Source organism: Pseudarthrobacter oxydans (assembly GCF_034258515.1).
Taxonomy (GTDB): Bacteria; Actinomycetota; Actinomycetes; order Actinomycetales; family Micrococcaceae; genus Arthrobacter.
Window position 1 is genome coordinate 1,425,033 of record NZ_CP139438.1, and the last position, 57,671, is coordinate 1,482,703.

The 57,671-nt window shown below is 67.0% G+C and carries 45 protein-coding genes (2 of these 45 cut by a window edge); 21 read left to right on the plus strand and 24 right to left on the minus strand.

What is annotated here, in order from left to right:
* From SMD14_RS06520 to sufU, 3 genes are all read left to right on the plus strand, one after another.
* Positions 1–102, plus strand: the 3' end of a protein-coding gene (locus tag SMD14_RS06520) for a LuxR C-terminal-related transcriptional regulator (protein ID WP_157238704.1). The gene continues 2,436 nt to the left of window position 1, outside the view; only the last 102 of its 2,538 coding nucleotides appear in the window; the start codon falls outside the window, past its left edge; it ends in the stop codon at positions 100–102.
* A gap of 483 nt (positions 103–585) precedes the next feature.
* A complete protein-coding gene (locus SMD14_RS06525) occupies positions 586–1,911 on the plus strand; it encodes a SufS family cysteine desulfurase (protein WP_321215757.1) in 1,326 nt (441 codons plus the stop codon).
* A 21-nt stretch (positions 1,912–1,932) separates the two neighbouring features.
* A complete protein-coding gene (gene sufU / locus SMD14_RS06530) occupies positions 1,933–2,382 on the plus strand; it encodes a Fe-S cluster assembly sulfur transfer protein SufU (protein ID WP_157238702.1) in 450 nt (149 codons plus the stop codon).
* A gap of 83 nt (positions 2,383–2,465) precedes the next feature.
* Here the strand turns inward: sufU and SMD14_RS06535 are convergent, their stop codons facing one another.
* From SMD14_RS06535 to SMD14_RS06545, 3 genes are read right to left on the minus strand one after another with little or no spacing between them, the layout of a single operon-like run.
* Entirely contained in the window at positions 2,466–2,687 is a 222-nt protein-coding gene (locus tag SMD14_RS06535; RefSeq protein WP_157238701.1) for an SCO4848 family membrane protein, read from the minus strand.
* 3 nt (positions 2,688–2,690) lie between these two features.
* The gene (locus tag SMD14_RS06540; RefSeq protein ID WP_104997260.1) at positions 2,691–3,188 is read right to left on the minus strand and encodes a DUF2505 domain-containing protein; all 498 of its coding nucleotides are present in this window, start codon (positions 3,186–3,188) and stop codon (positions 2,691–2,693) included.
* 43 nt (positions 3,189–3,231) lie between these two features.
* Positions 3,232–4,740 (minus strand): SDR family oxidoreductase, encoded by a 1,509-nt coding sequence (locus tag SMD14_RS06545; RefSeq protein ID WP_321215758.1) that lies wholly within the window; start codon positions 4,738–4,740, stop codon positions 3,232–3,234.
* Positions 4,741–4,957: 217 nt separating this feature from the next.
* Here SMD14_RS06545 and mfd point away from each other — a divergent pair, with 217 nt between their 5' ends.
* Both mfd and SMD14_RS06555 read left to right on the plus strand, forming a co-directional pair.
* Complete coding sequence (mfd, locus tag SMD14_RS06550) at positions 4,958–8,659, plus strand: transcription-repair coupling factor (RefSeq protein ID WP_321215759.1); 3,702 nt, start codon at positions 4,958–4,960, stop codon at positions 8,657–8,659.
* 6 nt (positions 8,660–8,665) lie between these two features.
* Positions 8,666–9,478, plus strand: coding sequence for a metal-dependent hydrolase (locus SMD14_RS06555; protein ID WP_157238698.1), 813 nt, complete (start codon positions 8,666–8,668; stop codon positions 9,476–9,478).
* 80 nt (positions 9,479–9,558) lie between these two features.
* Here the strand turns inward: SMD14_RS06555 and SMD14_RS06560 are convergent, their stop codons facing one another.
* From SMD14_RS06560 to nirB, 6 genes are all read right to left on the minus strand, one after another.
* Complete coding sequence (locus SMD14_RS06560; protein ID WP_321215760.1) at positions 9,559–9,834, minus strand: hypothetical protein; 276 nt, start codon at positions 9,832–9,834, stop codon at positions 9,559–9,561.
* 52 nt (positions 9,835–9,886) lie between these two features.
* A complete protein-coding gene (gene deoC, locus SMD14_RS06565; RefSeq protein WP_157238697.1) occupies positions 9,887–10,612 on the minus strand; it encodes a deoxyribose-phosphate aldolase in 726 nt (241 codons plus the stop codon).
* Positions 10,613–10,787: 175 nt separating this feature from the next.
* A complete protein-coding gene (locus SMD14_RS06570) occupies positions 10,788–11,618 on the minus strand; it encodes an FAD-dependent oxidoreductase (RefSeq protein WP_321215761.1) in 831 nt (276 codons plus the stop codon).
* Between the two features lie 204 nt (positions 11,619–11,822).
* Positions 11,823–12,983 (minus strand): uroporphyrinogen-III synthase, encoded by a 1,161-nt coding sequence (locus SMD14_RS06575; protein ID WP_157238695.1) that lies wholly within the window; start codon positions 12,981–12,983, stop codon positions 11,823–11,825.
* Positions 12,984–12,997: 14 nt separating this feature from the next.
* Positions 12,998–14,032, minus strand: a complete 1,035-nt coding sequence (gene cobA, locus SMD14_RS06580; protein WP_157238694.1) for a uroporphyrinogen-III C-methyltransferase — start codon at positions 14,030–14,032, stop codon at positions 12,998–13,000.
* Positions 14,033–14,034: 2 nt separating this feature from the next.
* The gene (gene nirB, locus SMD14_RS06585; RefSeq protein WP_321215762.1) at positions 14,035–16,680 is read right to left on the minus strand and encodes a nitrite reductase large subunit NirB; all 2,646 of its coding nucleotides are present in this window, start codon (positions 16,678–16,680) and stop codon (positions 14,035–14,037) included.
* A 274-nt stretch (positions 16,681–16,954) separates the two neighbouring features.
* On the opposite strand from nirB, the gene nirD reads away from it, so the two are divergent.
* Positions 16,955–17,338 carry a nitrite reductase small subunit NirD gene (gene nirD / locus SMD14_RS06590; RefSeq protein WP_321215763.1) on the plus strand — a complete coding sequence of 128 codons (384 nt, stop codon included), beginning with the start codon at positions 16,955–16,957 and terminating at the stop codon, positions 17,336–17,338.
* A 5-nt stretch (positions 17,339–17,343) separates the two neighbouring features.
* On the opposite strand, the gene SMD14_RS06595 is transcribed toward nirD, so the two are convergent.
* Positions 17,344–19,104: a phospho-sugar mutase gene (locus SMD14_RS06595; protein ID WP_321215764.1), complete on the minus strand. Its 1,761-nt coding sequence runs from the start codon at positions 19,102–19,104 to the stop codon at positions 17,344–17,346.
* Positions 19,105–19,188: 84 nt separating this feature from the next.
* Positions 19,189–20,007, minus strand: coding sequence for a purine-nucleoside phosphorylase (locus SMD14_RS06600; protein WP_321215765.1), 819 nt, complete (start codon positions 20,005–20,007; stop codon positions 19,189–19,191).
* Between the two features lie 130 nt (positions 20,008–20,137).
* Between SMD14_RS06600 and SMD14_RS06605 the strand changes: the two genes are divergently transcribed.
* From SMD14_RS06605 to SMD14_RS06635, 7 genes are all read left to right on the plus strand, one after another.
* Positions 20,138–21,553: an NAD(P)H-quinone dehydrogenase gene (locus tag SMD14_RS06605; protein ID WP_321215766.1), complete on the plus strand. Its 1,416-nt coding sequence runs from the start codon at positions 20,138–20,140 to the stop codon at positions 21,551–21,553.
* 59 nt (positions 21,554–21,612) lie between these two features.
* Positions 21,613–22,371 (plus strand): prolipoprotein diacylglyceryl transferase, encoded by a 759-nt coding sequence (locus SMD14_RS06610; protein ID WP_157238691.1) that lies wholly within the window; start codon positions 21,613–21,615, stop codon positions 22,369–22,371.
* Positions 22,368–22,724, plus strand: a complete 357-nt coding sequence (locus SMD14_RS06615) for a hypothetical protein (protein ID WP_157238690.1) — start codon at positions 22,368–22,370, stop codon at positions 22,722–22,724. The genes SMD14_RS06610 and SMD14_RS06615 overlap by 4 nt, the downstream gene beginning before the upstream one ends.
* Position 22,725: 1 nt before the next feature.
* Positions 22,726–24,330, plus strand: coding sequence for a radical SAM protein (locus SMD14_RS06620; RefSeq protein ID WP_321215767.1), 1,605 nt, complete (start codon positions 22,726–22,728; stop codon positions 24,328–24,330).
* A 6-nt stretch (positions 24,331–24,336) separates the two neighbouring features.
* A complete protein-coding gene (locus SMD14_RS06625) occupies positions 24,337–24,711 on the plus strand; it encodes a hypothetical protein (RefSeq protein WP_321215768.1) in 375 nt (124 codons plus the stop codon).
* A 58-nt stretch (positions 24,712–24,769) separates the two neighbouring features.
* On the plus strand, positions 24,770–24,955 hold the full coding sequence (locus tag SMD14_RS06630; protein ID WP_321215769.1) for a PspC domain-containing protein: 186 nt from the start codon (positions 24,770–24,772) through the stop codon (positions 24,953–24,955).
* A gap of 112 nt (positions 24,956–25,067) precedes the next feature.
* Positions 25,068–25,613 (plus strand): flavodoxin domain-containing protein, encoded by a 546-nt coding sequence (locus tag SMD14_RS06635; protein WP_157238686.1) that lies wholly within the window; start codon positions 25,068–25,070, stop codon positions 25,611–25,613.
* 34 nt (positions 25,614–25,647) lie between these two features.
* Here the strand turns inward: SMD14_RS06635 and SMD14_RS06640 are convergent, their stop codons facing one another.
* From SMD14_RS06640 to SMD14_RS06650, 3 genes are read right to left on the minus strand one after another with little or no spacing between them, the layout of a single operon-like run.
* Positions 25,648–27,210 (minus strand): FAD-dependent oxidoreductase, encoded by a 1,563-nt coding sequence (locus SMD14_RS06640; protein WP_321215770.1) that lies wholly within the window; start codon positions 27,208–27,210, stop codon positions 25,648–25,650.
* Entirely contained in the window at positions 27,207–29,441 is a 2,235-nt protein-coding gene (locus SMD14_RS06645) for a molybdopterin oxidoreductase family protein (protein ID WP_321215771.1), read from the minus strand. Before SMD14_RS06645 ends, SMD14_RS06640 begins: the two co-directional genes overlap by 4 nt.
* A 1-nt stretch (position 29,442) precedes the next feature.
* Positions 29,443–30,903 (minus strand): MFS transporter, encoded by a 1,461-nt coding sequence (locus SMD14_RS06650; protein WP_321215772.1) that lies wholly within the window; start codon positions 30,901–30,903, stop codon positions 29,443–29,445.
* Between the two features lie 276 nt (positions 30,904–31,179).
* Here SMD14_RS06650 and SMD14_RS06655 point away from each other — a divergent pair, with 276 nt between their 5' ends.
* Positions 31,180–32,592, plus strand: a complete 1,413-nt coding sequence (locus SMD14_RS06655; protein ID WP_157238683.1) for an MFS transporter — start codon at positions 31,180–31,182, stop codon at positions 32,590–32,592.
* Between the two features lie 57 nt (positions 32,593–32,649).
* On the opposite strand, the gene SMD14_RS06660 is transcribed toward SMD14_RS06655, so the two are convergent.
* The 6 genes from SMD14_RS06660 to SMD14_RS06685 all read right to left on the minus strand — a co-directional run bounded on the left by SMD14_RS06660 (position 32,650) and on the right by SMD14_RS06685 (position 39,744).
* Complete coding sequence (locus SMD14_RS06660) at positions 32,650–33,381, minus strand: glutamine amidotransferase (RefSeq protein ID WP_157238682.1); 732 nt, start codon at positions 33,379–33,381, stop codon at positions 32,650–32,652.
* 41 nt (positions 33,382–33,422) lie between these two features.
* Complete coding sequence (locus tag SMD14_RS06665; protein ID WP_104997279.1) at positions 33,423–33,860, minus strand: nuclear transport factor 2 family protein; 438 nt, start codon at positions 33,858–33,860, stop codon at positions 33,423–33,425.
* Between the two features lie 15 nt (positions 33,861–33,875).
* Positions 33,876–35,687, minus strand: coding sequence for a biotin carboxylase N-terminal domain-containing protein (locus SMD14_RS06670; protein ID WP_157238681.1), 1,812 nt, complete (start codon positions 35,685–35,687; stop codon positions 33,876–33,878).
* A gap of 154 nt (positions 35,688–35,841) precedes the next feature.
* The gene (locus SMD14_RS06675; protein WP_321215773.1) at positions 35,842–36,489 is read right to left on the minus strand and encodes a nucleoside triphosphate pyrophosphatase; all 648 of its coding nucleotides are present in this window, start codon (positions 36,487–36,489) and stop codon (positions 35,842–35,844) included.
* A gap of 9 nt (positions 36,490–36,498) precedes the next feature.
* Positions 36,499–39,021, minus strand: a complete 2,523-nt coding sequence (locus SMD14_RS06680) for an MMPL family transporter (protein ID WP_321215774.1) — start codon at positions 39,019–39,021, stop codon at positions 36,499–36,501.
* 18 nt (positions 39,022–39,039) lie between these two features.
* Complete coding sequence (locus tag SMD14_RS06685; RefSeq protein ID WP_321215775.1) at positions 39,040–39,744, minus strand: TetR/AcrR family transcriptional regulator; 705 nt, start codon at positions 39,742–39,744, stop codon at positions 39,040–39,042.
* A gap of 164 nt (positions 39,745–39,908) precedes the next feature.
* Here SMD14_RS06685 and SMD14_RS06690 point away from each other — a divergent pair, with 164 nt between their 5' ends.
* Positions 39,909–40,472, plus strand: coding sequence for a hypothetical protein (locus SMD14_RS06690; protein WP_321215776.1), 564 nt, complete (start codon positions 39,909–39,911; stop codon positions 40,470–40,472).
* Positions 40,473–40,577: 105 nt separating this feature from the next.
* Here SMD14_RS06690 and SMD14_RS06695 read toward each other — a convergent pair whose 3' ends face one another.
* From SMD14_RS06695 to SMD14_RS06710, 4 genes are all read right to left on the minus strand, one after another.
* A complete protein-coding gene (locus tag SMD14_RS06695) occupies positions 40,578–42,023 on the minus strand; it encodes a dicarboxylate/amino acid:cation symporter (protein ID WP_321215777.1) in 1,446 nt (481 codons plus the stop codon).
* A gap of 273 nt (positions 42,024–42,296) precedes the next feature.
* Positions 42,297–43,982, minus strand: coding sequence for a DUF885 domain-containing protein (locus SMD14_RS06700; RefSeq protein WP_321215778.1), 1,686 nt, complete (start codon positions 43,980–43,982; stop codon positions 42,297–42,299).
* Positions 43,983–44,022: 40 nt separating this feature from the next.
* Complete coding sequence (locus SMD14_RS06705) at positions 44,023–44,268, minus strand: acyl-CoA carboxylase subunit epsilon (RefSeq protein ID WP_321215779.1); 246 nt, start codon at positions 44,266–44,268, stop codon at positions 44,023–44,025.
* Positions 44,265–45,848 carry an acyl-CoA carboxylase subunit beta gene (locus SMD14_RS06710; protein WP_157238678.1) on the minus strand — a complete coding sequence of 528 codons (1,584 nt, stop codon included), beginning with the start codon at positions 45,846–45,848 and terminating at the stop codon, positions 44,265–44,267. Before SMD14_RS06710 ends, SMD14_RS06705 begins: the two co-directional genes overlap by 4 nt.
* 223 nt (positions 45,849–46,071) lie before the next feature.
* On the opposite strand from SMD14_RS06710, the gene SMD14_RS06715 reads away from it, so the two are divergent.
* The 6 genes from SMD14_RS06715 to SMD14_RS06740 all read left to right on the plus strand — a co-directional run.
* Positions 46,072–46,959: an NAD(P)-dependent oxidoreductase gene (locus tag SMD14_RS06715; RefSeq protein ID WP_321215780.1), complete on the plus strand. Its 888-nt coding sequence runs from the start codon at positions 46,072–46,074 to the stop codon at positions 46,957–46,959.
* A gap of 95 nt (positions 46,960–47,054) precedes the next feature.
* A complete protein-coding gene (locus SMD14_RS06720) occupies positions 47,055–47,963 on the plus strand; it encodes a biotin--[acetyl-CoA-carboxylase] ligase (protein WP_321215781.1) in 909 nt (302 codons plus the stop codon).
* Positions 47,956–48,555, plus strand: coding sequence for a PH domain-containing protein (locus SMD14_RS06725; RefSeq protein WP_321215782.1), 600 nt, complete (start codon positions 47,956–47,958; stop codon positions 48,553–48,555). The genes SMD14_RS06720 and SMD14_RS06725 overlap by 8 nt, the downstream gene beginning before the upstream one ends.
* On the plus strand, positions 48,545–49,669 hold the full coding sequence (locus tag SMD14_RS06730) for an adenylate/guanylate cyclase domain-containing protein (protein ID WP_321215783.1): 1,125 nt from the start codon (positions 48,545–48,547) through the stop codon (positions 49,667–49,669). The genes SMD14_RS06725 and SMD14_RS06730 overlap by 11 nt, the downstream gene beginning before the upstream one ends.
* A gap of 117 nt (positions 49,670–49,786) precedes the next feature.
* The gene (locus SMD14_RS06735) at positions 49,787–55,951 is read left to right on the plus strand and encodes an Ig-like domain-containing protein (protein WP_321215784.1); all 6,165 of its coding nucleotides are present in this window, start codon (positions 49,787–49,789) and stop codon (positions 55,949–55,951) included.
* 160 nt (positions 55,952–56,111) lie between these two features.
* On the plus strand, positions 56,112–57,671 hold the 5' end (the start) of the coding sequence (locus SMD14_RS06740; protein WP_321215785.1) for an Ig-like domain-containing protein. It continues 4,563 nt past the right edge of the window; the window shows 1,560 of its 6,123 coding nt (coding positions 1–1,560); its start codon is at positions 56,112–56,114; the stop codon falls past the right edge of the window.

The following is a 57,671-nucleotide window of genomic DNA, read 5'->3' on the forward strand; positions in this document are numbered from 1 at the left end:
CTCATGGTCTCTGTCCGTACGGTAGAGGGACACCTGTACCGCACCTACGTGAAACTCGGTGTGCGCAGCCGGGACGAGCTCGACGCAGCGCTCCCCAAGTAGCCCCGGCAGCCGGTACCGGAAAAGACACCCGCCCCCGCTGTGCCCAGGCGGCGCAGCCGCTTTTGCCTGCCCGCCTCTGCTTGATGGACGTGGTGGCCACCCGCCGCCGCAAATCACCCTCCCGGGTATATGCCGGGCGGTCCCGGTAGTACTGGCTCGCAGAATTCGAGTACTGCCTACTCGTGTACCTCCCGCCGCCGCAGTATTTACTTAAGGAAGCAAAGGACGCGGCGGAAACAAAGCCGCAGAGCATGCTGAGAGCAGTACAAGGCTCCTTGAGTTTCCGGTCCCCGTGACCGGGCCAGACGGGGCCGGCGACGTCAGAGTCTTCTGAGACCGAGACTCTCCCCCCAGCCGTCGCCGGCCCTCCATTCCGCGGGCTGAAGCCCGGAGCGGCTGTGGCGGCTACCCTTCCCGGGCGGCCGCCACAGCCGTGCTGTGGGACAATTGAGTGTCATCCGTTGGCATCTCAAGGAGTTAGTCTTGGCCGTAGTATCAACGCCAGCCACACTGGAACGCGCCTTGCCGGCCATGGATGACGCCGAGGTACTCCGCATCCGGAACGACTTTCCCGTCCTGAACCAGCTGGTCAACGGCAGGCCGCTCGTCTACCTCGACTCCGGCGCCACCTCACAGAACCCGCTGAGCGTCATTGAAGCCGAACAGGAATTCTACGAACAGCGCAACGCGGCCGTGCACCGGGGGGCGCACCACCTCGCCGTCGAGGCCACCGAGGCCTTCGAGGATGCCCGGCAGACCATCGCGGACTTTATCGGCGCGGATTACGCGGAGACCGTTTGGACGTCAAACGCAACTGAAGGCCTCAACCTGCTGAGCTACGCGTTGTCCAATGCAGGGCTATGGGCCGCCCAGGGCCGGGGCGACGCCAGGCTCAAGGAGCTCGCACTGAGCCCGGGTGACGAAATCGTGGTCACGGAAATGGAGCACCACGCCAACCTGATCCCGTGGCAGGAACTGGCTTTCCGTACCGGTGCCACCCTGCGCTACATCCCCGTCGACGACGCCGGCCACCTCCGCATGGATGCAGCCGCAGAGATCATCGGCGCCCGGACCCGGGTGCTGGCGTTCACCCACGCGTCAAACGTCCTGGGCACCATCAACCCCGTCGCCGACCTTGTGGCCCTCGCCCGCCCGGCCGGCGCCCTGGTGGTCCTCGACGCCTGCCAGTCCGCGCCGCACCTGGCCCTGGACGTCAAGGACCTTGATGTGGACTTCGCCGTGTTCTCCGGCCACAAGATGCTGGCCCCCACCGGGATCGGGGTGCTGTACGGGAAGCAGGAGCTGCTGGATGTCCTGCCGCCCTTCCTGACCGGCGGCTCCATGATCACCACTGTCACAATGGAACGTGCGGAGTATCTGCCGGCACCACAGCGCTTCGAGGCCGGAACGCAGCGCATCTCCCAGGCCGTGGCGCTGGCGGCTGCGGCCAACTACCTGACGGAAACCGGGCTGGACCGGATCCATCAGTGGGAAGCCGGGCTCGGCCAGCGTATGGTCACCGGGCTTGAGTCCCTTCCCGGAATCCGGGTCCTGGGCCCCGCCGCGGGCCAGGAACGCATCGGACTGGCTGCCTTCGACGTCGAGGGTGTCCATGCCCATGACGTGGGGCAGTTCCTGGACTCACGGGGTATCGCCGTGCGCGTTGGCCACCACTGCGCGCAGCCCCTGCACCGCAGGCTGGGCCTTACTGCCACCACCAGGGCCAGCGCGTACCTGTACAACACGACGGACGACGTCGACCAATTCCTGGATGCCGTAGCCGGCGTGCGGGCCTATTTCCGCGCTTAGCGGGGAAGACCGAAGGACACCATGAGCCTTGACCAGCTGTACCAGCAGATCATCCTGGACCATTCAAAGGCCCGGCACGGCAGTGGACTGGCCGGGACAGAGGCCCCCGAGGGCGCTTCCACGGGCCAGTCCCACCAGCTCAACCCGGTGTGCGGGGACGAGGTCACCCTGAGGCTCGCTGTCGCTGACGGGAAAGTGGCCCAGGTTTCGTGGGACGGGGCGGGTTGTTCGATCTCCATGGCCTCCGCGTCCGTGCTCAGCGAACTGGCGGAGGGCATGACCGTGGCGGAGCTCCATGAAGTGATTGACAGCTTCCGGGAGGTTTTGCGCTCCCGGGGGAAGGTCCCTGCGGATCCGGCGCTGCTGGGCGATGCCGCGGCGTTTGAGGGCGTGGCCCGCTACGCGGCGCGGGTCAAGTGCGCCATGATTTCCTGGGTTGCGGCGGAGGATGCGCTGAATCAGGCCGCCTGACCCAAGCCTGCGGGCGCAGGTTCCCGCCTCATACGGAGAAGGCCCTCGTCCCAGCGGGACGAGGGCCTTCCTCATGCAGTTTGTTAGCCGGCCAGCGCCAAGATGCCGATCACGGCAGTGGCCGCGCCAAGCACCATGGAGACGCCCACCAGCACCACGTGGACGGTGAGGAACTTCGTGGCCTTCCCGGCGGAGTCCCTGGCGCGCGGATCCTTCATGACCCGGCGCAGGAACTGCGGCCAGACCACCAGGGACCATACTCCCGCAATGATCAGGACCAGTGAAGCGAAAACGGGCAGCTCCATGAACTAGTGGCTTTCCAGCCAGGCCTGCGCCTGCTTGGCCTGGAGGTTCAGGGCCTTGGACACCATCGGCTCCGCTGCATCCGCGATCTTGCCGCCGAGGAATGGAACGGACGATTTCACGGCGCCCTCAAGCTCCACGCGGGTTCCGCCGGCGTCTGCCACCAGGCGCTGAACGGCGGTGACGTCCACGGGGGCGCCGGCGATCTTCAGCGAGATGTTGCTCTGGCGGGAGCCGTCCGCTGCGGGGGCGTCCCAGTTCTCCACCTGGGTGACCTTGAGGTGCTCACCCACGAACTTCCGCGCGATCTCGGGGAGGCGGGTGGTGGGAAGGGTGCGCACGGACGTGGCGCTGAACGCTCCGGCGACGTCTCCGTCCACGGTGAATGACTCCAGCGAGCCGCCCACCAGCTGGCTGACGTGGCGCTGGAAATCTTCGTTCACCAGCACAGCTGCGACGCTGTCGACGGAGTGGGGAAGGGTGGTGGTTGCGCTCAAGGCCATGGGTCCTCCTGGGACGTGGGGGTCGGATTAGGCTCCAAACATCCTACGGTGTCCTGGCCGCGTGCTCCGCATCCGCGATCTCCCGGGCGGCCCGGGTGATGTTCCTGGCCATGGCGGGAAAGATCAGGCTGTGGAACGGAAGGACGGCCAGCCAGTACAGCCGGCCGCTGAGTCCTTTAGGAAAGAAGATGGCCCGCTGCCGGTAGCGGCTGCCGTTCCCGTCCGGCTCCACGGAGAGTTCCAGCCAGGCGCGCCCCGGGGCGCGCATTTCCGCGCGGAGCCTCAGCAGCCTTCCGCGGTCAATCCGTTCAACACGCCACCAGTCCACCACCTCGCCGGCCGCAAGGGTGTGGGGATGCCGCCTGCCGCGCAGGAGCCCGGCGCCCCCGGTCAGCTTGTCCAGCCAGCCGCGCACCTGCCATGCCAGCGGCAGGGAGTACCAGCCGTTCCGGCCGCCGATCCCCTCGATGACCGTCCACACCTTCGCGGGATCCACGTCCCCGTGGAATGTCCGCTCATCGATGTACACCTTGTGGCCGGCCCACTCGGGGTCGCTGGGCAGGGGATCGGAAGCAGCTCCGGCGTTTGCCCAGGTGGTTTCCACCTGCCCGTCACGTTCCTTGCCGAGCGCCAGGGCGACGGCGGTGCGATAGTCGGTCAGGCCGCCGTCGGGCTGCGGGATGTATTGGTCGATGTCGTGCTCGTCGGACACGGCATCGTGCTGCAGGGACTGGACCAGCGGCATTGCCATGGACAAGGGGATCGGCGTGGTGAGGGCAACCCACATGCCGGCCAGCTTCGGCGCCGGGATGGGCAGTGCCAGCACCGGGCGGTAGGGCAGGCCGGCCTCGGCGGCGTACTCCTGCATCATCCCGGCGTAGGTGAGGACCTGCCGGCAGCCGACGTCGAACGTGCGGTTGAGCGGGCCATCCAGCGATGCGGCGGAGACCAGGTAGTACAGGACATCGCGCACGGCGATGGCCTCGATCCGGTTCCGGACCCAGCTGGGCGCGGGCATCAGGGGGAGTGTCTCGGCGAGGTGGCGGATCATCTCGAAGGACGCCGAGCCGGAGCCGATGACCACGCCCGCCTGGAACACGATGGCGTCCACGGGGCTATCCAGGAAGACTTTCCCCACCGCTTCCCTGGACCGCATGTGGGTTGACAGTTCGACGCCCGTGGGGTGCAGCCCGCCCAGGTAGACGATCCTGCCAACGCCCGCGGCGGCTGCGGCGTCCGCGGCCGTGCGCGCCATCGCCTGCTCTTTCGCTTCAAAGCCCGCACCTGCTGCCATCGAGTGGACCAGGTAATACAGGACGTCGACGCCGGCCAGCGCCTGGCGGAGGGCGTCGCCGTCGTCGAGGCTGCTCTCCACCACGTCCACCCGGTCCCGCCATGGCACCCCGGCGATCTTGTCCGGTGAGCGCACCAGGACCTTGACCCTGTGGCCGGCCTCAAGGAGCTTGGGCACCAGCCGGCCGCCGATGTAGCCGGTAGCCCCGGTGACCAGGACCGTTCTGGAGGTGCGGGCGGTGTTCCCGGGTTCGGTCATGCTGACTCCTTAGTGTCCACAGGCCATTCGGAGCGGCCTGCTGTTTGGACTGCCTGTCTTGCGGCCCGTTGCCGGCGGGCCCCGCCCTGCCAGCCTATCCCCGGGCCGGCTCGCATTGTCGCTGCTGCGCGGTAGGCTGGGTTTACCCGGGATTCGAAGAGAATTTCGGGTTTTCGCGTTGCCTGCCTTTCGTTGCACACCACAGGAGCTTTCTGCCATGAGCCTTCCAGGCCCGTCCAACGCCGGCCACACCAGCACGGGCCCATCGCTGGACGGACTGCGCCGCGCCCTCGCCGCGGACCAGACCTTCGCCCGCGTCCGCGCCGAGGCCGCCCGTGGGTTCGAGGTCCGGGGCCGGGACTACCAGATCAGCGCACCCGCCGGGCTTCGCCCGCTGCTGCTTGCCGAGATGGCGGACGGCGTGGCGGCCGCCGCGGGCGAAGGGCACGACGACGGCAGGCCTGGCGTCGTGCTTGCCGTCACCGCAACCGGCCGCGAGGCCGAGGACCTGACTGCGGCGCTTCGGGCGTACCTTCCTGCGGACTGCGTGGCCGAATTCCCCAGCTGGGAAACCCTCCCGCACGAACGCCTCTCGCCGCGCTCGGACACCGTGGGCCGCCGCCTCTCCGTCCTGCGCCGCCTGGCGCACCCGGAAACGTCCGCGTCGGGCCCGCTTCGGGTGGTGGTGGCGCCCGTCCGCGCCGTGGTCCAGCCGGTGGTGGCCGGCCTGGGCGAGCTGGTCCCGGTCACCCTGAAAGTGGGCCAGGAGAAACCTTTCACGGAGGTGGTGCGGAGCCTGGCGGACGCCGCCTACGCCCGGGTGGACATGGTGACGCACCGCGGGGAGTTCGCCGTCCGCGGCGGCATCATCGACGTCTTCCCGCCCACCGAGGACCACCCTATCCGCGTCGAGTTCTTCGGTGACGAGGTGGACCAGATGCGCTGGTTCGCGGTGGCGGACCAGCGCTCGCTGTCCTCGCCCGGCCTGCACCACCCCACCGAACTGCATGCCCCGCCGTGCCGGGAAATCCTCATCACCCCGGCCGTCATGTCCCGGGCAGCCACCCTCAAGGCGCAGCTCCCGGCAGCTGCCGACATGCTCGAAAAGATCGCCGGCGGCATCACCGTGGAGGGCATGGAATCCCTGGCACCCGTGCTGGTGGACTCCATGGTCCCGTTCGTGGAGCAGCTGCCCGCAGGCTCCATCTCGGTGGTCATCGAGCCGGAGAAGGTCCGGACCCGGGCCCACGACCTCGCCGCCACCAATGAGGAGTTCCTCGAGGCCGCCTGGTCCACCGCCTCGGACGGCGGGACGGCGCCGCTGGATCTCAGCTCGCAGGCAAGCGCCGCGCTCCATTCCGCCAGCTTCCGCTCCCTCACGGAAACGCGGACCTCATCCCTGGAGCACGGGGTCTCATGGTGGTCCATCACGTCGCTCGCGCAGGACGAGGAACTTCTCCCGGACATCGACGTCCTGAACCTGCATGCGCGGGAACCGCGCGGCTACCAGGGCGATGTGGCCGAGATGATGGACTTCATCGGCTCACATGTCCGGGACCAGTGGCGGATCGTTGTGGCCACGGAAGGCCCCGGTCCTGCCCAGCGCCTGGCAGAGCTGTTCCATGAGAACGACATCCCGTGCGCCCGCGTGGACACCCTGGACCACGAGCCCCAGGCGGGCATCATCGAGGTGACCACCGCCGCCGTCGGACGCGGTTTTGTCCTGGACGGGCTCAAACTGGGCCTGCTCACCGAAGCCGATCTGCTGGGCCGCACCTCCGCCGGGTCCACCAAGGACATGCGCCGTATGCCCTCCAAACGCCGCAACGCCGTGGACCCGCTGCAGCTCGTGGCGGGGGACCATGTGGTCCACGAACAGCACGGCATCGGCAAGTTCGTGGAGCTGATCCAACGCAAGATCACCGTCGGCGGCTCGAAAGATACAGCCGGGGTGCGCGAGTACCTGGTCCTCGAGTACGCGCCATCCAAGCGCGGCGCGCCGGGGGACAGGCTCTTCGTTCCCACGGACCAGCTGGACCAGGTGACCCGCTACGTGGGCGGTGACACCCCCGTCCTGAGCAAGATGGGGGGCGCGGACTGGGCCAGCACCAAGTCCAAGGCCCGGAAAGCCGTCAAGGAGATCGCCGGCGAGCTGATCCGGCTGTACTCGGCCCGGATGGCGTCCCGCGGGCATGCCTTCGGCCCGGACACTCCTTGGCAGCGCGAGCTTGAGGAAGCCTTCCCCTACGTGGAGACGCCGGACCAGCTCACCACCATCAACGAGGTGAAGGCGGACATGGAGCGCGAGATCCCCATGGACCGGCTGGTTTCCGGCGACGTAGGCTACGGAAAGACCGAGATCGCCGTGCGCGCCGCGTTCAAGGCAGTGCAGGACGGCAAGCAGGTGGCCGTGCTGGTGCCCACCACGCTGCTGGCACAGCAGCACTACGAGACGTTTACCGAACGGTTCTCCGGATTCCCCTTGCGGGTCAAGGCACTGTCGCGGTTCCAGGGGACAAAGGAAACCAAGGAGACCGTGGAGGGCGTCAAGAGCGGCTCGGTGGACGTCGTCATCGGCACGCACCGGTTGCTGTCCAAGGACTTTGCCTTCAAGGACCTGGGCCTGGTGATCGTGGACGAGGAACAGCGCTTCGGCGTGGAGCACAAGGAAGCTCTCAAGAAGATGCGCACCAATGTGGACGTGCTGGCCATGAGCGCAACCCCCATTCCGCGCACCCTGGAGATGTCGCTGACGGGAATCCGCGAGACGTCCACCCTGGCCACCCCGCCGGAGGAACGGCACCCGGTCCTGACCTACGTGGGTCCCTACACGGACAAGCAGACCTCCGCGGCCATCCGGCGTGAGCTGATGCGCGAAGGCCAGGTCTTCTTCGTCCACAACCGGGTCTCCACCATCGAGCGGACCGCGGCGAAAATCCGTGAGCTGGTCCCGGAGGCGCGCGTCGAGGTGGCGCACGGCAAGATGTCCGAAAGCCGCCTGGAGCAGATCATCGTGGACTTCTGGGAAAAGCGATTCGATGTGCTGGTGTGCACCACCATCATCGAAACCGGGTTGGATATTTCCAACGCCAACACCCTGATCGTGGACGGCGCGGACAAGTACGGCCTGTCCCAGCTGCACCAGCTCCGCGGCCGCGTGGGCCGGGGCCGTGAACGCGCCTACGCCTACTTCCTCTACCCGTCCGAGAAGCCCTTGGGCGAGGTGGCGCTGGAACGGCTCAAGGCCGTGGCCACCCACAACGAGCTCGGTGCCGGCATGCAGCTGGCCATGAAGGACCTGGAGATCCGCGGCGCCGGAAACCTGCTGGGCGGTGAGCAGTCCGGCCACATCCAGGGCGTGGGCTTCGACCTCTACATCCGCCTGGTGGGCGAGGCCGTGGCTGACTTCCGCGGCGAGGCCGAGGAGAAGGCCGCCGAGATGAAGATTGAACTGCCGGTCAACGCGCACCTTCCGCACGACTACGTGCCCGGGGAGCGGCTCCGCCTTGAGGCGTACCGCAAGCTCGCGGCTGCGCTCACGAATGAGGCAATCGACGAAGTCCTGGCGGAACTGGTTGACAGGTATGGCGAGCCGCCGCTCCCGGCCCGGAACCTGGTGGCCGTGGCCCGCTTCCGGGTGGGAGCCCGTGAAGCCGGGCTGTCCGATGTTGCCCTGCAGGGCAACTTCATCAAGTTCTCGCCGGCCACCCTTCCTGAATCCAAGGTCATGCGCCTGAACCGGATGTACCCGGGGTCCCAGTCCAAGCCCGCCCTCGATGCCGTGCTCATCCCCAAGCCGAAGACCGCGAGGATCGGGGGCCGGGACCTGCAGGATGCGGAAATCCTGGAATGGGCCAACGGCGTGATCCGGAACATCTTCTCGGACCAACCGGTCACTGTCGCGCCGACCGGGAGCTAGCACTTGATGGGAGGACACCACGCCGCGTCGGGAGCCGCGGCGTGGGTAGCTATTGCCTCAACGGGGCCGTACACCCTTGGCTGGTACCCGCTGGACGCCACTGGCATCCTGATCGGCGGGATGGCGACGGCGGGAACCGCCCTCGTGTGCGACTGGGACCACCGGCACAGCACGGTGGCAAATTCCCTGCCGCCGTTGTCCAATGTGATCGCCGTCGGGATTGAAAACGCCAGCGGCGGGCACCGCCAGGGCACGCACTCCGTCCTCGGGGCAGCCTTTTTTGTCCTTCTCGCCACCCTGGCAGGCCAATTCCAGCTGGAGACGGACTGGGGACTGCTGTCCGTGGGTGCGGGGCTGCTGTGCATGTTCATGATCAACATCGCGGCCAAGGCACTGAAGCTCTTTCCGAAGGCGGGGTTCATCAGCAACTGGATCTTCGCGCTGACCATGGCCGGCCTGGTCACCTGGTTTGCCCCGGACCAGTGGACCTGGCTCCCCATTTCGATGCTGACCGGCGTTGTGGTCCATATCGTGGGCGACCTGGTCACCACGGGAGGAGTGCCGCTGCTGTGGCCACTGGTGGTCAGGCCGCCCAAACCCCTGCGGAGGGTACCGCTGCTGCGCCAGGTCTGGCGGCCCAACGGTGCATTGTCCCTCCCGCTGCTGGGCCGGGCGGGGTCAAAACGCGAGTGGCTTGTCCTGATCCCGGTGAGCGCCTACGCCATGGTGGGGATGTGCATGGCCGGCTGGTCCATAGCGCACAGCCACTGGGGCCGCGCGGCAGAGGCAGCGGTGGCCTGGGCCCGGCTCTGGCTGTAATGCCCGGGCGGCGTCCGCCGGGCATACGACAAAACCCCCGGACAGCGTCCAGGGGTTTTGTGCTGGCTGGTTGGTGTGGGCTAGTGCTCGCCGGCTGAGTCGGAGCGTCCCAGGACGGTCTGCGGAATCCAGAAGGCCAGGGCGAACAGCGCGATGCAGACAGCCATCGGCCAGGGGTTGTCCAGCGTGAGGAAGGAAAGCGAGTAGACGGCACCAAGGAACAGCGCGATCATGACCACAAAGAGGAAGACACTGGTTCCCAGCTTGTTCTCGTTCTGCGGGGTCTGCAGCGTGCCCTGATGTGCTCCGCGGCTGGAATCCGTGCCGTCGTTGGACGTCGTAATCTTGCTGGACATTCGTTCCTCCTCGGCCCCTCGGGGCTCAATCTGTGGCCGCGTCCGGTTGCCGTCAGTAGCCGGATGAACCCTGTTCACCCTTGACAATGGCAATTCCGGAGCTCGCACCAATACGTGTTGCACCTGCTGCAATCATAGCCTGCGCGTCTGCAAGGGACCGCACCCCGCCGGAGGCCTTGACGCCCAGGCCAGGCCCCACAGTCCTGCGCATCAGGGCGATGTCCTCCACCGTAGCGCCGCCGCCGTTGAAGCCCGTTGAGGTCTTCACGAAGTCTGCGCCTGCCTCCACTGCGGCTTCGCAGGCAAGGACTTTCTGGCTGTCGGTGAGCAGCGCGGTTTCGATGATGACTTTCAGGATGGCCCCGCTGGCGTGCACGGCCTCCGCCACCGAGGCGATGTCCTCGACAAGCGCCCCTTTGTCCCCGGCCCGGGCGGCGGCGATGCTGATGACCATGTCCACTTCGTCCGCACCGTCCAGCACTGCGCCCCGGGCTTCGAAGGTCTTGACGTCGGTGGGGGTGGCACCCAGCGGGAACCCCACCACCGAGCAGGTCAGGACGCCGGATCCCTTGAGGGCCTTCTTCACCGTTTTGACCCAGATGGGGTTGACGCATACGGACTTGAAGCCGTATTCAGCTGCTTCCGCACAGACCTTGAGGACCTCAGCCTCACTGGCCTCCGGCTTCAGCAGCGTGTGGTCGATGAAGGACGCTATGCTGCCGGAGCCCGCGGCGCCGGTGGCTGCAGCCTGAACGGAAGGGGTGGCTTCGTTGCTCATGATGGTCCTCTCCAAGGGCCTGTGGGCCGGACGTTGTAACGCCCGCGACTCGTTTCGCAACCATCTTGCCATACGCTGAAGCGGCCAGAACCACCCCCGACTAACGGCAACGCGCGGTCAGTTTCCGCCCAATCCGAGCCGGTTATCGGGCGGGGAGTGACCCCGCGTTGCTTGATCAGGCCGCCGTCAGCAGCTGGGTGGCACAGGCTCCCGCAGCGGACGCGGCGGCCACCAGGAGGCCCAGCCGGACGCCGTCGAACGCCGCGGCGTCTCCGAGGGCCCAGATGCCCGGTACGGACGTCCGGAAGTCATGACTGATCACGATCCCGCCGGTGGCCGCCGTCTCCAGGCCGGCACTGGCGGCGAGGTCGTCCCGGGATTCGCGTTCCTCGGCGAGGACCACCAGGTCGCCGTACATGCTGCTGCCGTCCTCGAAAACCACGCCGGAGGCTGCAAAGCCCGAGGTTGACGGGGCAGGGATCACGGAGGCCGGGCGGGCCGTGGTGCGGATGGGCCGCACGCCGCGGGCCCGGAGGACCGCCTCTGCCTGGCCGGCTGCGGCGCCGGTGCCCACCAGGATTCCCAGCGGACGCCGGCCCAGCTCCCTGGCCACCTGGCTCACGGCCTCGCCGACGCGGGCGGCGTCGTCGATGGTGGAGTAGCTCAGGCACTGGCCCGCTCCCTCGACGGGGGTGGCCACGGGTGCCGAGCCGGTGGCGATGACCAGCTGGTCATAGGCAAATTCCATGCCGTCCGCCGTGGCCACCGTGCGGTTCACGGCGTCGATGTGGCTGGCCGGCTGCCCGAACCGCACCGAAACCTGGGGCAGCATCGCCAGCTCCAGCAGTTCCGCCGGGGTGTCGTCCCGGTTGCTCAGGACTGTGATGGTGCCGGTGAAACGCGCCCGGTCAAGCTGGCTGACCAGTGCCTGGGCAGCCGGGCCCGCACCTGCGATGACGATGCGGGTGGCGGGAGCGGCGGAGGTGGAGGGTGCCGGAGCGGACATGTGCTGGCCCTTTCGCTGGCGGCCGGAAACGGCCGTAACTTCGTGATGGACCCAGCGTAGGCCCGCGCCTTTTCCGGGGTGTTTCCCCGCAGTTGCTGTTTATCAGGGCTGTGTTCGCCAGTATTTACCGGCCGGTAACAGAACCCGTGACGTGCCTCTCATCCGCGTGCGCGGCTGACACATGAGCGCCCGGCTCCGGCCAGGCTAGACGCGGATCCGGTAGCCGCGCTTGACCACGGTCTCCACCAGCCGCCCGTCGGGCAGGGACGAACGGAGCCGGCTGACCGTCATGTCCAGCGCGTGGACGGAACCGCGCAGTTCCAGCAGGTCGGACAGCGACTCGCGGGACAGGACGGCGCCGCCCGCTCCGAGCAGGGCACGCAGGAGCAGCAGGGGAGCGGGCGCCAGTTCGATGAGCTGGCCGTTGATGCGGAGGCTGCGGCCGCGCAGTTCGATGTTCCCGGACCGGGTGTCGAGGCGGCGCACGTGGTTCAGGGCAAGGTGCTCGCATACCAGGCGGATAAGGGCGCCCATCCGGAAGCGCTCCGGGATCAGCGGGGTGACGCCGGCATCCAGCAGCGGCTGCGCGGTGACCGGACCCACCACGGCGGTGGTGACGTTTGTCTTCAGGCTCTCGATCAGCTGCTTGTACACGCCCATCTCGTGGGCGGTGCTCCACAGGGCATCGACGGCGGGCGCGCTGGTGAAGGTGAGGACATCCAGGTTGCCGCTGCACGCAGCCTCAATGAGCCGCGGAAGCCGGTCCTCGCCGTCGGGCTTTACCCAGCGGTAGGGCGTGACCGTCAGGACCGTGGCACCGGACATCCGCAGGCGCTCCAGCTGCCGCACGTCCGTGTAGCCGTGCAGCTGCACCGCGACGGTCTTGCCCCGGACGCCCTCCTTGAGCAGCATGTCCACCAGTGTTGCGGTGGTTTCGTCGCTGCTGATTCCGACGTCGGCAAGGCCGGCCGCGCGCACGGCGCCGCGGGCTTTGGGTCCACGGACGAACATCCGGCAGGCACCCAGGGCGTCCAGCAGCTGCTCGCCGATCCCGAAGGAATCCGCTGCCTCGCACCAGCGGCGCATCCCGTAGGCGGTGGTGGCAATGCAGAGGTCCGGCCTGGCGGCGATGATGGCCTTGGTGTCCTCGATGAGGCGCATGTCCTCCTGCACGGGGGCGATCTTCAACGCGGGGGCGTGCAGCACTTCGGCGCCGCGGCGTTCCAGGGCCTCGATGAGGTCGCTGGAGCGGCGGTCCGAGGTCACGCCGATGCGGAAGCCCTCCAGGGGCGACTCGGCGGAGTCCGGGGCTTCGTCAGCCCTTTGTTCGACCTGCGGTGTTTCGGCCGGTGCAAGTGCAGTCATGGGGGTCAATCCTTTCATGAACCCAGCAGCGAGGCCGCCAGCCTGTCCAGGTCGGCGGCGGCCTCGGCATGCCCGCGGTTGGCCTCAGCCACCCGAACCACCTCGCCGATGACCAGCACGGCAGGGTTGCTGCATCCGGCAGCGGCCGAGGTGATCGTGCCAAGATCCGCGATGGTGGTGCGCTGGCCGGGGCGGTAGCCGCGTTCGACGACGGCCATGGGCATGTCTGCGCGCATCCCCGCCCTGCGCAGGCCGGCAGCCAGCTGGTGGAGGGTTCCGATGCCCATCAGCACGACGATGGTCCCGCCCAGCCCGGCCAGGTGCTTGTGCTCCTTTTCGGTCAGCGGCGCGTGGCCGGAGACCACGGTGAACATGTGGCTGACTTCGCGGTGGGTCACCGGGATCCCGGCGGCGGCCGGGACGGAGATCGCGCTGGTGACGCCGGAGATGACGCGGACCTTGACGCCGGCGGCGACGCAGGCGGCAACTTCCTCGCCGCCGCGGCCGAACACGTAGGGGTCCCCGCCCTTGAGGCGGACCACGTTGTTGCCGGCCAGGGCACTTTCCACCATGAGCTTCTCGATGTCCCCCTGGCTCACCTTGTGGTGGCCGGGCTTCTTCCCGACGTCCACCAGTTCGGCCGAGGTCATGGACGGCAGCTCCTGGTACGGGGCCAGCCGGTCATAGAAGACGACGTCCGCGTCACGCAGGGCCTTGATCGCAGCGACCGTGAGGAGTTCGGTGGTTCCGGGTCCGCCGCCCACCAGGGTGACGTGGCCCGCTGGGCCGGCTGCCGGTTCGGCTGCCACCGGGATGCCGGTGGTGCGGCACCGCTCCAGCAGGACCTCCCAGCCGGGCTGTCCGTCGTCGACTGCCGCCACCAGGAAGGGGCGTTCGGGCAGCGGGCCGTCATGGCTTGCCCCCTGGGGGGTGCTGAGGCGGTAGACGACGGCGCCGGCCGCTTCGTAGCGGCGGACGGCCTGGCGGGCAGCGTGGTCGGAGCCGGTGACCAGCACTTCCCGGCCGGTCAGATCAATGCTGAGCTGCATGCCTATGCCTCGTTCCCGTTGCTGGGCCGGACGGGGATGGAGGCTCCGATCAGGACTGGCTGCTGGGCGGCCGCCGCCTTTTCCTCCGGGGTGGCGGGGCGCATCTGGCCGCGCTCGTCCGGGACGAAGGTGATGGAGTCGTCTTTCTGGTCGGGGGCGTTGACGAAGGAGCGGAACCGGCGCAGGCGCTCGGGGTCCTTGAGGGTGTCTGCCCATTCGTCAATGTAGGTGTCCACGTGCTTGGCCATGGCGGCTTCCAGGTCCGCGGCGATGCCCAGGGTGTCCTTGACCACCACGTCCTCAACGTGCTTGATGCCGCCGTCGAGCTCTTCCTGCCAGCGTGCGGTGCGCTGCAGCCTGTCCGCGGTGCGGATGTAGTACATGAAGTATCGGTCGATGTACTTGATCAGCGTCTCGTCATCCAGGTCCTTGGCCAGCAGCTGGGCGTGGGCAGGAGTGGCGCCGCCGTTGCCGCCGACGTACAGGTTCCAGCCGTCCGCGGTGGCGATCACGCCGACGTCCTTGCCGCGGGCCTCGGCACATTCACGGGCGCAGCCGGAGACGCCCATCTTGAGCTTGTGCGGGCTGCGGAGGCCGCGGTAGCGCAACTCCAGCTGGATGGCCATGGCCACCGAGTCCTGGACGCCGAACCTGCACCAGGTGGATCCGACGCAGGACTTCACGGTGCGCAGGCTCTTGCCGTACGCCTGGCCGGATTCGAAGCCGGCGTCCACCAGTTCCTTCCAGATCTCCGGCAGCTGCTCGAGCCGGGCGCCGAACATGTCGATGCGCTGGCCGCCGGTGATCTTGGTGTACAGGTTGTACTTCTCCGCGACGGCCGCGATGACACCGAGCTTCTTGGGGGTGATCTCGCCGCCGGCGATGCGGGGGACCACCGAGTAGGTGCCGTCCTTCTGCATGTTGGCCAGGGCGCGGTCGTTGGTGTCCTGCAGGGTGCCGCGGCCGGCGTCCAGGACGTAGGCGCTGTTCTGGCTGGCCAGGATGTTGGCGATGGTCGGCTTGCAGATGTCGCAGCCGGCGCCGGTGCCGTACTTGGCCATGATCTCTTCGAAGGAGGTCAGCTCCAGGACGCGGATGGCGTCGAACAGTTCCTGGCGGGACAGTTCGATGTGCTCGCAGAGTGCCTTGGAAACCTCGACGCCGGACTTGGTCAGCTCGGTTTCCAGCAGCTTCTTGAGCATCGGCACGCAGGAACCGCACTGGGTGCCGGCGCGGGTGCAGCCCTTCAGTTCGCCCAGTTCCTGGACGGGGGCGTTGCCCTCGCAGGCGCCGCAGCCGTTGATGGCGTCACGGATGCTTCCGGCAGTGACGTTGTTGCAGGAGCACAGGGTTGCGTCGTCCGGCAGTTCGGTTTCGGGAGCGTCGCCGCCGCCTGCCGCGCTGAGGAAGGCGCCGGGCTCGGCGGGAAGTTCGCGGCCCAGCAGCGGACGCAGGCTCATGTACGGTGTGGCGTCGCCGACGAAGATGCCGCCCAGCAGGGTCTTGGCGTCATCGGTGGTGACGATCTTCTGGTACACGCCGCGGGCCGGGTCGGCATAAACGATTTCGAGGGCGTGCTCGGTCTTGGCGAACGCGTCACCGAAGCTGGCCACGTCCACGCCGGACAGCTTGAGCTTGGTGGCGGTGTCGAAGCCCGGGAAGGTGGCGTCCCCGCCGTGCAGGCGGTCTGCCACGATCTCCGCCATGGTGTTGGCCGGAGCGACCAGGCCCAGGCACATGCCGCCGTAGTTGGCCACTTCGCCGATGGCCCAGATGCCCGGCACTTCGGTTTCGCAGTAGTCGTTGATGACCACGCCGCCGCGGGGACCCAGGCTGAACACCTGTTCCTCGCCCTCGGCGGCGCGGAAGAGTTCGTCGCGGGGCCGGACGCCGATGGCCACAATGACCATGTCCGCGTCGATGATGCGGCCGTCCGCCATGAGGACGCCGGTGACCTGGCCGTCGTCGTCCGAGAGAACCTCGGACGGGAACACGCCGCCGTGGACCTCAAAGCCCTTGGCCTTGATGAGCCGGCCCATGGCCTGGCCCGCGCCTTCGTCCAGCTGTGTGGCCATCAGCCACTGCGAACCGTCGATGACGATGGGGTTGGCGCCCAGCTGCTCAGTGCCGGCGGCGGACTCGAGGCCCAGGAGCCCGCCGCCGATGGTGACGGCGTTGACCTTGCGGCCCAGCTTCTCCTTCAGCCCGGCGATGGCCTCGTTGATGGCCCACACGTCTTCGAGGGTGCGGTAGACGTGCGTGTGTTCGGCGCCCGGGATGGGAAGGCGGGCAGCATTCGAACCGGTGGCAACCACCAGTTCGTCATACTCGAAAGTGTTGCCGGCAGCGGTTTCCACGCTCTTGGCTTCGGCGTTGATCTTGACGACACGCTCGCCGGTCCTGAGTTCCAGGGAAGGGTGCTCCCACATGGCCGCCGTCCCCAACGTCAGGTCGACGTCTTTGTCTGTGAGGGCCTTGGACAGGGCCACCCGGTCGTAGGGGAGGTGGGCTTCCTCAGTGAGGACCGTGACATGCCAGCCATCGAGGCCACGGGCATGCATTGCGTCCGCAAAACGGTGGGCCGCGGGGCCGCCGCCGGCGACGACGATGCGGCGCGGAGTCTCTGTGCTTGAAGTCTGTTCGGTCACTGATGGGCCTTTCGCATGGGCCGCAGGCAGTTTTCCTGCAGCCTTCTCTGACGAGCTGTCCATTCAGACTAGGGAGGCGCAGTTTCGCTTCAGTTTCCCAATTGTTTCGTCAACTTAACTTCTGCATCACGAACGCATTTCCGGCCGCGTGAGGTGTCTTTTACGTTGTGGACACATTCACTGCATGCCTCTGAAACACCGCGGGCCTAGCGTGGATAACGGCCGCAGAGGTGGCCAATGAGCAGGACTACACGCACAGGGAGAGGAGCCGGACATGACGGCAACACTGGAACTTGGGGCACTCGAAGCCGGCATGGATGAGGCTGTCTCCGGCATTGCCGGCTGGCACACCGTCTGCCGGGTGGACGACTTGGAGGTTGCCTGGGGTGAAGCCGCCCTGATCGCGGGACGCCAGGTTGCACTCTTCCGCACCGGCGCCGACGAGGTTTTCGCGGTGGCCCATGAGGACCCTGCAACGGGCGCCCATGTCATGGCACGCGGAATCCTGGGCTCACGCGGCGAGCGTCCCACCATCGCTTCGCCGCTGCACAAAGAGGTCTACGACCTTGAAACGGGTGAATGCTTCAGCAGCCCGGACCTGAGCCTTGCCACATTCCGGACCCGCGTTGCAGGCGGAGTCGTGGAGATCGAGCTGTAGCAGGGCTAGAGCCCCAGGGCTTCGCTGACGTCACGGAGCACCTCGTCCAGCGCGGCCCGCGCCGCCTGCCGGGCGGCGGGCAGTTCGGCCGCGGACCCCACATGGTGGATCACCTCGAGGTAGCACTTGAGCTTGGGCTCGGTGCCGCTGGGCCGGATGATCACCCTGGTGAGGTTCCTGGTGACGTACAGGAGGCCGTCAGTGGGCGGAAGCCCGTCGCTGCCCTCGGCAAGATCGGCATAAACCTCGACTGCGGATGACCCGAACGTTTCCGGCGGGGAAACCCTCAGCCGGTTCATCATGGCGTCCAGCAGCCCCAGGTCCGCAACCCTGATGCTGAGCTGGTCGCTGGCGTGCAGGCCGTGCTGCAGGTAGAGCTCGTCCAGGGTGTCAAAGACGGATTTGCCGTCAGCCTTGGCGGCCGCGGCAAGTTCGGCAATGAGGAGGGCAGCCGAAATGCCGTCCTTGTCCCGCACCAGGTCCGGGGCCACGCAGTATCCCAGCGCTTCCTCGTAGCCGTACACCAGCCCGGGAACCCGGGAAATCCACTTGAAACCGGTGAGGGTTTCCTGGTGGGCGTATCCGGCTGCCGCAGCGATGCGGGCCAGCAGCCTGGAGGACACGATCGAATTCGCGAACACGCCCTTGCCGCTTTCGTCCGCGCCGCCGTCGTCCTTTCCTCCGCCCGCGGCAAGCCGGGCGGCTATGTGCGCGCCAAGCAGCGCGCCCACTTCGTCCCCGCGGAGCATCCGCCAGGCCCCGGTGTCCGGGTCCTTGGCCGCAACGGCGGCCCGGTCGGCATCCGGATCATTGGCGATCACGATGTCCGCGGCCTGCCGCTCAGCGGCCTCCAGCGCGAGGTCAAGTGCCCCGGGCTCTTCCGGATTCGGGAAGCTGACAGTGGGAAAGTCCGGGTCCGGCTCGGCCTGTTCCGCCACCAGCGTGATGTCCGTGAAACCTGCCGCGTTCAGCACTGCCAGTGCGGTCCCGCCGCCCACGCCGTGCAGGGGGGTCAGGACAATGCGCAGGTCGCGGGCCGGGAAGTGGTCCGGCAGGGCCAGCCCGGCGGTCGCCCGTTCGTAGTCTGACGCGATGGAGCTGTCCAGGAGGGTCCAGCCGGCAGGGGCCAGGGTGATGGATTCCAGCGGCCCCACGGCGTTGATCCTGGCCGCGATCTCGGCATCGTAGGGGGCCACGATCTGGGCACCGTTGCCGCTGTCCGCCACGGCGTGGCGGCCCAGGTACACCTTGTAGCCGTTGTCCTGGGGAGGATTGTGGCTGGCGGTCACCATGACGCCGCCGTCGCACTCCAGCGCCCGGACCGCGTAGGCCAGCAGGGGAGTGGGCAGCGCCGCGGGCATCAGGAAGGTCTCGATTCCGGCGGCCGTGAAGATGGCGGCAGTTTCTTCCGCGAAGATGTCCGAGTTGTAGCGGGCGTCGTAGCCGACGACGGCGCGCGGCCGCGTTCCCGGCGAGGCCTCGGCCACCGCCGAGAGCAGGAAGTCCGCGAGGCCGGCAGCGGCCCGCCGCACCACCACCCGGTTCATCCGGTTCGGGCCCGGCCCCAGGGCGGCCCGGAGCCCCGCCGTGCCGAACTGCAGTGTGCCGCGGAAGCTGTCCGCCAGTTCCTGGCGTGCGGCGGGGACGCCGTTGTCGACGAGCTGGACGAGTTCCAGGAGGGAAGCCGATGTGACGGGATCCGGGTCTTGGGCAGCCCATTCGCGGGCTTCATTGAGCAGGCGGAAATCGGCATCGGAAGACGTCATGGGCCTAACGCTATCGTCATTGGCCGCCGAAGCCGTGCCGCCTCCCGCGGAAAAGCGGAAAATTCACCGCAGGGCTGTCCCGCGTCAGAGCCGGGCGATGATTTCGGCGAGCAGCTTGGAAATCCGCGGCCCCGCCGCCTGTCCGGACTCGATGACTTCCTGGTGGCTCAAGGGCCGGGGGCTGATGCCGGCGGCAAGGTTGGTGACCAGCGAGATGCCGAAGACTTCCATCCCTGCGTGCCGCCCGGCGATGGCCTCCAGCGCCGTGGACATGCCCACCAGGTCCGCGCCGATGCGCTTGGCGTACTGCACCTCGGCCGGCGTCTCGTAGTGCGGGCCGGGGAACTGCGCATACACGCCCTCCTCCAGGGAGGCGTCAACCTCCCTGGCCAGGCCGCGGATCCGCGCCGAGTAAAGGTCCGTGAGGTCCACGAAGGTGGCGCCCTCCAGCGGAGAGGCGGCGGTGAGGTTGATGTGGTCGCTGATCAGCACGGGAGTTCCCGGGGTCCACTGTTCCTGCAGGCCGCCGCAGCCGTTGGTGAGCACCAGGGTTTTGCAGCCCGCCGCCGCGGCCGCGCGGATGCCGTGCACCACCGCGCGCACGCCCTTGCCCTCGTAGTAGTGCGTCCTTGCGCCCAGGACCAGGGCCCTCTTGCCGCCCTTGGTCAGCACCGAGCGGATGGTGCCCACGTGGCCCTCCACGGCAGGAGCATGGAAGCCTGGAACTTCTTCCGCGGACAGGGTCGCGGTGGTCTCGCCGATCAGGTCGGCCGCCTCAGCCCAACCGGAGCCGAGCACGAGGGCGACGTCGTGGCTGTCCACGCCTGTTTCCTCGGCGATGTAGTCGGCGGCGGCATGTGCGGCCGCGAAGGGATCGGTGTTCAGGAAGTCAGTTGTACTCACTGGTACAAGCTATCCTGCCGCCTGCGCTGGCGCCCACCCCGGCCGCCCGCCCTGCCGTCCGCCTTCCTGCCAGGTCCTGAGAGACCGTTTTCTTTGGCGGTGCGGGGGAGTTGCAGGAGAATGGTGGATTGTGACTACGCATCCAGATTTCAGCTCGCCCCGGATCGCAATCCTGGGAGGTGGTCCCGGCGGGTACGAAGCCGCCATGGTGGCCGCCTCGCTCGGGGCGCAGGTCACCATCATCGAGCGGGCCGGGCTGGGCGGATCAGCGGTGCTGACCGACGTCGTCCCGTCCAAGACCCTGATCGCCACCGCGGACCTCATGACGCGCGTCGGCGAGGCGGGCGAGCTGGGAGTGAAATTCGACGTCGACGGCGGCGACTTTGTCCCGGTAATGCGCGCCGACCTCAAGCACATCAACGACCGGCTGCTGAACCTCGCGCGCAGCCAGTCCAAGGACATCCATGACGGCCTGGAGCACCAGGGAGTGCGGATCCTTGCCGGATCCGGCCGCCTGCTGGACGACCACACCATCGAGGTCCTCACGGCGGAGGGCACCGAAACAGTTGAAGCGGACACCATCCTGCTCGCCGTGGGTGCCCACCCGCGCGAGCTTGCCACGGCCAGGCCGGATGGCGAGCGGATCCTCAACTGGACGCAGATCTACGACCTCGATGAACTGCCTGAGGAACTGATCGTGGTGGGTTCCGGTGTCACGGGCGCAGAATTCGCCTCCGCGTACAACGGCCTGGGGTCCAAGGTGACGCTGATTTCGAGCCGTGACCGCGTGCTTCCCGGGTCCGACGTGGATGCTGCAGTGGTGCTGGAGGAAGTGTTCGAGCGCCGCGGCGTCCGCGTCCTGTCCCGTTCCCGCGCCGAGAGCGTGGAACGGACGGACGACGGCGTGCTGGTCACCCTCAGCGACGGGTCCAAGGTCACCGGCAGCCATTGCCTGCTGTGCCTGGGCTCCATCCCCAACACGGCCGGAATCGGCCTCGAGGAGGCCGGAGTGGCGCTCAGCGAGAGCGGCCATATTAAAGTCGACGGCGTTTCACGCACCTCCGCGCCCAACATCTACGCCGCAGGCGACTGCACCGGCGTGCTCCCGCTGGCCTCCGTCGCGGCAATGCAGGGGCGCATTGCAGTGGCCCACTTCATGGGCGACACCGTTACGCCGCTCAAGCTGCACCAGGTGGCGTCCAACATCTTCACCTCGCCGGAAATTGCCAATGTTGGGGTTTCCGAGGCCGAGATCGATTCCGGCAAGTACCAGGGCGACGTCATCAAGCTCTCGCTGCGCAGCAACGCCCGCGCCAAGATGCGCAACCACCGGGACGGCTTCGTGAAGATCTTCGCCCGCAAGGGCTCAGGCACCGTCATTGGCGGGGTGGTGGTGGGACCGAACGCATCCGAATTGATCTTCCCTATCTCCATCGCGGTGAAGCAGAAGCTGCACGTTGACGACGTCGCCAGCACCTTTACCGTCTACCCATCCCTGAGCGGATCGATCTCGGAAGCGGCGCGGCGCCTGCACGTGCATCTGTAGTCCATAGGTAAGGGCCCAAAGTCCCCTGCCGGGTTGCGCCCCATTGCTACACTCTGCTCATGGTTGGGCTTCCCTTCACGGGAAACGGGCTGGTGCATGCCGGCTTCGTCGGGCTGGGAATCCTCGCAGCCCTGCTGTTCTACGCCTATGAAAAGCGCCGCCGCGGCCTGTCCGATCCACGGCTGTGGCCCATTGCCGGTTTCGCAGTAGCCTTCGGGGCCGTTGGTTCCAGGGTGCTCACCTGGGATATTTCCCGTCAGGTTTCCCTTGCAGACTGGTGGGGCAACGGCGACCGCAGTATCCTGGCTGGCCTTGTGGGCGCTTGGCTTGGTGTCCTCCTCGGCAAACGGCTGACCGGGTACCGGGAGAAGACCGGTGACTTGCTGGCCCCCGCGGTGGCCGTGGCGCTGGTCATCGGCCGCGTCGGCTGCCTCCTGACCGAACTGCCCGGCACCCCGACCGGGGGAGCCTGGGGGATAGCCCTCACCCCGGCGCAGGCTGCGGTGCTCGGCGGGCCGGCCGAAGTGGGACTTCATCCATCCTTTGCCTATGAGATTGCCTTCCATCTTGTGGCGTTTGCGGCAATGTGGCGTTATCGGGACAGCTTGCCCCGCCCTGGCGACCTCTTCATCTGCTACGTGACTTCCTACGCCCTGTTCCGGTTCGGGGTCGAATTCGTGCGCGGCAACGAGGTGCTTTGGCTGGGGATGAGCCGTCCCCAATGGTTCCTCCTGGTGATTCTCCCCCTGCTGTCCTGGCGGATGCTGCGGGTATTCGGGAAACCACTCCGCCCGAAGTTGGAAGGAAAAATGGCATGAGCGAGGACAACCCCGACGTTCCGCGGAACCCGCCCCCACCGCCCGGGCGTGAGGAGCCGCCCGCCGAACCAAGGCGCGGTTCCATGGGGCTCGGAATCCTGGTGGGGGCTGCTGCCCTTTATGCCCTCTATTTCGGGACAACGAGTGGCATTGCTCCGGATGAAGGGTATAAGACCTTCCTCGCGGGGCCCGCCGCATTAATACCAGTGGCAGCCTACCTGGGGCTGGCAGTTGTGCTTGCAGTCCAGCCCCGCACGTCCCGGCTGGGTGCGGGGCTGCTTATTGGCCTGGGGATCTTCACCCTGCTCGGCGGCGGGATCTGCGTTGGAGCCCTCGCGCGGATGCGAGCCTGAGATGAACCCGTCCTCTGCGTCCCCGGCACGGACCCTGCCCGGCCCCGGCCAACCGCTGCGCGGCGACCGGATCCACCGGTACGTCACAGCATTCTGTCCCTATTGCCACGAAACGAATCGACCGCTCGCACAGGTGCGGCGGCTCTCCGGCGCGCTGCTGATCCGGGATGACCGGGTGTGGCTGGAACGCGGCTGCCCGGACCACGGGCTGGTCAGCACCTTGTACGACGAGTCTCCGGAAATCCTGCGCTACCTGGAGAAGTGGCAGGCGCCGACCAAGCAGCACATCCCTGACCAGGCCGGTAATTACCGCCAGATACCCGAGGCGTATGCCTACGGGCTTCCGGCAATGCAGACGCAGCACACCTGCATCCTCCTGCAGGACATCATCGAGCACTGCAATTTGCGCTGCCCCACCTGCTTCACAGCATCGGGCCCGCAGCTACAGGGCGTCGCGCCCCTGGACCAGGTGCTGGCGAACGTTGACACCCGGCTTTCCCGTGAGAATGGGCGCCTGGATGTGCTGATGCTGTCCGGCGGGGAACCGACGCTCTACCCGCAGCTAGCCGAACTGCTGGCGGAGCTGGTTGCGCGGCCGATTGTCCGGATCATGGTGAACAGCAACGGCATGCTGCTCGCCACCGACGATGAGTTGCTCTCGCTGCTGGCCAGGCACCGGGACCGTGTGGAGGTCTACCTCCAGTACGACGGGCCGTCGAAGGAGGCCTCGGTCCACCACCGCGGCGGTGACCTGACGCGCTTCAAGGACGCAGCGATCTCACGCCTCTCCGAGGCGGGCGTCTTCACCACGCTGACCATGACGGTAACCCTCGGCGTCAACGACGGCGAGGTCGGCGCCGTCGTCATGCGCGCCTTGGAGACCCCGTTTGTCGGTGGAGTCGCATTGCAACCGGTGTTTGGTTCAGGACGCGGGCACGGCATCGACCCCATGGACCGGCTCACGCATACGGGCGTACTCCAAAGGCTCGCGGAGCAAACCAACGGCGTAGTTTCCTGGCACGACCTGACAGCCCTGCCGTGCTCGCATCCGCACTGCGCGTCCGTCGGGTACATGCTGAAGGACGATTCCGGAACGTGGCGATCGCTCGCTGCCCTGATCGGGCATGACCAACTGCTGGCATGGCTCGAGCTGCATCCTGACAGCATTGCCAACCGTATCGCCGACAGCGCAGTCCCGCTTGAACTGCGCAGCCTCATGAAGTCTTCGCTTCTCGACCTGCTCAGCGAGCAGTCTTCCCTTTCCCATCCGCGGACAGCCGATCTTTGGAAAAACATCTGCACCCAGTGCGACCTTGGCATCGGTACTCTCACCACGCTTGCCGCCGGCAAGCTTCCGGGCCAGCAACAGCGGCTGCGCCGGCTCCTCGCAGAGCGGGTCACCAGGATCATGGTGAAACCGTTCATGGATATGTCCACCATGATCGAGGAACGGCTCACCCAGTGCTGCGTGCACGTGGGAACCAAGAGCGACACCGGTGACCACCAGTGCGCTCCTTTCTGCGCAGTCCAGGCATGGCCAGCCCTGGCGGTGCAGCGGATGAGCACGGCCACTGGCCAACAGCTTCTCCCGGTCCGCCAGGTTTAAGGAGGAATGATGAGCTCTGCCTCGGATGCCGGGCGCATTGCAGCGGGGGCACTGCCGTCGGAGCTTGTGGCGTCCGGGAGGGCCCCGCACCCGTCCCGCAGCGGCGCAGGCCATGACAACCAGCCCACGGCACCGTACGATCCGCTGCGCCTGTGCATTTTCGCCACTATCGCCCTGCTCGGCTGGGTGGCCGGCCCCGCAGCGCTGACGGTGTTCGCAACCATCGGGTTCGCCGGCTACTGGAAAGCCCGGCGCAATGGCCTCAAGAAGTCAAACTGCTATCTTCAGGACACCAGGCTGGTACTGACGTATCTGGGAGCCCTGCTCGGGGCCGGGCTCTGGGGAATTTATGCCCTGGTGGCCGGTTTCCTTGGCCCTTGACCATGCGCACATATTCGGCAGCAATGAATCAACCGGTATGAAAGGTTAGGTACCAGCAATGACAACAGCACTTGTGAGGCCGCGCCGCGGCAAGATGATTGGCGGCGTCTGCGCAGCCCTGGCAGCCCGCTTTGGACTCCCGAAATTCCTGGTCCGGCTGGGCTTCGTGATCTTTGGGCTGGTGGGGGTAGGCGAACTCGCCTACATCGTGCTGTGGATCATCATTCCCAAGGAACCGGCGTAACCACACATGCTGGCCGGGGGCCGGGTCCCGGGCCGGAAGGCCTGCGGACCGGTCCGCGCCGCTGGGACGTTGTGCCCTAGTCTTCCGCTGCGCCCTGCACGCACAGTTGAGCATGGCTAAGATCTATATTCCCTACGGCAGCATTGAAGGGCAGACAGCCCACATAGCCGAGTACATCGCGGACGTCATCCGGGCCCACGGGCACCAGGCCGAAACGGTGGACCTCAAGCACAACACGGGCAGGCTTCCGGACGGGCAGGACGGCGTCATCGTGGCGGCATCGGTGCATATGGGCAAGCACGAGGGCTTTGTTGCCGACTTCGTCCGCGAAAACCGCACGGAACTAGACCAGGTGCCCTCCGCCCTGGTTTCGGTCAGCCTGGCCGCCCACGGGGACGAAGCCAACGCGGAAAGCCAGGTAAAGCAGTTCGAGGAGGAGACCGGCTGGCATCCCCGGCACGTGGCAATGTTCGGCGGTGCGCTCCTGTACACGCGGTACAACTTCCTGAAGCGCCAGCTGATGAAGAAGATCGTCAAGGACAAGGGCTCCCAGGACCTCGACACCTCCCGCGACTACATCTATACCGAATGGGACGGCGTAAAGCACTTCACGGAGGATTTCCTGGCCCGGCTGGCGCGTCCGGCAAACCCCTCCTAGGGCGGCTGGAGAACCTCAACCACAAGGCCCAAATTCAGGCGGCCGGAACCGCCTGGAAGTGTTTTTCGATGAGCCCCTTGATGTCCTCGTGGCAGCCGCCGCAGCCAGTGCCCGCACGGGTTGCCTTGGACACGTCTGCCACCGTGGAGCAGCCTTCCTCAACTGCGCCCTGGATGGCGGCTCCGCTGACGCCCGCGCACCGGCATACGGTGCCGGCGGGATCGGCGGGACCCGTGCCGGGCAGCTGGTCCGGGCCGTCAAGGCGCAGCAGCAGGGACCGGTCTGCCGGCAGTTCGGCGCTGCGTTCGAACAGCCCCACAAGCTCGGCGGCGGTGCGTGGCATGCCCACAGCCACCAGCCCTTCAAGAACGCCGCCGCGGGTCGTCATCTTCACGTAGCGGCCGTGCTCCGGATCCGCCCACTGGGCAACCTGGAGGCGCGGGCGCCCGTCCACGGCACCGGCGGACAGTGCTTCCTCGTCCCACGGCTCGGCAGCGTTGTCCCCGGCCACGGCCATGTTCATGCCGCGTGCCTTCAGGACGATGACGCCGGCCTGCTCCGCAGGCAGTTCCGGCAGGACTTCGGCTTGCTCCGGCGTGCCTGCGGCCAGGAGGGCCAGGTATTCGGCCAGCCATTCGGCCTGGCGCCAGCCCGGCCCCACCAGGCCAGACGGTCCTTTGGCATTGCGGCAGGATGCGCAGCCAGGGTCCGGGCAGCGCACCTCCGCGCAGTCGCCGATGGCGAAGATGTGCGGCTCGTGGTGGGCGCGGAGCTTGTGGTCCACCAGGATTCCTGCGGACGTGGAAAGCCCGCAGCCCTCGGCCAGCTCCGTTCGGGGACGGACGCCGCAGGACAGCACCAGGAGGTCGCCGTCGATCGCTGACCCGTCATCAAGCAGCAAAGCGGAGAAACCGCCGTCGGGAGCGTTGTGCTCCACCCCGGTGGAGCGGGCATTGCCGGCCATCCGGACGCCGCAGCGGCGCAGGCTGGCAGCCAGGACGGCGCCGCCGCCGCGGTCGATGTTGCGTCCCAGGGGGTGGGGCCCGTTGTGGACCACGGTGACGGTGGCGCCTTCTTCGGCCGCGGCCAGGGCCGTCTCCAGGCCCAGGACGCCGCCGCCCAGGACGACTACCCGCTTGCCGCCCTCCACTGCCTGGCGCAGCACGTCGGCGTCACGCAGGTCGCGCAGCGCGGTGACGCCGGCCGGAAGGACAGGGTGGGTGGGGTCCGGGTTGATGCCGGTGAGGTTGGGAATGACCGGGCGTGAGCCGGTGGCAAAGACCAGGCGGTCGTAGTGGACTGCTGCGCCGTCGGAGAGGATGACCTGCTGCCGGGCCCGGTCCACTCTGCGGACGCGGAGGCCGAGGCGGACATCCACACCGTCGCCGGCCAGGGCGTCCGCGTCGGAGAGTGCCAGGGCATCGGCCGTGGTGCGTCCAACGCCGAGGTCGGCGACGAGAACCCGGTTGTAGGCTGCTTCAGCTTCCTCGCCCACCACAATCAGGGTGGCCAGGCCGGTGCGGACCGCGGGCAGGAGTTCGTCCACCAGCCGGGCCGCCACCGGGCCGAATCCCACAATGACAATCTGCTCGCTCATGAGGCCTCCGTCGTTTGAAGCACGTTGGTGGAGAGGGGAACGGCCACGGGCCGGACCCACACGGTGTTGAATTTGAATTCGGGCATCCCGGAGATGGGGTCCGTGGCCGCCTCGGTGAGGCGGTTGGCGCTCTCCAGTTCGGGGAAGTGGAAGGGCAGGAAGACCGTCTCGGGACGGATGGCGTTGCTGAGTTGGGCCCGGCACACCACTTCGCCGCGCTCGTTGGCCACCGACACGAGCGCGCCTTCGGTGATGCCCATCGATGCTGCGGCTGCCGGATGGATCTGCACCTGTGCCTCCGGCTGCGCTGCCAGCAGTTCCGGCACCCGTCGGGTCTGCGCGCCGGACTGGTAGTGCTCCAGGAGGCGGCCCGTGATCAGTGTCATGGTCTTGGCAGCTATGCCATCCCCTGCAGGGGGCGCAGCAGGAGTACGACGGCGGCGCGGCGTCACCGGGACCATCACGGCTTTGCCGTCAGCGTGCGCGAAAGCGTCCTGGAACAGGCGCGGCGTGCCGGTGCTGCCGGCGGGGTAGGGCCAGTAGGCGGCCTCCCCGCGGTCCAGCATGGCGTAGTCGATGCCCGAGTAGTCGGCCAGCCCGCCGGCGGAGGCCAGGCGGAGTTCCTCGAAGACGGTTTCGGGGTCTTCGCTGTAGGTGGACGGTGCGTCCAGGGCCTCGGCCAGCCGCGCCATGATCCAGAGTTCGCTGCGGGCACCCGGCGGGGGCGCAAGGGCGCGGCGGCGGCGCAGCACCCGCCCTTCGAGGTTGGTCAGGGTGCCTTCCTCCTCCGCCCACTGGAGCACCGGGAGGATGAGGTCCGCCTCGACTGCGGTCTCGGACATAAAGAAGTCGCAGACCATCAGGAAGTCCAGGCTGCGGAGCCCCTGGATCACCGCGTTCGCGTCAGGGGAAGCCACGGCGATATTCGAGGCATGGACGAAAAGGCAACGGACGCCGTCGGGCTTTCCCAGTGACTGAAGCAGCTGGACGGCGGGCAGGCCGGGGCCGGGAATAAGTTCCTCGGGAACGCCCCAGACGCCGGCTACATGGGCGCGGGCGGCGGGGTCGGTGATCTTGCGGTAGCCGGGGAGCTGGTCCGCCTTCTGGCCATGTTCGCGGCCGCCCTGGCCGTTGCCCTGGCCGGTGAGGGTGCCGTAGCCGCTGCGGGCGGAACCGGGCAGGCCCAGCAGGAGGCTCAGGTTGATGGCCGCCGTTGCGGTATCGGTGCCGTCGACGTGCTGTTCCACGCCGCGGCCGGTGAGGATGTAGCTGCCGCCCTGGCGGGCCCCGGCGGCGAGCCGGCGGGCTGTTTCCCGAATGAGTTCGGCCGGGACGCCGGTGAGGGACTGGACGCGTTCGGGCCAGAAGGAGTTGACGCTGCGGGCTACGGCGCTGTAGCCGGAGGTGCGCTCCTCCAGGTAGGAAGTGTCCACCAGGTTCTCGTGGATGACCACGTGGGAAATGCCCAGGAGGAGGGCCAGGTCGGTGCCCGGCAGGGGCTGGAGGTGGAGGCCTCCGCCGTCGGCCGTGAAGGCAGCCGTGGCGGAGCGGCGGGGATCAACCACGATCAGCCCGCCGGCGTCGCGCGTTCCCTTGAGGTGCTGCACAAAGGGCGGCATGGTCTCGGCCACATTCGAGCCCAGCATCAAAATGGTGCTGGCGGTGTCCAAGGACTCGAGCGGGAACGGCAGGCCGCGGTCGACGCCGAAGGCCCGCATCCCGGCAGCCGCGGCGGAGGACATGCAGAAGCGGCCGTTGTAATCGATCCTCGACGTGCCCAGGGCAAGCCGGGCGAACTTGCCCAGCATGTAGGCCTTTTCGTTGGTCAGGCCACCGCCGCCGAAAACGCCGACGGCGTCCGCCCCGTGGCGTGCGCGGGCATCCTTCACCGCGGCGACTGCAAGGTCCAGGGCCTGCTCCCAGCTGATGGGGCGGTGGACGCCGTCGGGGCCTTTCAGCAGCGGCTCGGTGATCCGGCCGGCGTGGTTCAGGAGGCTGGGGGACGTCCAGCCCTTGCGGCAGAGGCCGCCGCGGTTGGTGGGGAAATCCCGTCCCTGGACTGTGAGCGGAACGTTGGTGGGCGCCTGGGGCGCTTCATGTTCCGCTGCGGGTGGTGCGGACACGGGGACTGGCCCCGGCTGGGAAGCCGGGGCCAGGCCCGTTGGAGACGTGAGCGTCATGGCGCACTGCAGGGCGCAGTAAGGGCAGTGCGTGTCGGCGCTTGTGGTCATGTTAGACGTGTCCCATCGCATTTCGGTTGGCGTTGCGGATGTAGCAGGCCCAGCAGACAACCAGCATCAGGACATACGCTCCGACGAAGCCGTAGAAAGCGGATGTGTAGGAGCCGCTGGCGGAGTTCGATGCGTTCAGTACCTGGGGGATCACGAATCCGCCGTAGGCGCCGATGGCCGAGATGAGGCCAAGGGCCGAGGAGGCCAGGCGCTGGGTGGCTACGGAGCTGGCGCCGTTCTTTGCTGCCCGGCTGGAGGTGGCGAAGATGACCGGGATCATCCGGTACGTGGCGCCGTTTCCAAAGCCGCTGGCGGTGAAGAGCATCAGGAAGAGCGCCAGGAAGAGCCAGAAGTTCTTCAGCGGCAGGGTCCAGATCATGGTCAGGGTGATCACGGCCATGGAAGCGAATGCCGCGATGGTCATGCGGGCGCCGCCCATCCGGTCAGCCATCCGTCCGCCGTAGGGCCGGGCCAGGGAACCCACCAGCGGGCCGAGGAACGCGAGGGACAGTGCCACGGTCCCCACTCCGATCGAGGAGAAGGCCGGGAAGTAGTCCTTGATGAGCTTGGGGAAGACACCGGCGAATCCGATGAACGAACCGAAGGTGCCGATGTACAGCAGTGCCATGATCCACAGGTGCGGTTCCTTCAGCGCTGCGATCGAACCGGCCACGTCACCCTTGGCGCTGGTGAGGTTGTCCATGTATTTGAAGGCGCCGAACGCGGCGATCAGGATGAAGGGGACCCACATCCAGCCAGCCATGGGGAGGTTGACGCTGCCGACGGCGAGCATGGTGATCACAATCGGGACGGCGAGCTGTGCCACGGCGGCACCCATGTTGCCGCCCGCAGCGTTCAGGCCCAGTGCCCAGCCCTTTTCACGGGCGGGGTAGAAGAACGTGATGTTGGCCATGGAGCTGGCAAAGTTGCCGCCGCCGAAGCCGGCCAGGGCTGCCACGAGGAGCATGACGCCGAAGGGGGTTTCCGGGTTGGACACGCAGAGTCCGAGGCCGATGGCGGGGATCAGGAGCAGCAGGGCGGACACGATGGTCCAGTTGCGGCCGCCGAAGCGGGGAACCATGAAGGTGTAGGGGATGCGGAGGGTTGCGCCCACCAGGCTGGGCATGGAGATGAGCCAGAAAATCTCGGAGGTGGAGAACGTGAAGCCTGCTGCGGGCAGCTGGACCACAACGATGGACCAGAGCTGCCATACGACGAAGCCGAGGAATTCGGCGAAGATGGACCAGTTGAGGTTGCGGCGGGCAATGGTGCGGCCGGCGGTTTCCCACTGCTCCTTGTTCTCGGCATCCCAGTTGGCGATCCAGCGGCCGGGGCGGAATTCAAGGGCAGGGGAGTCTGTGGTGCGGGTGGTGCCGGGCTGTGCGCTGGCGGCTGCGGAACCTTGTACGTCGAGGTCAAGGGAATTGCCGGTGCCGGCATCAGCGGTGCGATCAACAGTCACGGTGTACCTCCTTCGGGGGATGTTGTTCCTCCAAGGTAAAGAAGCCGCGTTTCACGGACCGACGATGTTTGTTAACGCGCTGTGACATTTGCCTATCGGCGGCCATGGGCGGCTGTTAGGCGAGGGTTAATGGCCAAAAATGAGACGGACTGCATCTGTCCGCATGCTGGACCTTTTGTCCATTCACTGGAACGCGGGAACTAATATTGGACTCTAAATATTTCGACCCGGAGCACGACTGCTGCCTCCGGACGGTTCTCACGAAAGCGTTTACCTATGTCATCCACCGAAACCTCCACGGTGCCCGGATCCCCGCAGCCCGTGAACTCCCGGGGCCGCGTGATCGTAGCCAGCCTGATCGGCACCACGGTCGAGTTCTACGACTTCTACGTCTACGCCACGGCCGCGGTGCTCGTCTTTCCGCAGCTGTTCTTCCCCAACCAGAACGAAACAACCCAGCTCCTGAGCTCCTTTGCGGTATTCGGTGTGGCCTTCGTGGCCCGCCCGCTCGGCTCGATCGTCTTTGGCCACTTCGGCGACAAGTTCGGCCGCAAGGGCACGCTGGTGGCATCCCTGCTCACCATGGGTATTGCCACCTTCCTCATCGGCTGCCTGCCCACCGCCCTGGTTCCGGGCTGGGCGTTCTGGGCCCCCGCGCTGCTGGTGGTCATGCGCTTCGCCCAGGGCCTGGCCCTGGGTGGTGAATGGAGCGGCGCTGCGCTCCTGGCCACCGAGAATGCGCCCGCGAACAAGCGGGCCATCTACGGCACCTTCCCCCAGCTGGGCGCCCCCATCGGCTTCATCATCGCCAACGTGATCTTCCTGGTGTTCAGCTACGCACTCTCCCCGGCCGACTTCCAGGCCTGGGGCTGGCGCGTTCCCTTCCTGCTCAGTGCCGTCATGGTCATCATCGGCCTGTACGTCCGGCTCAAGCTGATCGAAACCCCCGCCTTCACCAAGGTGATCGAGTCCAACGAGGTCGCCAAACTGCCGCTGGGCCGGGTGTTCAAGACCAGCTGGCGCCAGCTCATCCTGGGTACGTTCATCATGCTCGCCACCTACGTGCTCTTCTATCTGATGACCACCTTCACCCTGACCTACGGCACCCGCCCCGCCAGCCTCGAGGCCGCCAGGGCCGCGGCTGAAAAGGCCGGCAAGCCTATGTCGGAAGCGGCCGCCGCCGCGTTCGTCCCAGGCCTGGGCTACACCCGCAACGACTTCCTGTGGATGCTGATCGCCGGCGTCGTCTTCTTCGGCATTTTCACGCTGGTCTCCGGACCGCTGGCCGAGAAGTACGGCCGCCGCAAGATGCTCCTGGCCGTCACCGGCGGCATCTTCGTCTTCGGCCTGCTGTTCGTCCCGCTGTTCAGCGGCGGCTTCATTGGCACCATGGCGCTGCTGGTGATCGGCTTCTCCCTGATGGGCCTGACGTTCGGGCCGATGGGTGCGCTGCTGCCCGAACTGTTCCCCACGAACGTCCGGTACACGGGCTCAGCCGTCAGCTACAACTTCTCCAGCATCCTGGGTGCGGCGGTGGCCCCGTTCATCGCCGTGGCGCTGTGGGAAATGGCGGACGGCAGCCCGGTCCTGGTGGGCATCTACCTGACCTCCATGGCCGTCCTGACCCTCATTGCCCTGTTTGTGAGCAAAGAGACCCGCGACCTGGATTACGAGAACAACGTGGCCTGACCCGGCCCTGATGGAGATGCCCGGTATGGCCCTTCGGCCTGCCGGGCATTTTCTTGCCTACCGGGCGTAGCGGGCCACGAAGTTCCGCAGGATCTTCATGGGTTCGGTGGCAGTGAACTGCCGTGCGCTCTCCATCAGCTCCTCGGCCGACTCCGGCGGGAAATATCCCGCGTGCCGGTAAATGTCTATCCGGGTGCACAGGCCTTCAGCGTCCAGCTCCGGATGGAACTGCGTGGCATACAGGTTTTCCCGGACCCGGAACATGTGCACCGGGCAGGCCGCGGAGCGGGCCAGCAGGACCGCATGCGGGGGCAGGACGGTGCAGGCCTCCTTATGGCCGGTGAACGCCGTAAATGTCGGGGAGAGTCCCTCCAGCAAGGGGTCCTCAAGCCCGGCCTCCGTCAGCTCGATCTCCACCCCGCCCAGGGGTTCGCCGTAGGTCCTGTCGATCACGGCGCCCTGGTGCCGCCCCAGCGTCCCCACCCCGTAGCATGCCCCCAGGAACGGGAAGTCGCGGGCCACCAGTTCGTCCAGCAGTCCCGCGAGCTCGCGCTCCACCCGGTGCTGGACGGAGGATTTCGTTTCCGGGGGATCGCTCGAGGTAAAGGGGCTGCCGCCCACAATCACGCCCGAGTAGCTGGAAAGGTCCAGGCTGGGCAGCGGCGCAGCTTCCAGGCGCACCCTCCGCAGCTCCCGCGGCTCCAGCCCGCCGTACCGGAGGTAGGCGGCGTACTCGTCCTCGGCGGCAGCATCCTCCGCCCGCGAGGCCAGGAGCAGGAAAGGCAACATCTGCTAAGTGTGCCGGTTGGAGACCGGTCTGTCAGCCAATATCAGCTGGCAGGCTGGGTGAGGGAGCGGCGCGACTGCGGCCGCGCGGCGGGGTCCGCGTGCCGGTGCACGAGCTTCCAGTAGCCTTCCTCGCGCCGGAAAATACTGGTGACCCGGAGTGCGAACTCCTCCGCGGCGGCAGCACCGTCCAGGCGTGCCCGGAAATGCTCGGTCTCCACGAGGTAGGCGGTGTCCCGGGCGGTGTAGGACGAGATGGTGTCGAACCCGAGCATCTGTCCGTCCTGGAACTGCCGGGCAGCCTGGTCCAGCCTGGCCTCCACTTGTGCCCAGCCGCGGGCTATCCCGCCGAACGGGTTGGCCAGGGTGACGTCGTCGAGCCGCGAATAGAGCTCCTTGATGGGGCCGGGGTTGCCCTGGGTGATTTCGGGGACGGCAAGGTGGTAGCGGTCCACTTCTTCCTGGAAGCTGGGTGCGAGCATGGGTGCCTCCGGCGCTTAGTCTTCGATGATGGCAATGACAGCGCCGGCAGAAACTGTTTCGCCGGATGATGCCTGGAGCCCGATGATGGTTCCCGAGCGGTGCGCGGTCAGCGGCTGCTCCATCTTCATCGCCTCGAGGACCACCACCAGGTCTCCCTCGGTCACAAGGTCGCCGTTCGCGACGGCGACCTTCACGATGGTGCCCTGCATGGGGGAGGTGAGGGCGTTGCCGGTGGCGGCAGCCGGGCCGCCGGAGCGTGAGCGCTTCTTCGATTTGGCGGGCTTGGCTGCCGTTGCCGCCCCGCCCGTTCCCAGGGAACCGAGGGAGGCGGGCAGGACCACCTCGAGCCGCTTGCCGCCCACTTCCACCACCACGCGCCGGCGCTCTTCCGCGCCGTCGGTGTCAGCAACTCCGTCGGGCGTCCAGGCCGGAAGGTTGTTGACGAACTCTGTCTCGATCCACCGGGTGTGGATCTTGAACGGGCCCTCGGCCGGGGCGAATGCGGGATCGGAAACCACCGCGAGGTCGAACGGGATGACAGTGGGAATGCCCTCCACCACCATCTCCTCCAGGGCGCGGCGGGCCCGCTGCAGGGCCTGGGGCCGGCTGGCGCCCGTCACGATCAGCTTGGAGAGCATGGAGTCGAAGTTGCCGCTGATCTCGTCACCCTGTTCGATGCCCGAGTCGATCCGGACTCCGGGGCCAGTGGGATTCTTCAGCACGCGCACGGTGCCGGGAGCCGGCATGAAGTTCCGGCCCGGGTCCTCGCCCGTGATGCGGAATTCGATGGAGTGGCCGCGCACCTCGGGGTCGCCGTAGCCGAGCTCTTCGCCACGTGCCAGCCGGAACTGCTCGCGCACCAGGTCGATGCCGGTGACTTCCTCGGAAACGCAGTGCTCCACCTGCAGGCGGGTGTTGACTTCCAGGAAGGAGATGGTGCCGTCCTGTCCGACGAGGAATTCGCAGGTGCCGGCGCCCAGGTAGCCTGCCTCCTTGAGGATGGCCTTGGAGGATTCGTAGAGGCGCCGGTTCTGGTCCTCGGTCAGGAACGGGGCGGGGGCTTCCTCCACCAGTTTCTGGTTGCGGCGCTGCAGGGAGCAGTCGCGGGTGGAGACCACCACGACGTTGCCGTGGGCGTCCGCCAGGCACTGGGTTTCCACGTGCCGGGGGGCGTCCAGGAAGCGCTCGATGAAGCATTCGCCGCGGCCGAAGGCGGCGGTGGCTTCACGGACAGCCGATTCGTACAGTTCGGGGATTTCTTCCCTGGTCCGGGCCACCTTGATGCCGCGGCCGCCGCCACCGAAGGCGGCCTTGATGGCCACCGGCAGGCCGTACTGGTCCACGAAGTCCAGGATCTCCTCGGCGGACTGCACGGGGTCGGCGGTGCCGGGAACCTGGGGGGCGCCCACTTTTTCGGCGATGTGCCGGGCCTGGACCTTGTCGCCGAGGGCAGAGATGGCTTCCGGCGACGGGCCGATCCACGTGATGCCGGCGTCGATCACGCGCGCGGCGAATTCGGCGTTTTCGGCAAGGAAGCCGTAGCCGGGGTGGATGGCGTCGGCGCCGGACTGGAGGGCGGCGTCGATGATCTTGTCCATCACCAGGTAGGACTCGGCCGCGGTGTTCCCGCCCAGGGCGTAGGCCTCGTCAGCGAGGCGGACGTGCAGGGCGTCACGGTCCGGGTCCGCGTAGACCGCCACGGAGGCGATGCCTTCATCACGTGCGGCGCGGATGATGCGGACGGCAATTTCACCGCGGTTGGCGATCAGCACCTTCGTGAGGGTCGACTGCGTGGTTCCTGCGGACTGCTCCAAATTTGCTGACAAGGCGTCTCCTTCTTTCCTTCAGGGAGCCTAGCGCGGTTTTGAGGGTTCCGCCGATATTACTTGCGGAATCCGCGTGTAAACGCTCCAGCCTTTGTAGGGAAGCTACAAGACGCTACGAAATGCGGCGCTTTTACCGCGCCGGGCGGGGCTCCGCTCAAGCGGGCCAGAGGTCGGTGATGCGCACGTTCGCCGAGGCCAGCAGGTCCCGGAGGGTGGAGACGGAAAGCCCGACGACGGTGTGCGGGTCGCCGTCGACCTTCCGGATGAACGCCCCGCCCAGGCCGTCGATGGTGAAGGACCCGGCGCAGTGCAGCGGCTCGCCGGTGGCGATGTAGGCATCGATCTCGGCCGGTTCCATCTCCAGGAAGGAGACCGCGGCGGAGGCAACCGTCCCCAAAGTGGCGCCCGAACCCTGTTCCCCGCCGCCGTCGTCGTCCGGATCGGTGTCCCGGCAGTCCACCAGCCAGTGGCCCGTGTGCAGCACCCCCGTGTTGCCGCTCATCCGCAGCATGCGCTCACGGGCCACGGCGGCGGTGTACGGCTTGCCGTGCGCCTCGCCGTCGAATTCGAAGACGGAATCGCAGCCAAGGACCAGCGCCCCTTCTGCTTCCGGGAGGGCCGCCACCGCTTCGGCCTTTGCCCGGGCAAGCAGCAGCGCGGTGTCATGGGGGTCGGTAACGCCGTACCGGGCCTGGACGGCGTCCTCGTCCACGTCCGAGACCAGGACGGTGTGGCGGATGCCGGCCTCGGCCAGGAGTTTGGTGCGGGCGGGCGACTGGGAAGCGAGAATCAGGCGGGGCACGGTTCCAGCCTAGTGGACCAGTTCCCCGGACGCCCGTGCGGCCTCGGGCCGGCTGAGCTTGGCGCCCTCCACGTCCACATCCGGCAGGATCCGGTCCAGCCAGCGGGGAAGCCACCAGGACTTTTCGCCCAGCAGGTACATCACGGCCGGAACGATGGTCATGCGCACCACGAAGGCGTCCAGGAGCACGCCGAACGCCATCGCGAAGCCCAGCGGCCGGACCATGGTGAGGTGGCTGAAGATGAAGCCGGCGAACACGCTGACCATGATGATCGCGGCGGCGGTCACCACGGCGGCCGCGTGGCGGAAGCCCACCCGGACGGCTTCCTTGGCGGTGGAACCGTGCATGTAGGCCTCGCGCATCCCGGAGGCGATGAACACCTGGTAGTCCATGGCCAGGCCGAACAGCACGCCGATCAGGATGATGGGCAGGAAGCTCAGCACGGCGCCGGGGTTGGCGACGTCGAACACGCCGCCCAGCCAGCCCCACTGGTACACGGCCACCACCGCGCCGAAGGCAGCGGCGAGGGACAGCAGGAAGCCGCCGGTTGCCAGCAGCGGCACCACGATGGAGCGGAACACCAGCAGGAGCAGGACCAGGGAAAGTCCGACGACGATTGCCAGGTAGGGCGGCAGGGCGTCGCCGAGCTTCGTGGAGACGTCGATGTTGCCGGCGGTCTGGCCGGTGAGGCCCATGGCGACGCCATACTCGGACTGGATGTCGTCATTCAGGCCGCGAAGCTCCGAGACGACCCGGACGGTGCTGGCGCTCGCCGGGCCTTCCTCGGGGATGACCTGGAACACCGCGGTGCGGCGGTCCTCGCTGAGTGCGACGGGCACGGCGGCCACCACGTTGTCCACGGCACGGAGCTTGTCCGCGACGTCGTACTGCAGTGCCTGCGCCTGGGCCTCGTCCAGGTTTTCCGGGAACTCACCCACGGCCACGATGGGGCCGGTGACGCCTTCGCCGAAGCTCCGCGCGGTCAGGTCGTAGGCCTGGTAGGCCTCGGAGTCCACCGGCTCCGAGCCGCCGTCGGGCAGTGCAAGCTGCAGCTGGGTGGCCGGGAGCGCGAGGGTGCCGAGGAGGAGCACCCCGGCCAGGAGCGCCACGATGGGGTGCCGGGTGACCAGGCCGCCCCAGCCGTGCGTGCTGCGTTCGCGGTCCTTGGCCTCATCGGCTGCTTCATGGCCGGGTTCGGCGTTGTGGGCCTCGGCTTTGGCCCAGGCCCGCCGGGAGATGATGCGGCGCCCGATCAGGGACAGCATGGCCGGGGTGAGGGTGATGGCCACCAGGACAGCCACTGCCACGGTGCCGGCCGCGGCCAGGCCCATTACGGCGAGGAAGGGCAGCCCGGGAACCACCAGGGCCGCAAGGGCGATGATCACGGTCAGCCCGGCGAAGACCACCGCATTGCCGGACGTTCCGGTTGCCCGGGCCACGGATTCCTCCGGATCCATTCCGGCGAGCAGCTGGGTCCGGTGCCGGTTCACGATGAACAGGGAATAGTCGATGCCGACGGCCAGGCCCAGCATGAGGGCCAGCATGGGTGAAATGGAGCTCATGTCGAACAGGCCGGACAGGGCGAACGTGATGCCGACCCCGATGCCGACGCCCACGATCGCCATCAGCAGGGGCAGCCCGGCGGCAACCAGGGTGCCCAGCATGAGGATCAGGACCAGGGCCGCGACGGCGATGCCAATGACCTCGGCCGCCCCGAAGAGTTCGGAGATGTCCTCGGTGATCTCCTTGCTGGCATACGCGGTCACGCCGGCAGCGGAAGCTTCATGGGCGATGTCCTGGACCTGCTGGCGGACCTCCGGGCTGAGGCCATTGATGGAGGTGTTGAACTGCACCTGTGCCACTGCCGCGCGCCCGTCCTCCGACACGAAGCGGATGGCGGACGATGCCTCGGCCTGGCGCTTGCCCAGCTCGAGCTTTGCCTTGCCCGCTTCCAGTTCCCGGGTGCCGGCTTCGAGCCGGGCCTGCCCTTCGGCAAGGGCTGCCTTTTGCTGGCCGAGCCGGGCTTCGATCAGGGCCGCCGGGGCGCCGGCCGCCGCCAGCTGCTGTTCCGCTGCGGCGAGCTGCCCCTGCCCGGCTTCAAGCTGGGCGCGGGAGGCGTCCAGCTGTGCCTGGCCTGCGGCAAGCTGCTGCTCGCCGTCGGTGATGGCATGGCCGGCCTGGTCCACCTGGGCCTGGGTGGCGAAGGGATCCACGGTGCCGCGGACACCCTGCACGGTCTTGAGCTTCTCCAGGGCCTCAGAGACGGCGGCCCGGCTCCCGGCGGTGAAACCGCCGTCGGGCGCTTCAAAGACGATGGTGGCGGTGCCTCCGGACGCCGAGGGAAGCTCGTCCTTCAGCTTGTCCGCGATCCGCTGCGTCTCAGTGCCTGGGATCTGGAAGTTGTTGGAAAGTGTGCCGTGGAAGGCTGCGGCGGAACCGCCCACGGCCACCAGGGCGGCAAGCCACAGTGAGATGACCAGCCAGCGCCGGCGGTAGGAGAATTTGCCCAGGCGGTACAGGAACAGTGCCATGCGAGGAAACCGATCTGATCAGGAGGAACGGGTGGCGGAAGAGGATGGGGCAGGTGCACTGCCTGTGGTGAAGCCTGAGCCGAGCAGTGCCATGGCGTCGATCAGCAGTTGCCGCAGCTCGGCCAGGGATGCCGGCGAGAGGTCCGCGCCGCGGCGGGCAAACCAGACCTCCATTGCCGCCTTGCCGCAGGAGATGACGGAACCGGCCAGGGCACGGAGGTAGAGCTCGTTTTCGGCGCCCGGAGTGGCGGCAGCCCGGCTGCGTGCCACGGCGGTGATCTGTTCCCGGCAGTGGTCCCATGCTTCCAGTTCGGAGTGGGACATAAGCGTGCTCTGCTGGGTCAGGGTGAAGAGTTCCGCCAGCGGGGCCACTGTCATGGGGTCCGCCAGCGCCATCAGGGCCTCCTGCGCCGACTGCAGGATGGGCTCCTCCGCTGGCCGGAGTTTGAACTGCTGTATCGCGTTATCCAGGAAGCCATGGGTGATGGAAGCCAGGGCGGCGTCGGTGCTGCCGAAGTAGTTGAAGAACGTCCGGCGTGAAATCCCGGCGGCGTCTGCGATGTCCTCAACCGTGAAGTTGCCGGGGCCCTTGGTTCGCAGGAGGCCCAGTGCGGCGTCGGTAATGGCCTGGCGGGTGGCCGCCTTGTTCAGCTCGCGGCGCGATGGTGCGGCCGGTGGCGGGACGGAGGTTCCCTCTTGGGCAGACTCTGCAGAAACAGTCACCCGTTTACACTATGTGCAACTTTGCACTCTGCGCAACTTACTTTCACAGGAGAATGAAAGGTTCCGAACAGGCCCCGCATGACTTGCTGCCCAATTCTGGAAGTGTCCCGAAAAGGACCAATCATTAGCAGCCGTCACCCGACGGCGGATCCAGGAGACACGTAATGTCACGCACAAAGAAGATGACCCTTGGCCTGTCAGCTACGGCGCTGGCCCTTGGTGCCGGTATCGGAGTTGCCGGCATGGCCTCCGCCACCACCACACCCGCTCCCACGCCCAGTGCCAGCTCCAGCGCGTCCCCGGACGGGAGCGCCGGCACCGCTCCCGGCGGAGGCATGGGCAAGCACGGCCGGGGCGGCGAACGGGGCGTAGCCCAGGCAGCCGCGCTCGCCGGGAAGCTGGGTGTCGACGAAGCCAAGGTGGCCGAAGCGCTCCAGGCCTTCCGCGAAGCCAATAAGCCTGCCACGCCGCCTGCGGAGGGGGAGAGGCCGGACCCCGCCGCCCGCGATGCCGCGCTGGCCAAGTCGCTTGCCGAATCGCTGGGCATCGAGGAGTCCAAGGTCACTGCTGCTCTGGAGGAGCTCCGCACGGAGAGGCAGTCCGCGCAGGCTGCGGCCCTCAAGACGCGGCTGGACCAGGCCGTCACGGACGGAAAGCTGACGCAGGCCGAGGCCGACGCTGTCACCAAGGCGGTGGAAAACGGCATAATCGGCGGCGGCGGTCACTGACGCGGCCATGACGCCAAGTGGGCCGGCCGCCTAACGCAGTAGAAGTTCCCGGGAAGACTTCCCGGGAACTTCTACTGCGTTGTTGCAGGGGGTGAGCAGAGGCCCTTAGGCCTTCGCGTCCGCCAGTTCACGCGAGGCGGTGTCCGTGGAGGCTCCGTCGGACGGGGCATCGGTATCAGCGCCGGCAACAGAATCGTCCACGAAGGGCGTGCCGTTGCGGGGAGCGTTGTACAGCTGCTCGTCGAGGATGCCCTGGCGCTTGGCCACGATGGTGGGGACGAGTGCCTGCCCGGCCACGTTCACTGCGGTTCGGCCCATGTCCAGGATGGGATCGATGGCCAGGAGGAGTCCGACGCCGGCCAGCGGCAGTCCCAGCGTTGACAGCGTCAGCGTGAGCATCACCACGGCTCCGGTGGTTCCCGCGGTGGCAGCGGAACCGAGGACGGACACCAGGGCGATCAGCAGGTACTGGGTGAAGTCCAGCTGGATGCCGAAGAACTGGGCCACGAAGATCGCGGAGATGGCGGGGTAGATGGCGGCGCAGCCGTCCATCTTGGTGGTGGCGCCCAGCGGAACGGCGAAGGAGGCGTAGGCGCGGGGGACGCCCAGGCTTCGCTCGGTGACGCGCTGGGTCAGGGGCAGGGTTCCCACGGAGGAGCGGGAGACGAAGGCCAGCTGGACGGCAGGCCACACGCCCGAGAAGTACTGCTTGACGGAGAGGCCGTGGGTGCGGACAAGGATGGGATAGACCGCGAAGAGCACCAGGGCAAGGCCCGCGTAGATGGCGAAGGTGAACTTGCCGAGGGCCCCGATGGTGTCCCAGCCGTAGACAGCCACCGCGTTGCCGATCAGGCCCACGGTGCCCAGGGGCGCGATGCGGATGATCCACCAGAGCACCTTTTGGATGACAGCCAGTGCGGAGGCGTTCAGGTTCAGGAACGGTTCGGCAGCCTTGCCCACCTTCAGCGCGGCAACGCCGACGGCGATGGCAATCACCAGGATCTGGAGCACGTTGAAGCTGACCGAGGTGGTGACGGCGCCTGACTCGGCAACGGTGGAGCTGGCGCCCAGTCCCAGGAAGTTCTTGGGGAACAGGCCGACCAGGAAGGCCCACCAGTCACCGGACTTGCCGGAGTACTTGGCTTCCTGGGTGATGCCCGTGTTGGCGCCGGGCTGCAGGAGAACGCCCAGCCCGATGCCGATCAGTACGGCGATCAGCGACGTGATGGCGAACCACAGCAGGGTGTTCCAGGCCAGCTTCGCGGCGTTGGACACCTGGCGAAGGTTGGAAATGGAGCTGACCACAGCGGTGAAGATCAGGGGTACGACGGCGGTCTGCAACAGGGACACATAGCTGGAGCCGATGGTCTGCAGCGTGGCGCCGAGGCCGTTCGGGGCTGCCTTGGTGCTGCCGGTGTACTTGGCCAGCAGGCCGAGGCCCAGCCCCACGATGAGGGCGGCGATGATCTGGACGCCGAACGAGCCGGCCCACTTGGGCAGCTGGAAGCCGGTCTTCCCGGCAGGGGAGGGGGTGCTTGTCTGAGTGCTCACCCGAACACGCTAGAGCCACCCCGAATACCACGGCGAACGAACATTGAGAAATATTACGCGGCCCAAGATTCTGCCGGAGCCGATATTCCCCGAGAAATCAAGGGTGTTCGGCGGCTATATTACCTATTCCCGGTGCCGGTGTGGTTAATGTCTCTCCGTTGCAGGGGCAAAAGGCCCGACGTGGGTGCCTTCCGGCAGCTTGCGTCAAAGCGACGAAGGAGCAGCAAGCAGAGGAAGGCACCCTCGGCGGCCCGGGCGACTGCGGAGCCAGAGCTAGGAAAGCAGCGCACGCCTCAGGGTGTCCAGTCCTACGGAGCCGATGTTCAAAGCCCTTGTGTGGAACTCTTTGAGGTCGAAACCGGGGCGGGCTTCGAGTTCGGCGCGGATCTGCTCCCACAGGCGCTGGCCAACTTTGTAGGAGGGCGCCTGGCCGGGCCAGCCCAGGTAGCGGGTGAACTCGAAATTCAGCTGGCCTTCACTGATGGGCAGGTTCGCCTTCAGGAATTCATATCCCTTGTCCGGGGTCCAGGTGCCGGAGCCCCAGCGTTCCGGCATCTCCAGTTCAAGGTGGACGCCGATGTCGAACACCACGCGGGCGGCGCGCATCCGCTGCATGTCCAGCATGCCCATGTGGTCGCCCGGGTCGCTCAAGTAGCCAAGTTCCTGCATCAGCTTCTCGGCGTACAGCGCCCAGCCTTCGCCGTGGCCCGAAGTCCAGCACACGTTGCGCCGCCACTTGTTCAGCAACTCGCGGCGGTAGGTGGCGGTGGCCACCTGGAGGTGGTGGCCCGGGACGCCCTCGTGGTAGACCGTGGTGGTTTCGGCCCAGGTAGTGAACGTGTCCTCACCGGCGGGGACTGACCACCACATGCGGCCCGGCCGGCTGAAGTCGTCGGACGGGCCGGTGTAGTAGATGCCGCCCTCGTCGGTGGGGGCAATGAGGCATTCCAGCTTCTTCATGACGTCGGGGATGTCGAAGTGGACGCCGGCAAGCTCGGCCACGGCTTTGTCGGAGAGTTCCTGCATCCACCGCCGCAGCGCGTCCTTGCCCTTCAGCTGGCGGGCGGGATCGTTGTCCAGGATCTCCTTGGCCTCGGCGATCGTGGCGCCGTCCTTGATGGTGTGGGCCACCTGTTCCTGCTCGGCGATGAGCCGGTCCAGTTCCTCCACGCCCCACGCGTAGGTCTCTTCGAGGTCCACGGCGGCGCCGAGGAAGGACCGGGAGGCGAGGGCGTAACGGGCCCGGCCCACGGCATCCTTTTCGGGCGCTGCGGGCAGCAGCTCTGCGCGGAGGAAGTCCGCCAGCCCGGCGTAGGCTGCCCTGGCGGCGGCAGCACCGGCGTCGAGCTCTTCCCGGATGGCTGCGGGCAGCGGCCCGGCGGCAGTGGCTGCCCCCGCCGCCAGCTTCGCGAAGAAGCCATCCTCCGCGGCGTACTTCGTCACCTGCTCAATGACGATCTTCACCTGGCGGGCGGAGGCCACCCGGCCGGCGTCCTTCGCCTGCCGCAGGGATTCTGTATACCCGGCGATGGCGCCGGGTACGTTGGACGCGCGGCCGGCAATATGCCGCCAGTCCTGTTCGGTCTCCGTGGGCATAAGGTCGAAGATCGCCCGGATGTCCTGGGCGGGGGAGGCAATGTTGTTCAGGTCGGCGTAATCCCATCCCGAGGCGTGGATCAGCAGCTGCAGGCCCAGCCGCTCCCGCATGGCGTCCAGGGTGACCGCGTCAACGTCGTCCTCCGGCTCGAGGCCTTCGAGGTCAACCAGGGCCTTCCGGGCGGCCTCCGCGAATTCGGCGATGCCTGCGGGGGAGAAGTCCTGGTATTCGGTTTCGTGTCCGGCAAGGCCAAGGGTGGTGGCGAAGGACGGATTGAGCCTGATGAGCGTCTCGGTGTAGTCATCTGCGACGGCGTCAATCCGGGTGTGCGGGCGGGCGGCAGGAGAAGTGTCTGTAGTCACACTCCGAGACTAGCGCCCGGAATCCGGGAAGGCCTGCCTTTCAGCCGCGGCTCCGCTTCCACGCTCCGGGGCCGGGGGTGGGCTCCAGCCTCAGCTGCTGGCGGCGGACCCAGTGCCGCACCGGCGGCTTCTCCGTCTCCGCCTGTTCTGCACCGCCCAGGGAAAGTACGACGGCGGTCAGCGCCGCCAGTTCCTCGGCGGTGGGCTGCCCCTTGACGATGGACAGCAGGGGTTCAGCGGGTGCCTCGGTTTCGGCAGCCTTGGCCACCGGCTTCTCCGCGTTCACAGCGGGATGTTCCCATGCTTCTTGGCGGGGAGGCTGGCGCGCTTGTCGCGCAGGGCACGCAGGCCCTTGATGATCTGCAGCCGCGTCTCGGACGGGGCGATGACGGCGTCAACGTAGCCGAGCTCAGCCGCCTGGTAGGGGTTGAGGAGCTCTTCCTCGTACTGCCGGATGACCTCGGCGCGCCGTGCTTCGACGTCGCCGCCGGCCTCCGCAACCGCCGCAAGGTCGCGGCGGTACAGGATGTTGACGGCACCCTGGGCACCCATCACGCCGATCTGGGCGGTTGGCCAGGCGAGGTTGAGGTCGGCGCCGAGCTTCTTGGAGCCCATCACGATGTAGGCGCCGCCGTAGGCCTTGCGGGTGATCACGGTGAGCTTGGGAACCGTGGCTTCGGCGTAGGCATACAGGAGCTTGGCGCCGCGGCGGATGATGCCCTGGAATTCCTGGTCCTTGCCGGGCAGGAAGCCGGGAACGTCCACCAGGGTAATGATGGGGATGTTGAACGCGTCGCAGTGGCGGACGAACCGGGCAGCCTTTTCCGAGGCGGCGATGTCCAGCGTGCCGGCGAACTGCAGGGGCTGGTTGGCGACGATGCCCACCGTGTGGCCCTCCACCCGGCCGTAGCCGATCATCACGTTCGGCGCGTAGAGGGCCTGCATCTCCAGGAAGTGGCCGTCGTCCACGATCTGCTCAACCACGGTGCGCATGTCGTAGGGCTGGTTGGCGGAATCAGGGACCAGCGCGTCCAGGGCGAGGTCGTCGTCGTCGAGCTCCAGTTCCTGCGTGTGCTCCAGGACGGGTGCCTCCGAAAGGTTGTTGGACGGCAGGAAGTCCAGCAGTTCGCGCACGAACTCGATCGCGTCCGCTTCGTCCGAGGCAAGGTAGGTGGAGGTGCCCGTGGTGGCATTGTGCTGCCGCGCACCGCCGAGGGTTTCCATGTCAACGTCCTCTCCGGTGACCGTCTTGATGACGTCCGGTCCGGTGATGAACATGTGGGAGGTCTTGTCCACCATCACCACGTAGTCGGTGAGCGCGGGGGAGTAAGCGGCGCCGCCTGCCGACGGGCCCATGATGAGCGAAATCTGCGGGACCACGCCGGACGCGTGGACGTTGTTCCGGAAGATGTCCGCAAACATGGCCAGCGAGGCAACGCCTTCCTGGATGCGTGCTCCGCCGCCGTCCAGGATGCCCACCACGGGGCAGCCGTTGCGCAGCGCAAACTCCTGCACCTTGACGATCTTTTCGCCGTTGACCTGGCTCAGCGACCCGCCGTAAACCGAGAAGTCCTGGCTGTACACGGCCACCAGGCGCCCGTCCACGGTGCCGTAACCGGAAACCAGTCCATCACCGAGCGGCTTCTTCTTCTCCATGCCGAACGCCGTGGAACGGTGTACAGCCAGGGCATCGAATTCAACGAAGGAGTCCTGGTCGAGGAGGAGCGCAATGCGCTCCCGGGCCGTGTTCTTGCCGCGCGCATGCTGCTTTTCGATTGCTTCGGGACCGGAGGGCTGTTCGGCACGCGCCTGGCGGTCGCGGAAATCGGCGATCTTTCCCGCTGTCGTTGTCAGATCGTGGCTCATCAAGTATCTCCGGCTCTGTAGCAGATTGATTCTGTGGTGCTGTGAATGCTGGCGGGCTGTGGCACTGAGGTTTAAGTAGCTTCCACACAACAGGCGAACCCTGCTGGCAAGTCTAGTGACGCTTCCGGCGGCTGCGGCTGTAGGGAACCTACAATTTTCTGCGCCGTCATCAGCAGTAGCGCAATGTTACTTGCCGGTAACTTAGTTGGGTTACAGTGGTGCCATGACTTCGAGCAATGACGCTTCGCGTGCCCTCGGCGGACCCTACCAGGCTGCCGGTTCACTCAAGGGGAGGACCATCCTCATCTCCGGCGGGAGCAGGGGTATCGGCCTGGCAATCGCCCTGCGCGCGGCGCAGGACGGCGCCAATATCGTGCTGATGGCCAAGACGGGGGAGCCGCACCCAAAACTGGCCGGGACTGTCCACACAGCTGCCCTGGAACTGGTGGAGGCGGGCGGACAGGCGCTTCCCCTGGTGGGTGACGTCCGGAATGACGACGACGTCGCGGGCGCCGTGGCGGCAGCAGTGGAACGGTTCGGGGGCATCGACGCCGTCATCAACAATGCTTCCGCCATCGACCGTTCCCGGACCGATGACGTGGACATGAAAAAGTATGACCTCATGCAGGACATCAATGTCCGCGGGACGTTCCTGATGTCCAAGCTGGCACTCCCGGCGCTCCGGGCCTCCGACCAGGGCCACATCCTTACGCTCTCCCCGCCACTGAACCTCGATCCCCGCTGGGCGGGAAAGCACCTTGCCTACACCATGGCAAAGTACGGGATGAGCCTTACAACCCTCGGCCTTGCAGAGGAGCTGAAGGCTGACGGAATCCGGGTTAATTCGCTCTGGCCGCGCACCCTCATTGATACCGCTGCCATCAGGAACATGCCGCACGGGGAAAGGATCGTCCAGGCCGCCAGGGGCGCGGAGATCATGGCGGACGCAGCCCATGCCGTGCTTACGGGCTCCAACCTCACGGACGGCGGCCGGCCAAGCGGCAACTTCTACACGGATGAGGAAGTGCTCGCGGCAGCCGGGGTCACCGACTTCCGGTCGTACAGCCTTGGCGCTCCCGAAGACCAGTTGGTGCCGGACATTTTCCTCTAGCCTCCGCTTCCCCTGGCCTCCGCCGTCGTCCTTCCGGTTCCCGCGGGCCGGCACGCCGGGCTGCCAGGACTAAGCAGGGTCGGTAGAGTTTAGCTATGGATGACGCACATGCCCCCGGCACGCCACTGGACCGGAGGGCCCTCGCGGACCAGCACTTTCTGTCCGCGGCCGGCATCCCGCGGCTCGACGTTGTTAACTCCACCGGCTCCACCAACGCCGATCTCCTTCGCTCTGTCACCGTGGAGCCTTCGGCCTGGCCGGACATGTCAGTGCTGACCGCGGAGTACCAGACGGCGGCCCGCGGCCGCCTGGACAGGCGCTGGGAAGCGCCGCCCCTGAGCTCTGTCTCCGTTTCCGTCGTTCTGCGGCCGGCCAACGCCGAAGGAAGGCCGCTTCCCACCCAGAGCTATTCCTGGCTTTCCCTCATCGGCGCCCTGGCGCTGCGGGAAACCCTCCTGGAAACGGCCGGCCTGCCTGCCGAGTTGAAGTGGCCCAACGACGTCCTGGTGCGCGGCAGGAAGATCGCGGGAATCCTGGCCCAGCTGGGCCCCATGGTGGACGGCTCCGCGCCCCCGGTCATCCTGGGAACCGGTTTGAATGTCACCCTCCAGGCGGCCGAACTCCCGGTCCCCACCGCCACGTCGGTGGTGCTGGAGTCACCGCGCACTGCGGACCGTACGGAGCTGCTGAAGAGCTACCTTCTGCACTTCGCCGTGCTCTACCGCGGCTTCTGCAACGCCGACGGCGACCCGGCGGCAGGCCTGGCCGGCGGCCCTTCGCTGCACAAGCGGGTGGAAGCCGTCCTGACCACCCTGGGCAAGCAGGTGCGGGCGCAGCTGCCGGGCGACCACGAAATTATCGGCCACGCGACCCGCCTCGACGAGTATGGTTCACTGCTGGTGGTGGACCGCGAGTCCAAGGAGCATGTGGTGACGGCCGGCGACGTTGTGCATTTGCGTCCGTGGCATTCCCCGGAGGGTTCCGGCCAGGGCGGTTATGCGTAAAGACCTCGTTCCGGGCGAGCAGGTGATTGTCACCACCCGCCCGCAGCCGAGGAAGCTGGCCGGGGCAGCTGCGGCCTTTATATTTTCACCGGCGCTTGCCGCGTTCGCTTCCGCCTGGGCAACCCGCGGGGAGGCGGCCAAGCTCATTCCCGCGCTGGCTCCCCGGTGGACGCCGTGGCTGGTGGCCGGGTTTGCCTTGGCGGTGGCGGGGGTCTGGCTGGGTTATTGCCTGCCCCGGCTGCTGCGGTGGCAGGGCACCAGGTACACGCTCACCAGCCGGCGGCTCGTTGCCCGGTCCGGCATCCTGCGGCGACGGGACCAGCAGGTGAACCTGGCTTCGGTGCGCAATCTGACTGTCCATGAATCGGTACTTCAGCGCCTGTTGCGTTCCGGGAATATATCCTTGGAAACCGGGTACCAGGGCGTGGTGACATTCCAGGACGTGCCGGAGGTTGCCACGTTCCGGGATTTCATCCTTGATGCCATCGAGGAATTGCCCGACGAACATGACAGCCAGGCCGGCGGAGCAATGGACGATCCGGCCGGAGCTTTGCCCTGGGAATTGAGAGAAGGTGGACGGGATGAACGATGAGGACCAGCAGGAGCGCGTGGACTCCACCACACCCCCGCCCGCGATGGAGTCCCACCCCGCCACCGGCACCATGTCTGCCGAGCGGCTCGCCATGAAGGCTTTGGAGGCCAGGCTGCTGGGCGGCGAACGCAAGCTCCGGCGCCGCGAAGTCGCCGCCGGCGCCGGGCTGTCCCTGCTGTCCGCACGCAAACTGTGGCGTGCCCTCGGCTTCCCCAACTTCGGCGACGAGGATGTCGCGTTCACTGAACGCGACCAGGCCGCGCTCTCCACCGTGGTGGACCTGGTCCGCTCGGGGAAACTGACCGAGGAAGCCGCCATCTCCGTCACCCGCTCCATCGGGCAGATGACTGACCGGATGGTGGTGTGGCAGATCGAAGCCCTGGTGGAGGACATGGTCCATGAGCAGGGTGTTACCGACGCCGTTGCCCGCAAGCGCCTGGTCAATGAGCTTCCCGCACTGGTGGACGCCCTGGAAGAAATGCTGGTCTACTCCTGGCGGCGCCAGCTCAACGCAGGCGTCCAGCGGCTCGCGGTCCGGGCCGAAGCGGGCCTGCAGGCGAGCGAAGAGGGCCGGGAAGGCGACGAGGACGATGCCCCGCTTCCGCTGGCGCGCGCCGTCGGCTTCGCGGACCTTGTTTCGTATACCAGCCTGTCCCGCCGCATGAACGAAAAAACCCTGGCCCGGCTGGTCCAGCGCTTCGAGAACAAGTGCGCGGAGATCATCTCCGTGGGCGGCGGCCGGCTGGTGAAGACCGTGGGCGACGAAGTCCTCTACATCGCCGAAACCCCGGCCGCCGGTGCCGAGATCTCCCTGGCTCTTGCCCAGGCCTTCACGGAAGACGAAATCCTTCCCGAAGCACGGGTGGCCATGGTGTGGGGAAGGATCCTGTCCCGGCTCGGCGACATCTATGGCCCCACCGTGAACCTGGCCGCCCGCCTCACCACCCTCGCGGATCCCGGCACGGTGCTGGTGGACTCGATGACCGCCTCGGCACTGGAACACGACGAACGGTTCGTGCTGGAACCGCAGCCGCCCGAAAACGTCCGCGGATTCGGCGAAATCCGCCCCGTGCGGCTTAGCCGCGGGCTCGGCAAAGGCTTGGTGCTGGACTAAGGCCTGGGAAAGGCCGGAGGTTTATCCATTTGTTAGCCAATAGGGCTATATTTGTTGTGCCCGGCTGTTAAAGCCGGAAGCCGGCCGTCGCCGGGGTCTACTTGGGGGAACCGATCCATGAATCTTCGCGGGAAAGCACGCGCAAAAGGCGCCGTATCCGCACCCGCGTTCCGCCACAGGCTCTTCCGTTCCCGCCTTTTCGGCAGCACCGCATTTGGGCTGGCGCTCATTGTGCTGGTGGTTGGCGCGGTGCTGTATCCGGGGTTCAAGACCACCGAGGTGGAGTTGAACGACGGCGGGGTGTGGGTGGTCTCGAAGTCGAAGAATGCGGTGGGCCGGCTTAACTACCCCTCCCGCGTTCTTGATGGGGCTGTGACGCCCGCTTCGACGACGTTCGACATCCTGCAGGATGCGGGGGATGTGTTCGTCGATGATGAGACCGGGTCAACACTGAACCAGGTGTCGCCGGCGAACATGCGGCTGGGCGGGGATAAGCAGTTGCCGGGATCGGCGGACGTGAGCTTCGGCTCGGAGGTTATTTCCGTGACGGATGCGGCGTCGGGCAAGGTGTGGGCTGTGTCGCCGTCCACTGTTAATGGTTTTGACGAGGAAGCGTCGGAGCCCGTGATGGTGGGTTCGGAGGGCATTGTCTCGGCGGTCGGGGATGATGACCGGATTTACTCGGCGGACCCCAAGTCCGGCGCGGTGACGGTGACGGCTGTTGACGCCAACGGCGAGGTGACGGCCTCGGAGTCGGAGACCTGGGCCGAGCTGAAGGGTTCGGGGGATCTGCAGATCACGGTGGTGGGGGACAAGCCGGTGCTTTTGGATGCGGCGGCCGGGAAGTTGTTCCTGCCCGGCGGGAAGCGGCTCCAGCTGGAGAATGCGCGGGAGGCGAAGCTGCAGCAGGGCGGCCCTGCCAGCGGTTTCGTGGCCATCGCCACGCGGAAGGCGTTGCTGAAGCAGCCCCTGGACGGATCCGCGGCGAAGACGGTGGCGTTCGACGGCGAGGGCGTGCCGGCTGCCCCGGTCCAGTTGGGCGGGTGTGTGCATGCGGCGTGGTCCGGGGCTAACAAGTATGTGCGGGACTGTGTCAATGATGGTGATGACAAGAACGTTGACGTGCCCAAGGCGAGTGCCTCGCCGTCGTATGTTTTCCGGGTGAACCGGGACCTGGTGGTCCTGAATGACGTGAACTCCGGGAACGTGTGGCTGGTGAACCAGAACATGCAGCTGGTCAACAACTGGGACGACGTCATCCCGCCCAAGGAAACGTCCGATGACGCGGACAAGGATTCCGCCGACGAAGTCCAGCAGACGGTGCTGCCGGACCGCACCAAGCCCAACAGCGCTCCGGTTGCCAAGCCGGACACTTTCGGGGTCCGGGCCGGCAAGACCGCTGTGCTCCCCGTCCTGGACAACGACACTGATCCGGACGGCGACATCCTCACCGTGCGCGCCCCTGATCAGCTTAAGTCCGGCGTTCTCGCCCCGATTTACGGGTCCACCGGCTTCCAGGTCGCCATCCCTGCCGACAAAGCCGGTTCCGAGACCTTCAAATACTCAGTGGACGATGGCCGGGGCCTCACCGCCTCCTCCGACGTCACGCTCAATATCATCCCGGCAGGGGAGAACTCCGCCCCGCGGCAGAAGCCGAACCGCAACACCACGCTCGTTGTGCAGGCGGGCAAGATCGTCAGCCAGAACGTGCTTCCTGACTGGATGGATCCGGACGGCGACGATCTGTACGTGGTCAGCGCTGCGGGCAGCGATCCCCGCGACCAGGTCAAGGTCCGACCGGACGGCCTGCTGACCTTCCAGGACGCCGGAACGGAGCCCGGCCGCAAGGTGGTCACCCTGACCGTTTCCGACGGCCAGTCCACAACGGAAGGCAAGGTCACGGTAGACGTCCGCGCCCCCGGCGCCCTGCCCCCGATCGCCAACGCGGATCACGTGGTGGCCGTCGCAGGCGTCGACGCGGTGATAGCACCCCTCAAAAACGACTCCGACCCCCAGGGCGGCGCCCTCCGCCTGGCCCAGGTCACCCCGGACGGCAACGCCACAGCAACCCTGCGGGCGGACCAGCAGACCTTTACGTTCAACTCCGCGGCCCAGGGACCGCACTACGTCACTTACCTGGTAACCAACGGGCCGGCCAGCGCCCAGCAGCTGGTCCGGGTGGACGTGGTGTCCGGCGACGGTGACGGCGCCCCCGTCGCGGTGCGCGACACAGCCCTGCTGCCAAGCGGCGGAACTGTGCTGGTGGACGTCCTGGGCAATGACTCGGACCCGTCCGGCGGGGTCCTGGTAGTCCAGTCCGTCACAGCTGCCGACGGGTTGCCGGTCAGCGTTTCAGTGCTGGACCACGCGGTCATCCGGATCACCGACATCCGGGCGCAAGGCCAGCTCAACGTCAAATACACAATCTCGAACGGCTTGGCCTCGGCCAGTGGCGACATCGCAGTGCTGGTGGTGCCCGCCCCGGCCAAGCTCCAGTCCCCCCAGGCGAAACCCGACGAAGTGTCCGTCCGGGTGGGCGACGTGGTGACCATCCCGGTCCTCGCGAACGACTCCGACCCCAACGGCGAGAAACTCACGCTTGAGCCCGAACTGGCGCAGAAGCCCGACGACACCGACGGACGGATGTTCCACGCCGGGGACACGTTGCGTTTTATCGCCGGAGACGTGCCCAAGACCGTCTACGCAATCTACAAAGTCACCAATGAATCCGGCCAGTCGGATTCGCAGCAGGTCACCATCCGCGTCCGCGCCCGGGACGACGAGCGGAACACCCGTCCCGAGCCGAAGAACCTCACCGCCCGCGTGGTGTCTGGAATGGTGGTTCGGATCCCCGTCCCGCTGGACGGCATCGACTCCGACGGCGACTCCGTGCAGCTCATCGGGGTGGACAAAGCCCCCGCCATGGGAACCGCCGTGGCCAGGGACGGCTACCTCGAATTCACCGCCACGGGCACGGCGGCCGGCACCGATACCTTCACCTACCGGGTCAGGGACAGAATCGGCGCCGAGAACACCGGCACGGTCATTGCGGGCATCGCGCCACCCGAGGCCAACAACCAGAGACCCATCGCAGTGGACGATTCCGTGGATGTCCGTCCCGGACGCAAGATCGCCGTTGACGCGCTCAGCAACGACTCCGACCCGGACGGTGACCCGATCGGGCTCGTCAGTAACGCGTTTGAAGCCCGGCCGGAACTCGGTGTCGAAACCGCTGACGGCAGGGTGCTGCTTACTGCGCCCGGCAACGCGGGCAATGAGAACGTCAGCTACAAGATCCAGGATGACAAAAAAGCCCAGGGCAGTGCAGTGATCCGGGTCAGCATCTCTCCCGACGCCACGCTGAAGGCGCCGGTGGCGAAAGACGATGTGATCACCCCCGCCGAGACGCTGGGCAAGTCCGCTGTCGACGTGCCGGTGCTGAAGAACGATTCAGACCCCGACGGCGTGGCCGCCGAACTCAAGGTCAGCCTGCCGGACGGCAACCCGAACGCCCGCGTCGGCGGCGACGGCAACGTTGTGGTCGGCCTTGCCGCGGGGGACCAGCTGGTTCCCTACACTGTCACCGACGTGGACGGCCAGAGCGCCACTGCTGTCATCTGGGTGCCCGGTCAGGGTGAACAGCACCCCAGCCTGGCCAGGACCGACGTTGTGGAAGTGATGGCCGGCAAGGAAATCACCTTCGCCCTGAGCGAATACGTGCGGGTCCGGGAGGGCCGCTCTCCCCACATTACGCAGGCAGACAAGGTCCAGGTCCAGGGCGCTGACACCCAGGGCGTCATCGCCGGAAACGGCGACGCCCTGCGCTATGCGGCGCTCAAAGACTACGTCGGCCCCGGCTCCGTGACGTTCGAAGTGACAGACGGGTCCGGTCCGGAAGATCCGCAGGGCCTGAAATCCACCCTGACCATCATCACCCGGGTCATTCCGGACCCGGCCGCGAACCACGAGCCCACCTTCAGGGGAACCGACCTTGACGTGCCGAAGGCCGAAACTGCTGCCCTTGAACTGGGCACCCTGGCCAGGGACGTGGATGCCGGGGACCAGGAGAAGCTCAAATTTGAGTTTGACGGGACCACGCCGGAGGGCTTCACTGCCTCCCTCGAGGGGCAGACACTCAAGGTCAGTGCTGCAGCAGGCTCGCCCGCCGGCCGGAAGGGAAACATCCCGCTGAAGGTCACCGACGGCCGATCCGAACCGGTCAAGGCCTCGGTAACAGCCACGGTAGTCGCCTCCAACCGGCCCCTTCCCACAGCCGGGGAAGACGTCATCGAAAAGGCCAACGCGGGCCGGGCCGAGACCATCAACGTCCTCGCCAATGATTTCAACCCCTTTGCCGACACCCCGCTGGAAATCGTTTCAGTGGCGGTGGAAACGGGGTCCGCAACAGGGCAGCCGGTGGTCGCCGGGGACTCGCTCACGGTGACTCCCGCAGAGGGATTCAAAGGCGTCATGGTGCTCCGTTACGTCATTTCGGACAAGACCGATGACCCTTCCCGCCATGCTGACGGCCGGGTGCGCATCACCGTCCGGGATAAGCCGGACCCGCCCTCGGCCCCCACCGCCACGGACGTGCGCAGCCGGACGGCTGTGCTCAAATGGGCGCCGCCGTCAGACAACGGCGCCACCATCACCGGCTACACCGTGCGCTCCAACACCGGATTTGAACAACAGTGCGCCACCACCACGTGCACTTTGAGCGGTCTGACCAACGACGTGAAGTACGTCTTCACTGTGACCGCCACCAATGAGGTGGGCGACTCCCAGGCGTCTGCGCAGTCCAACGAGATCCGGCCCGACGAAAAGCCGTCCCCGCCGGAGGCGCCCACGGTCAAAGCCGGCGACAAGAACATGGTGATCGACTGGCCCCCTGCCAGGACCGAGGGTTCGGCCGTCAAGAGCTACAACCTGGAGATCTCGCCACCGCCAGCCAGCGGCATCGCCGTGAAAAACGGGGTCACGGGCCTGACCTACACCTGGCCTGGCCTGACGAACGGCGTCCGCTACAAGGTGCGCGCCCAGGCGGTCAACGAGCTGGGCCCGTCCGACTGGGGCATCTACTCCTCCGAAGACAACCCTGCCGGCGTGCCCGCTGCGCCCGCGGCACCGACCTCCGCCGTGGCGTCTGCTGTGGGGAGCACCAACCAACTGCGCGTGAACTGGACCGAACCCGACACCAACGGTGACGCGATCAGAAACTACTACGTCACCATGAGCGGCGGCGGCGGCGCGCCGCAGACCCAGGCCATCCCGGGCACGGTACGGACGGCCAACTTCACGGCCAACAATTCCGAAGCCGAATACACCTTCACCGTCCAGGCGGAAAACAAGGCCGGCAAGGGCGCCGTCAGTCCCGCTTCGGCACCCCGGCGCGCCACCGGCAAGCTGGGCCAGGTCTCCGGAGTGACGGCCGCCGCGGCAGACACCGGCGGCGCTGGGCGACAGGTGACCATCAACTTCAAGGAACTAACGGCGGCTGAACGCAACGGGTCGGCGTATGGCGAGGTCAGCTACAGCTACAACGCCAGCACCGGGCAAACCGGTCCCATCAGGCCCGGGCAAACAGTGGGTGGCTTCACGAACGGTACGCCCACGTCCATCACGGTGGTGGCCAACTCAAGTGTGGCACCGAGTTCAGACGCCAGCACGGCCGCCACCACCACGCCGCACGGCGCACCCGGCACACCCTCTGCGACAGGGCAGAACGGCGGGCAAAACCAGAAGTCGCTGAGCTTCAGCTGGACCTCGCCGTCCACGGCCACCAACGATGTCGCCTACACGCAGATCAACATTGACGGCCGGGGCTGGGAAAGGGTGGCGGCTTCGGGAAGCCGGACAGTGAACACCGGCGGCTTCGACGAGCCCCACTCGATCCAGGTGCAGACCGTGAATTCCATAGGGAACGGCGGAGGCGTCGCCGAGGCGACCGCCAGGTCCGGGCCGGCCAAGACGGAGTGGGGCAACTCAATCGTTGGCTACCGGACGTGTACTGATGCGCCTGCCTCAGGCCAGACCTCGTGGCGGTCGCCGACGGGCGCGGAACACACCTGCGATGGTGTGGTCAGCGGCTATCCCTGGATCTACGGCTCCGGCCCAACCTTCACCGTCAACTGCTTTATGTGGCGGACCGTCCCCGACGCCCGGGGCACCTACAAGTGGTACCGCATCAGTTCGCATCCTGATGGGCGCTACGTTGGCCGCACCGTCCAGGTCGGCAACACCACCTTGGGTGAGCCTGAGGGACATGGAATCCCGCAATGCTAGAAGTAACGGGCAGCGCCACAGGTGGCACGGCGGGGGAGCGCTCCCCATCGCGGCCGCCGTCCTGCTTCGGTAGGCTAACCCGGGAACAGAGAGCCCTATACCGGGTCTTTGGACGGGCTGGCCAGGGGGCCGCCACAAATTTCAGGGGAAAAGTAAAGCTGTGACAACTCTGCTGGGGAAGCTTGGGCTGAAAAGACGCCACAAAAAACTCGTCACGGGCACTGCATTCAGTGCCGTCGTCGCTGTCCTGGTCACCGGTGCGGTGCTGTATCCGGGGTTCAAGACCACCGAGGTGGAGTTGAACGACGGCGGGGTGTGGGTGGTCTCGAAGTCGAAGAATGCGGTGGGCCGGCTTAACTACCCCTCCCGCGTTCTTGATGGGGCTGTGACGCCCGCTTCGACGACGTTCGACATCCTGCAGGATGCGGGGGATGTGTTCGTCGATGATGAGACCGGGTCAACACTGAACCAGGTGTCGCCGGCGAACATGCGGCTGGGCGGGGATAAGCAGTTGCCGGGATCGGCGGACGTGAGCTTCGGCTCGGAGGTTATTTCCGTGACGGATGCGGCGTCGGGCAAGGTGTGGGCTGTGTCGCCGTCCACTGTTAATGGTTTTGACGAGGAAGCGTCGGAGCCCGTGATGGTGGGTTCGGAGGGCATTGTCTCGGCGGTCGGGGATGATGACCGGATTTACTCGGCGGACCCCAAGTCCGGCGCGGTGACGGTGACGGCTGTTGACGCCAACGGCGAGGTGACGGCCTCGGAGTCGGAGACCTGGGCCGAGCTGAAGGGTTCGGGGGATCTGCAGATCACGGTGGTGGGGGACAAGCCGGTGCTTTTGGATGCGGCGGCCGGGAAGTTGTTCCTGCCCGGCGGGAAGCGGCTCCAGCTGGAGAATGCGCGGGAGGCGAAGCTGCAGCAGGGCGGCCCTGCCAGCGGTTTCGTGGCCATCGCCACGCGGAAGGCGTTGCTGAAGCAGCCCCTGGACGGATCCGCGGCGAAGACGGTGGCGTTCGACGGCGAGGGCGTGCCGGCTGCCCCGGTCCAGTTGGGCGGGTGTGTGCATGCGGCGTGGTCCGGGGCTAACAAGTATGTGCGGGACTGTGTCAATGATGGTGATGACAAGAACGTTGACGTGCCCAAGGCGAGTGCTTCGCCGTCGTATGTTTTCCGGGTGAACCGGGACCTGGTGGTCCTGAATGACGTGAACTCCGGGAACGTGTGGCTGGTGAACCAGAACATGCAGCTGGTCAACAACTGGGACGACGTCATCCCGCCCAAGAACGAATCCGACGAGCAGGACCAGGAATCCGCGGACAACAACACCATCAACGTCCTGCCGGACCGCACCAAGCCCAACCGTCCGCCGGAAACCAAGCCCGACGCCGTCGGCGTGCGCCCCGGCCGCACCACCATCCTCAGCGTCCTGGACAACGATTCGGACCCCGACGGCGATGTCCTCACTGCCGCCGTCGGGGATTCCGGACCCCAGGCCGGCAGCCTTGAGAACATCTACGGCGGCACGGCCTTCCAGATCTCCGTTCCGGCCGGCGCGAAGCCCGGTACGGAAACATTCAGCTACAGCGCCTCCGACGGCCGCGGCCTTTCCGCCACCGGGCAGGTCACCCTCAGCGTGGTGGCCCCCGAAGAGAACAAGCCACCCCGGTTCAAGCGCGGCGACAACACCACCATGCTCGTGGAACAGGGCAAAACCGTCAGC

Bases quoted from the DNA above. Each gene is read 5' to 3' on its own strand.
- sufU (WP_157238702.1), top strand. From the start codon at position 1,933: ATGAGCCTTGACCAGCTGTACCAGCAGATCATCCTGGACCATTCAAAG.
- SMD14_RS06535 (WP_157238701.1), bottom strand. From the start codon at position 2,687: ATGGAGCTGCCCGTTTTCGCTTCACTGGTCCTGATCATTGCGGGAGTA.
- SMD14_RS06540 (WP_104997260.1), bottom strand. From the start codon at position 3,188: ATGGCCTTGAGCGCAACCACCACCCTTCCCCACTCCGTCGACAGCGTC.
- SMD14_RS06545 (WP_321215758.1), bottom strand. From the start codon at position 4,740: ATGACCGAACCCGGGAACACCGCCCGCACCTCCAGAACGGTCCTGGTC.
- mfd (WP_321215759.1), top strand. From the start codon at position 4,958: ATGAGCCTTCCAGGCCCGTCCAACGCCGGCCACACCAGCACGGGCCCA.
- SMD14_RS06555 (WP_157238698.1), top strand. From the start codon at position 8,666: ATGGGAGGACACCACGCCGCGTCGGGAGCCGCGGCGTGGGTAGCTATT.
- SMD14_RS06560 (WP_321215760.1), bottom strand. From the start codon at position 9,834: ATGTCCAGCAAGATTACGACGTCCAACGACGGCACGGATTCCAGCCGC.
- deoC (WP_157238697.1), bottom strand. From the start codon at position 10,612: ATGAGCAACGAAGCCACCCCTTCCGTTCAGGCTGCAGCCACCGGCGCC.
- SMD14_RS06570 (WP_321215761.1), bottom strand. From the start codon at position 11,618: ATGTCCGCTCCGGCACCCTCCACCTCCGCCGCTCCCGCCACCCGCATC.
- SMD14_RS06575 (WP_157238695.1), bottom strand. From the start codon at position 12,983: ATGACTGCACTTGCACCGGCCGAAACACCGCAGGTCGAACAAAGGGCT.
- cobA (WP_157238694.1), bottom strand. From the start codon at position 14,032: ATGCAGCTCAGCATTGATCTGACCGGCCGGGAAGTGCTGGTCACCGGC.
- nirD (WP_321215763.1), top strand. From the start codon at position 16,955: ATGACGGCAACACTGGAACTTGGGGCACTCGAAGCCGGCATGGATGAG.
- SMD14_RS06595 (WP_321215764.1), bottom strand. From the start codon at position 19,104: ATGACGTCTTCCGATGCCGATTTCCGCCTGCTCAATGAAGCCCGCGAA.
- SMD14_RS06610 (WP_157238691.1), top strand. From the start codon at position 21,613: ATGGTTGGGCTTCCCTTCACGGGAAACGGGCTGGTGCATGCCGGCTTC.
- SMD14_RS06615 (WP_157238690.1), top strand. From the start codon at position 22,368: ATGAGCGAGGACAACCCCGACGTTCCGCGGAACCCGCCCCCACCGCCC.
- SMD14_RS06620 (WP_321215767.1), top strand. From the start codon at position 22,726: ATGAACCCGTCCTCTGCGTCCCCGGCACGGACCCTGCCCGGCCCCGGC.
- SMD14_RS06625 (WP_321215768.1), top strand. From the start codon at position 24,337: ATGATGAGCTCTGCCTCGGATGCCGGGCGCATTGCAGCGGGGGCACTG.
- SMD14_RS06630 (WP_321215769.1), top strand. From the start codon at position 24,770: ATGACAACAGCACTTGTGAGGCCGCGCCGCGGCAAGATGATTGGCGGC.
- SMD14_RS06635 (WP_157238686.1), top strand. From the start codon at position 25,068: ATGGCTAAGATCTATATTCCCTACGGCAGCATTGAAGGGCAGACAGCC.
- SMD14_RS06640 (WP_321215770.1), bottom strand. From the start codon at position 27,210: ATGAGCGAGCAGATTGTCATTGTGGGATTCGGCCCGGTGGCGGCCCGG.
- SMD14_RS06645 (WP_321215771.1), bottom strand. From the start codon at position 29,441: ATGACCACAAGCGCCGACACGCACTGCCCTTACTGCGCCCTGCAGTGC.
- SMD14_RS06655 (WP_157238683.1), top strand. From the start codon at position 31,180: ATGTCATCCACCGAAACCTCCACGGTGCCCGGATCCCCGCAGCCCGTG.
- SMD14_RS06660 (WP_157238682.1), bottom strand. From the start codon at position 33,381: ATGTTGCCTTTCCTGCTCCTGGCCTCGCGGGCGGAGGATGCTGCCGCC.
- SMD14_RS06665 (WP_104997279.1), bottom strand. From the start codon at position 33,860: ATGCTCGCACCCAGCTTCCAGGAAGAAGTGGACCGCTACCACCTTGCC.
- SMD14_RS06680 (WP_321215774.1), bottom strand. From the start codon at position 39,021: ATGGCACTGTTCCTGTACCGCCTGGGCAAATTCTCCTACCGCCGGCGC.
- SMD14_RS06690 (WP_321215776.1), top strand. From the start codon at position 39,909: ATGTCACGCACAAAGAAGATGACCCTTGGCCTGTCAGCTACGGCGCTG.
- SMD14_RS06710 (WP_157238678.1), bottom strand. From the start codon at position 45,848: ATGAGCCACGATCTGACAACGACAGCGGGAAAGATCGCCGATTTCCGC.
- SMD14_RS06715 (WP_321215780.1), top strand. From the start codon at position 46,072: ATGACTTCGAGCAATGACGCTTCGCGTGCCCTCGGCGGACCCTACCAG.
- SMD14_RS06720 (WP_321215781.1), top strand. From the start codon at position 47,055: ATGGATGACGCACATGCCCCCGGCACGCCACTGGACCGGAGGGCCCTC.
- SMD14_RS06725 (WP_321215782.1), top strand. From the start codon at position 47,956: ATGCGTAAAGACCTCGTTCCGGGCGAGCAGGTGATTGTCACCACCCGC.
- SMD14_RS06730 (WP_321215783.1), top strand. From the start codon at position 48,545: ATGAACGATGAGGACCAGCAGGAGCGCGTGGACTCCACCACACCCCCG.
- SMD14_RS06735 (WP_321215784.1), top strand. From the start codon at position 49,787: ATGAATCTTCGCGGGAAAGCACGCGCAAAAGGCGCCGTATCCGCACCC.